The sequence below is a fragment of the Chryseobacterium antibioticum genome (assembly GCF_012927325.1).
GTDB classification, from domain to species: Bacteria; Bacteroidota; Bacteroidia; order Flavobacteriales; family Weeksellaceae; genus Chryseobacterium; species Chryseobacterium antibioticum.
In genome coordinates, this window is record NZ_JABBGI010000014.1 from 57,672 (window position 1) to 115,342 (window position 57,671).

The window sequence follows — 57,671 nt, forward strand, 5'->3', positions numbered from 1 at the left end:
AGATTTTTTTCATTCTTTATTTTTAAAACAATGCGCAAATATCTTAAATATTAATGAATTGTAAAAATTATATGTGGTTAAAGTTTGTTAAGGCGTGAACTGATGGGCTTTTTTGAAGATTTATTAATGAAACGCCATAAGTAAATAATGAATGATGAATTGGGTTACGGGGTTCAGGATGCGGGATTCGAGTTGTGAGCTAAGGCATATAAGTCGTCAGGAAGGTAATATAAAAGACCGAAAACTTTTTCAAGGCCAGAATCAAAGCTCATACTAAACTTGAAAGCCTAATACCCTTATTTTGTAATTTTAACCCATATCTAGTATCCCGAAACACTTACCCCGTATCAAAATTTATCATGGACACTTATTCCCAAAATTTAACTTCAGATTCTTCCCCAGTTTTTTTATCTTTGGAACATGAATTGGGAGAACATTGCCGGACAGGAAAACCTGAAAAAACTTCTTCGGGAAAGCATTGCTGAAAACAGAGTGAGCCATGCCCAGCTTTTTTTAGGAAAAGAAGGATATGGAACATTTCCTATGGTATTAGCTTATGCCAAAGAGGTATTTCGCCAGGAAAATGAACATGCTGCTTCGAAAGTAGAGCATTTGAATCATCTGGATCTGCATTTTAGCTTCCCTGTTTTTACGGATAATAAAAATTCTTTAAGCAAAAATAAATTTGAGGAGTTCAGGGAAATGATCATGAACTCTCCTTATGCTAACTATGATGACTGGACCGCTTTTCTGGAATCTGAAAACAAACAGCTTTTTATTTCTGCAGATGAAATTGATGACCAGAATCAAAAGTTTGCCTTAAAGAGCTTTGAAGGGGGAACCAAAATTCTGATCGTCTGGAGAGCAGATAAAATGAACGTTGCTGCAGCAAACAAATTTCTGAAATTTCTGGAGGAACCACCGGCAAAAACACTTATTTTGCTTACGGCTGAAACGGCCAATGATATTCTTCCTACCATTCTTTCAAGAACACAGATCGTAGAAGTTCCGAGAATCAATGATGAAGACCTGGAAAACTATCTTAAGAAGAACTTTTCAATGGCTGATGAAAAGGCGAGGGAGATTGTTCATGAAGCGCAGGGAGACCTCAATGACGCGTTAAAAATTTTAAATTCCGGACATAAAAGTGACGAATTTGAAAAGCTTTTTGTACAGTGGGTGCGTGATGCATTTATGGTCAAAAAGAAGCCTCAATTTCTTAAAAGTATCATCTTCTGGGCCAGAGAAATTGCAGGATGGAACAGGGAAAAACAAAAGAACTTCCTGAATTACTGCTCCGAGATCTTCAGGCTTGCGTTGCTTCAAAACTACCAGTCTGAAAATTTGGTGTATAAAAAAATTGATGCAGATGGGTTCAACTGGGCCGGATTTTCAAAATTTATCAGCGGTGCCAATATTGAAAGTATCTTAGACGAAATCAATACAGCTGATTTACACCTGACCCGAAACGGAAATCCTAAAATTGTCTGGACGGATCTGGGCATAAAATTATCCAGATATATCCATAAAAATTCTTAAGAGATAAAAGCGTAAGGTTTTATAGGACCTTCATGGTTTAAAATTCAATTTTATATTTAAAAGATAGATATAAAGCCCGGACCTGTTTCGGGCTTTCCTATTTCTGTTTTCTAGACTTATCTCTGTATGTTATCCTAAACTGGAGATCCGGTATGATAGCCGGATCTTTTTTTATACTGATGTGAAAAATTCGTCCTGTCTATCTGTTTTTCCGGTAAAATATAATAGCCAAATACACTCATTATTGCAGCTGTAGGAATTTATTTTTTAATGGTGTTCAAATTATATGGGCTTATAACCCTATTAATTATCAGTGATTTATTTTGGCGAATATTAAATCTGCATTAAAAAATCAATCAATCGTTTGATTTGTTTAAAATCTTATGTACATTTGCGCCCTGAAAAATAGAATTGCTATGGTTTCAAAAGAAGAAAATATATTATTTGCTGCAGAGAGGCTTTTTGCTGAAAAAGGCTTTGAAGGAACTTCCACCAGGGAAATTTCTAAGGCAGCGAATGTAAATATTTCTATGATTTCGTATTATTTCGGATCCAAAGAAAAGCTGTACGAAAAATTAGTAGAATACAGGATAAGTGAAGGTCAGTTCTTTGCTAGGGATATTCTTGAAAGAACAGATATCAACGAATGGCAGAAGATCGAAAAGATCGTTGATCAGTTTTCAGGAAGAGTAAGACATCATAAATGTTTTTACAGAATCATGCAGCGTGAACAGCTTTACACAGAGAATACACAGATTGTGGAATTTCTAAAGCAAACGAAGATGGGCTTCATCTCAATGTACTCGCAGGTTCTTGAAAGCGGACTTAAAAAAGGAATTTTCACAAAGAATCCTCCGATCTATTTACTTCATGCTACGGTAAGCGGAACTTTATTCTATGCATCCAATGCCAAAGAGATGTACAAAGAGTTTCTAAATGATACGGAAGACGATGAAGTTTTTGAAGAAAAATATTACACAGAACTTAATAAACATATAAAATACTTACTAAAAGACCTTTTAGGTTATGAAGAGAATAAATAACTCGGTGTTCGCATTATCCCTGTTTATGGGAATTGCAGCCATAAATGCTCAGGAGAAAAAACAGCTGACTCTGGACGAAGCCGTGCAGCTGGGAATCCAGAACAGTAAAAGCCTTAAGATCGATACCGCTAAGATCGAAGAAGCTACGGCAGATCTTTTGGAAGCTAAAAACAGACAGCTTCCTGAATTGAAAGTTTCCGGGAGCTATATGTATCTTCCTATTAAACCTACTGTTGATTTAAAGCTTTCCAGCGTTTCAGGAGCGGGAGCAGCAAGTCCGGAAGTCCATCAGGTTGCCTATGGATCAGTTAATCTTAGTGTTCCTGTTTACAACGGTGGAAGAATTAAGTATGGTATTCAGTCTGCCAAATATTTGGTGGAAGCCTCAAAATTAAGTACGGAAAATGATAAAATAGCGATTGCTTATAACGTTGCCCAAGCTTACAATAATTTATTTAAAGCGAATCAATCCATCAAAGTTTTAGAAGAAAACCTTACGGCTTCTCAAAAAAGAGACGAAACGTTTCTGAAGCTTGAAAACAATGGAGTTATTGCTAGAAATGACCGTTTAAAAGCCAACCTTCAGACCTCAAATATCGAATTGCAGTTGCTGGAGGCTAAAAACAACTACAATATTGCCAGCATCAATATGGATCTGTTATTGGGAATTCCTGAAACTACAGAAATTGAAGTTGACCAGAATTATATCGATGAAGGATCAGAGGTAAAAGCAGTTGATTATTATATCAATGAAGCTAAAGAAAACCGTAAAGATTTACAGGCTTTAGCGCAGCAAAGAAAAGCTGCAGAATTGGGATCAAAATCGGCAAAAGCTGAAAACCTTCCTTCCATAGCCTTTACCGGAGGATATGTTGCGGCAGATATTCCTAAGTTTCTTACGGTGTACAATGCGGTGAATGTTGGGGTAGGAATTTCTTACAATTTATCCAATATCTGGAAAGAAAATTCTTCATTGAAACAGTCTCAGGCAAGAGAAAAGCAACTGGCAGCAACCGATGAGTTACTGAATGATAACATTAAGCTTGACGTGAACAGAGAATATCAGAACACAGATTATTCTAAAAAGAGAATCGCAGTGTATGAGAAAGCCGCTGAACAAGCTAATGAGAATTACAGAATTACAAAAAACAAATATGATAACGGTTTGGCAACCATGACCGAACTTTTGGACGCAGATGCAGCCCAGATTTCTGCAAATGTAGGAGTTATTAATGCAAAAGCAGATGCAGCACTGGCTTACAGAAAACTATTACAAACTACAGGAACTTTAACATTTAAATAAGATTAAGACCAAAAATGGAAAATAATAATACACCAGCAATTGAACCTAAGAAGAAAAAAAGTTTAGTTTTTCCAATCATTTTAGCGGTTGTCGTTGTGGTAGGAGGAATTTACGGTTATAGAACCTATTCTTACGGACAGATTCACGAAGAAACAGACGATGCTCAGATTGCTTCCAACATGAGCCCTGTGATTTCTAAAGTTTCGGGTTACGTAACGCAGATTAAAGTAAAAGATAATCAATTTGTAAAGAAAGGAGATACTCTGGTTATCCTTGACAACGGAGATCAAAAAATGGCTTTGGTACAGGCTGAGGCGGCTTTAGAGACAGCAAAAAGCAATATTTCAAATGCGCAGGCAAGCACAACAGCAACGTCTAAAAATATAGGAAGTTCACAAGCGGCTGTTACAACAGCAAATGCTCAAATCGAAGCAGCAAAAGTAAATGTTTGGAAAACCAACCAGGATTTGAAAAGATATTCTGTTTTAGTAAAAGACCATTCAATTACAGAACAACAATACGAGCAGGCTTTGGCAGCAAAACAATCTGCAGACAGACAATTACAGGTTTTGGTTGATCAGAGAAATCAGATCGCTCAACAAACTAGTATAGCTTCTTCTCAGACTGCTGCAAGTTCTCAGCAGATCAGCGTTGCAGGTTCAGTGGCTAAACAGAGAGAAGTAGATGTGGAAAATGCAAGACTGAATCTTTCTTACACCATTATCCTTGCTCCGGAAGACGGATTTGTTGGAAAAGTTCCTATCCAGGCAGGACAGTACTTACAGGCGGGATCACAGTTATTCAGCTTAGTTAAAAATGACCAGAAATGGGTGATCGCCAACTTTAAAGAAACTCAGGTTGATAAAATGTTAGAAGGTCAGAAAGTGAAAATCGAAATCGATGCTTTCCCAGATACAGAATTTGACGGAGTGGTAAGTTCATTCTCTCCGGCTACAGGTTCTACATTCTCTATTCTTCCTCCGGATAACGCGAGTGGTAACTTCGTGAAAGTGGTACAAAGACTTCCTGTGAAAATAGACTTTGTAAAACTGGATCTGAACGTTGCTAAAAAACTGAGAACAGGAATGAATGTGAAAGCTGAAGTTTCGCTTAAATAATATTAAAACTGTGAAATAAGTGAATTGTCAATTTTGCTGATGCAAGTCAATGACTGGGGATTACATGAAGTTGAACATTGACAACGAAGTTGATTAACCATTGACAATTCACCTTTTTACATTGTAAAAAACTATGCAAGATTCATTAGTAGAATATGGAGTCCGAAGAGTGATCATTACGATCACGGCTATTCTTTGTGCTTTGCTGGAAATTGTGGATTCCACGATTGTGAACGTTGCCCTGAACGAGATGAAAGGTAACCTGGGTTCCACACTTTCTGAAGTGGGATGGGTAATTACGGCGTATGCCATTGGTAACGTTATTATTGTACCGATGACAAGCTGGCTTTCCCAACAGTTCGGACGAAGAAATTACTTTGCAGCTTCTATTATCATTTTTACCGTATTTTCTTTTTTATGCGGTAATGCAGATAATATTTGGGAGCTGGTATTTTTCAGACTGTGTCAGGGAATTGGAGGTGGAGCCTTACTGGTAACATCGCAAACCATCATCACAGAATCATATCCTGTTGAAAAAAGAAGTATGGCTCAGGCTATTTATGGTTTGGGAGTAATTATTGGTCCTACATTAGGTCCGCCATTGGGAGGTTATATTGTAGATAATTTTAGCTGGCCTTATATTTTCTATATCAATATTCCTATCGGGATTGCGGCCACTTTAATGACATTACAGTTTATCAAGAGTCCGAAATATGCTGAGAAACGTAAAGCTTCAGATGTAGACTGGTTGGGAATTGCTTTATTGGCGGTTACGGTAGGTTCATTACAGTATATCTTAGAAAGAGGACATGAAGAAGACTGGTTTGCGAGTGGATGGATTGTACTATTTACAGTATCAGCAGTTTTAGGATTTATATTATTCCTCTGGAGAGAACTTACTTTCAAGTATCCGATTGTAGAGCTAAGAGTTTTAAAAAACAGTAATTTAAGGATTGGAACGGCCATGTCCTTTGTATTAGGATTTGGTTTATATGGTTCTACGTTTATCGTTCCGTTATATACCCAGAGTATTTTAGGGTGGACGGCCTTAGAATCCGGAGCATTAATGATTCCCGCGGCGTTAACAACCGCTTTCATGATGCCTATTATTGGTAAGTTGCTTTCAAAAGGCGTAAAACAGCAGATCTTAGTATCTTTAGGATTATTTACCTTCTTCGTTTATAGCTTCTGGGGATATAAAATTCTAACTCCGGACACCGGTAAAGAAGCATTCTTCTGGATGTTGATGGTAAGAGGGGCCGGATTAGGACTACTGTTTATTCCGATCACATCCTTATCATTAAGCACCTTGAAAGGTCAGGAAATTGGCCAGGGAGCAGCATTTACAGGAATGATGAGACAGCTGGGAGGATCTTTCGGGATTGCAGCCATCACCACCTTTATTGCCAATGCCAGCCAGAAATACAGAGTCAATTTGATTTCTCATTTAGATTCCAATGACTTTGATGTCCAACAGAGATTGAATGGGTTAAAAGCAAGCTTTATGGCGAAAGGTATGACTCCCGATGCTGCAATGAATGCCGCCTATAAAATGATGGATCTCACCGTTACCAAGCAGGCAACAGTATTATCTTATATGGATGTTTTCCTGTATTTAGGAATTGCCTTCTTAATTTGTATTCCGTTTATCTTATTGGTAAAAGAACGAAAAAGCAAAGAAAAAATAGATTTAAGTGGTGTACACTAAATAATATTGAAATAAATAGAAAACCTCCGGAAAATTCCGGAGGTTTTTTTGTGGAAATTATTTCATTAAAAGAAAATTCTCCAGTTTAAATAAAAACATGTAGTATTAGCGATGTCATCCTGAGCATAAACTGAAAGTTTACGAACGCAGTTCGCAAGGATCTAAAGCTTAATATTCTTAATAACTTAAAGATTCTTAATGGTTTAAATTGTAATCGTTTATTTAATTTCCGCTGTCCATTCAATACCACTGATATCAATCAGCTTTACCGCATGAATATCTTCTTTTTTCACAGAAATATCATTGAGACTGAAAGTCAGATCGGCCTTTGCTCCAAGCGGAATAATCAAACTGTGTTTTCCCGGTTTTACTTTAGCCACATAATGATTGCTGATCTTTTCTTTTGGAAACTTTGATAGTTCTTTTGGTTCTAATGCTTTTAAAACATTCCCGTTGTTGTCCAGAATATGAATACCGATCAAAAAAGAACCGTAAACATCTGCACCTTGGGTTCTGTACACCTCAAATGTCAGATCTGAACTGCTGAGAACAATATTAGAGATTTCAACATTAGGTTTTACAGATTTATTATGCAACGTTCCCCAGACTCCGCCATGGAAATACTGATTGGTATACAGCGTAAGTCCGAAAATTAAAGCAGAACCTGCGAGTACCAGCGTTTTTGGTTTTGATAAAGGAAGAACGCCGGATCCCAGCCATAGAAACCATTTTTTATGGGTAAAGTTTTTATTGTGCTTGATGAAATAATGATCCAGAGAAAAAGAACCGCTTCCGGTAAGAAATAAAACAAATCCACCCGCAATTCCTAAAACACCGATTTGCCACTCATCAAGACACGTAGTTCCGATCCAGCCGGAACCGAGAAGAATTCCCATGGCCAAGCCAAAGATCCCGATGCTCATGAATCTGGTAAACAGCCCTAAAATAATGAATAGCCCTACAATACCCTCAACAATGGTAAAAGTAACCATGGAAGTATGTAAGGCATCCGGATGGGTAACCAGGTATTCTATAAGAGGTTTTATCCCTAAAGCGTTAGGCAGGAAATGGTTGAATTTCTCTCCGATATATCCCGCTTCATCGGGAATAAGTTTGTTTTCGAGGACGAGTCTGCGCCAGAAGGCTGAAAAGTAAGTCCATCCGATCACAAGACGGAGTGACAATGTGTAGAGTCCGGCCAGGTCATAAGACCGGCTGTCTGAAATATGTTTCATTGAAATTGTATTGTATTAAAAGACTTTTTGTAGAAAAACTGATTAAGATAAGATCTAAACCAGATGTAATTTCAATCTTTTAAATAAGATATATTTCGGGGGACTGTTTCCGGTAGAATGTCCGGAATACTTATTCTGAAAAATTATTGCCCCTTCATGAGGAGATGGAACAGCATTTAAAGCCGTAAAGTATTTGTTTTCCTTAGATTTTAAGCTGTTTTTGGAAACAGAGCTTCTGTTTGAAGAACTTTCCGTTACACTGTCACAGGCATAGGCTTGAGCAGAAGTGGTTGTCTTTACTTTATTTAAGGCAGTGATATATTGAATATCAAAAATACGAAGAAGGTCTCTTTTCAGAGAACATGGAGAAAGTGAGAACACCATCACAAGCATCATTACGATGGCTTTATAGATCTTTATATGGGCTCTTAGATTCTGCATTCTGACAAAACTACGCATTTCTGATTCAAGTCGGCCAAAGATTTTTGATTTGTTTTGGGGTTGTTATGTTTAAAAATTACGTTAACAATAAAATTAAGATAGGGCGAAACAGGTTATTTTAATAAGGGAGTTATAAATTTCACAAATTCAGCCTGTTGATCCACAAACAGGTAATGGGAACAGTTATCAATGATCTTGAAATGATTTTTTCCAGCCATATTTTCCATGTCCTTGAGCTGTTTCACCGAAAATATTCCATCGTCTTTTCCATAAACGGCAAAAATCGGAATTCCACTTTTCTTTATTTCTTTCAAAACAGGAGTATTATCAAGGTTGTTACGGGGTTCATTTTTATAAAACTTCAATGGTGATTCCGGGTTTCTGAAATTCGTGGCATAAAATGCTCCTGCTTCGTATTCCTTTCTCAATTGTTGACTCTCAGAAGTAGGAGTCGGCATCGTGAAGAAATTCATTTGGCTTGCTATTTCATAACATCTTTTTCTATAAGCAGCCGAGTTCTTGCTCAAGTTTTCAATCTCACCAATTTCTTTAAGTTTTAGAGAATCATTTTTGAACTTTTCTTTAGCTTGTTTTAAGATATGATCATAGGTTTCCTGTTGGGAAAATAAAGCGCCAGCCAACGTGAGTGAACTTACCTTGTCAGGAAATTGTCTGGTGAACAAGGTTCCGATAATTCCTCCAAAACTGTGGGCCAGGATATTGGCTTTCTTGATTCCATAGGCTGTATAGATCTGGTTGAGGTCCGCAAAACTTTCTTCAAAGGTCATGGTCGCATTTTCATCTTTAGATCTGCCTTCTCCGCGTCTGTCGTATACAATAACATAAAATCCTTTATCCGCCAGCTTTTGAGCTGTAGTTCCTTCAAATAGGGTCGCATTTCCACTTGGTCCGCCGTGGATGAAAATGATGGGATGATCCTTCGGGTTACCATACGCTTTAGTATATATTTTCTGGGCATTAAAAGAAACAAATATCAGGATAGAAAGGAAAGATAGAAAAAATTTCATAGTTTATTTTGAGACTTCTAATGTATAATGTTCTGCAAAAATATGAATCATAAATTTGAAAATTAAAACACTACTGACTAACAGTTGTCACAATCCTGTCTTATCTTTATCAGCTGAATGGCTTCGAATTATCAAAAGCATTAATTTCAAAAAACAAAAGTAATGGATCAAAATAATTTTGACGGAATTATTAAGCGCTCACTGGCGATCAGAGAAAAGTATCATGAGCTGGAACGCCAGCATCACGGCACGGAATGGACTTTAGAAGAGGATGCTCTGGCTTATCTTACGGATGCAGGACTGGTAGGCAGAGATATCATGTCACACCAAAAAAGATGGCTGAAAAAAGATTCTGCAGCAGAACTGGAACATAAATTAGGCGAGAATATCTGGTGGCTGATTGTATTGGCAGACCGCACTGGTATTGATATTAAAGAAGCTTTAGACCAATTTTTAACCAAAACAGAAAAATTATTTTAATGAGTTATTGTTTAGCAATAGACGGCATGCAACCCGAAAGCAGAAAAGAACTGCATAAAAACTACCACGACAATTATTACGGATTTCCTATCCATGATGATAATGAACTTTTCGGAAGGCTTATACTGGAAATCAATCAGGCAGGACTGAGCTGGGAAACCGTTTTAAAAAAGGAAGACAGTTTTAGAAAAGCTTACCACAATTTTGATATTCAGGCCATTGCCGCCTATACGGAAAAAGATCGCGAAAGGCTTATGAATGACGCCGGAATTATCAGAAACCGACTCAAAGTAAATGCTGCCATTGAAAATGCAAAAACCATCATAGAATTGCAGAAAGAATTTGGATCATTTGAAAAATGGCTGGAACACCATCATCCGAAAACCCTTCAGGAATGGATGAAACTATTCAAAAAAACATTCAAATTTACAGGTGGAGAAATTGTCAATGAATTTTTAATGAGTACAGGATATTTGAAAGGGGCGCATGCCGAGAGTTGCCCTGTTTACCAGCATGTGCTGGAACAAAAGCCGCTTTGGAAGGAGTAAGAGTTGAGTTTTTTGAGTTTTGGGCGGCGGAGAATCCGCCGCCCAAAACTCAAAAATAAATAAGACCATTAAATCTTAATGACAATATTAATTTCATCAATAGGGACGGGCTTTAGCCGAATAAATCAATTGGCTTTAGCCAAAATTTAAATTGAGCTCTTTTATACCTTCTGTGGTTCAGAAACAATCTCCTTATCACGCATAATCTCCTTATGCTCTTTTCCCCACTTTTCAAATTCCAGAATGATGGGCTTTAGCTTATAGCCAATCTCTGTCAGTTCATATTCCACACGCGGTGGAACTTCAGCATAGACAGTTCTGGTGATGATCCGGTCTTCTTCCAGCCTGCGGAGTTGGAGGGTGAGCATCCGTTCTGTGATGTTGTTCAGCTTTTTTCTGAGCTCTCCAAATCTCAGTTTTCCATTGATGAGGTAACAGCAGATGGCGAGTGCCCATTGTCCGCCAATTGTATTGGAAGCGTAGATCTCCGGACATTCGTCGGAAAGCGCTTTTTTATTGGCAAAATTGGTCGATGTTTCTTTTATTTTAGTCATTACTTACATTTTTTATAGTACCATACAATTGGATACTAATGTCTGAAATGTAAGTTACGTATATTATTTTTGCTGAAGAAATGTAAACGAAAAATGAAAACATTAATCATAGTTATTCACCCCGATATTGAAAAATCGGTGATCAATAAAAGATGGATCGAAGAATTAAAAAAAGCTCCCGAAAAATACACGGTTCATTCTTTATACCAAGCCTATCCGGATGAAAAGATAGACGTTGCAAAAGAGCAGGAGTTGATAGAGTCTTATGACAGGATAGTCTTCCAGTTTCCGTTCTACTGGTTCAGCAGTCCGCCGCTTTTGAAGAAATGGTTTGATGAGGTGCTTCTTTATGGTTGGGCCTACGGAAGTAAAAGCGGTTACAAAGCAGGAGGAAAGAAGATGACATTGGCTGTCACCGCTGGAATTGATAAAGAAGGCTACAGCGCAGCAGGAAAATACAAATATACCATGAACGAGCTTTTCCGTCCTTATGAACTGACTTTTGACTACATCAAAGCAGACTATAAAGACCCTTTTGTTTACTACGGGATAGAAAACGATTCCTCCAAAGAATGGGTTGAAAGAAGTGTGTCCATGTATCTGGAATTTTTGGATAATTTGTGATTTTGATTCATTTAGTTTTTATTCCTACCCAAAACAATATCAATTCTTCTTTCAGCCTCCTCAAGAGAAATTCCATTATAAAAATCTTGAACAAAAGGATGCTTAAAATCTTCATGCGGATAAATAAAAGGTCTTCCCATCTTATTGTTGACAATCACATTAACAGGAATACTTTCCTCAAAATCATAATCCGGAAGGTAATTGGATAGCCAACCGAAATATCCTGCTTCGAACTCTATATTATCATAGTTCTCTACATATTCATTAAAACTTTTTTCGCTTAATGAAACCCAGACTCCATATTCCAGATCCTGACAGCTGTCTGCCACTTCCTGAACCATTACAGTACGGATAAATCGGTGCGTCTGTTCTTGATCCTCAATGACGCACAGATCTGATGTCAGTTCTGCATTTTCAAGTTCTTCTTCAGTTAAATCGGAGTAAAAAATCGGAGCATTGTAGACTATGGCTGGCCAGTCTTCTTTTTCTTCTCCACAACATTTACAGATGTATTTCATAGTAACTCATATTTATTTATAATGCTGGTAAAATTTATTGTCAAAAATTTCCAATGGATCGTATGTTCTTTTCAGAACGAAAAAAGAATCAGTTTGAGGATATACTTTTTTCATCTTTACCCTATCGATATGCAGACGGTAAGGCAGATAAAATGTTCCTTCATTTTTAAGAGTAATATCAACGAGTTGGTTAGTCAGGATTTTCATTGCGTTTTCCTGTTTCACTGTTTTCTTTTGGTTAAATAATAAAACAAATCCAAATACATTTTCCCTCGCATAATTCATGTAACTATCTTCATCTTTATTAACGGCCCGGATGGTTATATTGAGAAGATCCAGTCCTGAACTTTTCAGAACGGGCTTCATATCTTTAATAAATTGATTAAAATTTCTTTCAGGGATAAAATATTCCTGTAGCAGGTCCGTAGAATTTGGGTCTTTATTTTCAATCAGAGAAACGTGGTCATTGAGCAGTTCATTTCTGGAATAAACAGCATTTTTAGTCACTTTGTTCATTCCTGTTTCCAGATCCCAGCGAAGCCTTTTTCCGTATTCACTGTTGACGGTACTTCGGAAAACGAGACGTTTTGTTTCTGCATTTTTTGCATTTTGAACAGATAGTGGAAGCGGTTTTTCATTTGCCTTTTCAAAATAATTAATGGTGGCCTCTTCCAGAAAATGTTTGTCCGAGATCTTTAGTCTCCCGAAAACCAGATTGACTTCAGGATGATCGGAAATAAATTTCTTATAATAATCAGTATAGTGATCCGAGCTTAAACGGACATATCGGTATTTCAACGCAGTATTGTCAACCACTTTTAACTTGACATCCAAAATAATTCCGAACAGACCGTAGCCTCCAATCACCAGCTTAAAAAGTTCAGGATTTTCTTCCCTGCTGCAATTCATAATTTCACCGTTGTGATTCATTAAAGTAAATGAAACAACAGTTGAAGCTACCGGAGGAAGGTTTTTCTGCCATCCGTGACCGTTCACACTTATGGAACCGCCTACGGAGAATGAACTGAATGCTTGCATCACTGCAATTGATTTTCCTTTTTTGTCAAGATATTTTATAGCGTCTTCCCAAAGAGCTCCCGAACCAATGGTCAGGATATTATTTTCAGAATCCAGCTCCATGTGTTTGTAAGGGAGCATATTGAGGAGAATTCCATTGGGGTAAATGGTGTGTCCACCCATGCTGTGCTGTGCTCCGGCAATGGAAATCTTTAACTTTTTTTCTCTGGCATATTTCAGGATCTGGCGCAGCTGATTTTCAATCTCCGTTTTCGATGACGGAACTTTTATTAAAGTATCTATTTTTGTTAAATTCAATTGACTGGCATCATCCGTATAACCTTTTGGAATTTCTGTTTTATGATCAGACTCACTCCATTTTGTTTTAAGGACATGAATGACCGGAATAGAAATGAATATAAGGAGCATTAGAATTCCGATGGCAAAAAAATATCTTTTCTTCATTAAAATATTAAAACTCTAAAATACTCAAAATTCCTTATCCCACAGTCGGTGTATCCGCTTCCTTCAGGATCTTTTTCTCTTTCATTGAAAGCATCATCCTTTCATATTTATATTTTTCCCAGTCGAACTGATTAAGAAAGTCAAGAGCAGCCTGAAAGCCTCTGTTGAAAAGATCCTCTTTTTCTTCTCTTTTCATAAAAAAATTTAGCCAACTGCTTGTGCCGCAATTAACGGATTGAATGCTGTAAAGACGGTAAAAGCTATGCTTTGTTAAAAATGACTTATCATTAAAACCTTTTAACGTGCTGATAATGTTTCCAGCATAAGAAAATGGCGTTTTAAGAATTTCTTCGCTGGTTTTTCCTTTTTCAGACAGAAGATCAGAATCGCTGGTAAGCTGTACCCCGAAAAGTGGCATTCTCGGATAAAATACATCGCTGGCATGAAAAATATCGATGGGGAAGTTGGAAATACTTCCGCCGTCAATGAAAAGTCCGGAAGGGTAGAGGTCCTCAGGCTTTGTGTTCATCCAGAATTTCCAAGCATATTTCACGGAACTGTCATCCCTGTCAATCATTTTCCGGAACGGTTCAAAAAAGAAAGGAACAGACATGGAAGCTCTCACAAATTCGGCTGGGCTGACGTGCTTCAACTCTTCTTCAGACCAATATAAATTAGCCATTGTAGGAAGCTCTACTTTGATTTTAGCATTGATATCCGTTGTAATGACGATATACTCTGAACGAAGCTGGTAAAACGGATTGTTTTTGTAATAATCATTATTCACCGCACTTTCGTAGAAAATTCTATAACGTGTCTGATCAATATGTTCAAGGTTTTTATCTTTGATGGCTTCAATACTTTTTAAAGCGATCGTATAATATTCCTGTGTATTTCCGTAACGGTAATTGAGATTGAGATCATATTCTTTCTGAATGAATTTTTCATTTAGCTGAGCCACCGTTTTGATCCCGAAACCATCCAGAACGCTTTGCATGGCATCTAAAAAAGCATTCCCCGGATTGAAGCCGCTGTTCTGTTTTCTGAAATCATTGTAAAACTTTTTGATACAGAAAAAAGTGATGATCACCGGAATTAAAGGAATCAGGAATAGGAGTTTTGCATTCAGTGTAGTTTCCGGTCTGGATGCAAAGGGAATGATTACCAGAATCACCATAATAACTGCCAAAATAATGGTATTGATCTTAAAGAAATCCTTATTGTTCAGAATCGCATGAATCGTGGTTTTTACATAGGTCTTTCCGTCCATGAAATCGGCAAAGTTCCAGCTGAAAAGGATATCCTTGATTACCTCGCTTTTGGCTTCCTCTTTAGTTTTGCAGGCAGCAATAAGCATTGTATTGATGGCTCCGGCACTCGTTCCTGCCACTTTCAGAAACCGAACCCCGAATACCTCCAGACCATAAAGATAGCCAACCAGAGCGCTTCCCCAGACACCGCCTCCTTCCTGAACAAATTCTACATACTGGTTTCCCTGCGTATCCAGCAGATCAGAAAATTCCCTGGAGGAAATATTCTCATGGAGAGCCGTAAGCTTGTCTTTAGATTCTCTGGAGAGTACGTGTTCCTCAAGAATTTTGTTTAGAATTTCGGTTTTCATGATGAGTTTGATGTTTGGTGATGTTGGCTAAACGCAAAGATTGTATTTATCATCCGTCATTGCGAACCGTAAGGTGAGGCAATCTCAAATGCGATTTAAAGTTAGTAACAAATCCTTACAGCAGCTTAAGTGTTTTCCCCTTTTTTGCTGTACAATTACCATTGTTTACGCCTTGCATAAATAAATGTGCAGATCACCACCAAAGCCATGAAACCTAACGTTATAAAATATCCATATTTATGATGCAGTTCGGGCATATTGTCGAAATTCATTCCGTAAAGACCCGCAATAAAAGTAATTGGTAAGAAATATACCGAGTAAATCGCAAGAACTTTCATGACCTGATTGGCTTTCTGATCTGAGAGTGCAAGAAACATTGAAATAAGGTTGGTAATCTGGATGTTTAAATGATCAAAATCTGCTACAACATCTTTGTGTTTGTCTTTTAAATCCACGATCTCGGAATCCTGAAGATCCAATAATTTAAATTTATCTACGGCATCCGTCGAAATAGTCAGTACCCGGGAATTCAGCCCTGATTTTCTTTTCAGCTTATACAGTCTTCTGATCTGGTTCGTATGGTTGGTATTTTTAAGAAAAATTTCGTTTTCAATATTATCCATTGTTTCCAGAAGGCTTAATGATTCATCATCGAAACTTTTCATGATCAGGAGGGCAATCACTAAAGCAATTTTTGAAGAGGAAACTTCGGTCTGCATGGCAGAAATCTGTTTTTTTGTCTCCAAAATACTTTTCGTTTTCATCCTGTGGATGGTGATGATGGTATTGTCCAGCAGAAAAATTCCGATTTTTGTGCTGATATCGCTTATGGTGTTGAGGTTTTTTCTTTCCAGCTCCGTACTTTCACGGAGAAGAAAGAATTTTACATTGCCATCCTCTTCGTATTTCGGAAGGTGGTTTGGATCCATGGTATCTTCCAGAAGAAGGTTGTTGATCTCATATCTTTCGTGAAGAAATTTCAGGTCCTCCGCAGTGGGAGCCTCTACATCTACCCATTCACATTGGGAGTCTCTGTATATCGTGTCGATTGGCATATAATAAAAATACTAATATTTTGAAAAACTATGGATTAAATAATTTTATCTTTGCCAAAATTAAAAAAACTATATGATTAAAAGTACAATAAAAGGGATCGGATTTTATGTTCCAGATAATGTTGTTACGAATGATGATTTAGCTAAACTGATGGCGACCAATGACGAGTGGATTACGGAAAGAACAGGCATCAAAGAAAGAAGACACAGACAAAATAGAAATGATTCTCAGGAAACCACGGCTTATCTGGCATTTAAAGCCTCTGAAAAAACTCTTGAAAAAGCCGGACTGACCGCTCAAGATATAGATTATATTGTTTTCGCAACACTTTCTCCGGATTATTATTTCCCGGGATGTGGTGTTTTGCTTCAGGATATGCTGGGTTGTGATACTATTGGAGCTTTGGATGTAAGAAATCAATGCTCAGGATTTGTATATGCGGTGAGTGTGGCCAATGCTTTTATCAAATCGGGAACCTATAAAAATATTCTTGTGGTAGGAGCGGAGGTTCATTCTTTCGGACTTGATTTTTCTGATGAAGGAAGAGGCGTTTCTGTGATCTTTGGAGATGGGGCAGGAGCCATCATACTTTCAGCAACGGAAGATGAAAATGCGGGAGATATTCTGGCGGTAAATATGCATTCTGAAGGTAAATATGCAGATGAATTATGCACACAATTCCCGGGTTCCAAATTCGGATGGAGTGACAGAATGAGAAAAGAACCTGAAAATGTAACCGATAAAGAAGTTTATCCAATCATGAACGGAAATTTTGTGTTCAAGCATGCAGTAACAAGGTTTCCGGAAACCATGCAGGAAGCTTTAGATAAAGCTGGAAAAACCATCGAAGATCTGGATATGTTCATTCCTCACCAGGCGAATCTTAGAATTGCCCAGTTTGTACAACAGAAATTCGGACTTCCGGATGAAAAGATCCATAATAATATTCAGAAATACGGAAATACAACTGCCGCTTCTATTCCTATCGCTTTAAGCGAAGCTATTGAAGAAGGAAAGATCAAAAGAGGAGATTTGGTACTTCTTTCAGCTTTTGGAAGCGGATTTACATGGGGAAGTGTATTGTTTGAATACTAAATACAATAACAACATAGAAGTTTTAATGACTTCTCCAATTGATTATAAAAGGAAGCTGCTGCTTCCTTTTTTTGTTGAATGCGGTGTTGAAATTAGGCAAATTTAGGTCACTGCATCAATTTTTTTTGCCTACATGAAAAAATTTAGGTAGAGGTAAATGTTTTAATAATGATGATATTTTTATGTTACTTTGTCGAGAACTCTAACATGATTAAAATATTGAATGGGGACATTTTTATCATCTTCTCTTTTTATCAAGATAAAAACTCTACTGAAAGTTTACGAATCTTTTAATAAAACATTAGCTTTTACTCTTTTGTTTTCTTTTTGTCCTGCTTTGTTTTTTGCTCAAGCTACGGCTACTGATATTAAACAAATAAGTGATGGGTTATGGATTCATTCAGATGATTTGAATGCTTCCGGAAAATATAAAGAGGCTTTAACCCTTAATCAAAAATTAATAAAACATTCTCAAAAAATAGAATATAGTGAGGGAATAGTGCGAGGATATTGTAATATAGCAATTATATTATCCAAGTTAGGAAAATACCAGGAGAGTTTTTCTTTTGTAAGATTAGCAGAAAAAGAAAATAAGGAAAATTCCGATAAAGGAATGGAATCTGTGATATACAGTACAAAAGGCTTTATATATTCATCCTTAGATTTCCAGAATAGATCATTACACTATCTTAAGAAGGCTCTTGTCATGTCTGAGACTATTGATGATAAGCATAAACGGGGAAAAGTAAGGGCATTTACCTATAGCCATATGATGTATATTTATGAAAATAGTGAGAAAATGGATTCTGCATTTTATTACAGTAAAAAGGCTTTTCATGAATTAAATAATGCTTATAATAGCAGTGTTTTAGCCTATTGTTATTTATATTATAAAAAAGATATAGATTCTTCTGAGTATTATTTACAGTATGCCGGGAATGAAATTAAAAGAAAAAAGTCTTCACCATTTGAGCGGTATACACTGTATCGGTTTTTTGGAGAGTTGCATGAGCAAAAAAAAGACTATGACTCCTCTGCCTATTATTATCATAAGGCTCTGCAAATAGGAAAGGAAACACATCTGCCAAAACTTACACGGGATTCATATTGGTTTCTTTGCAATATTGCTGAATTACAGAATGATGAAAAATCAGCAGCAGCCTACCTGCGAAAGTATACAATTTTGTCTGACAGCCTTTCCAGAAGTCAGAAAAAACAAATGGATTTCCCCATACAGCAATATATAAAAGATAGTGAAGAAGCTTATAGCCTTAAGGAGGATAGACTGAAATATCTTATTGGATTGGTAACTATTATATTTACTTTGTTGTTATTAGCTTTTATCAAAAGAAATAAAAACAAAGAAACTCTTTTTAAAAATACGATAGAAGAAAAGGATGAGGTAATTATGGAAAGAGAAATTGAAACCCGCCAACTTAAAGATAAAGTTAAGGACGGTTTTGAAGAAGTGGTCTATCTGGCAAAAAAAAATAATCCTGAATTTCTCACTCGCTTTATAGAAGTTTATCCAGACTTTTATCAGGCTTTATTAAAAATATACCCGGACATTAATTCTGAAACATTAAAGTTCTGTGCTTTATTAAAATTAAATTTTTCAACAAAAGATATTTCCGAATATACTTTTGTTACCCCTCGTGCTGTTCAGATTCGCAAAAACAGACTTCGAAAAAAATTAAACATTTCATCAGAAGAAAACATCTATGTTTGGATAAGTCAGCTATAATTGAAAACAATCTCATCACTGGCTTCTGGTAAATCTATCTCTTTCTTAGGATAAGTTTTCAATAAAACAGTGAGCTATGAATCATTAATTAAAAACGTAATGCATTGAATATTAGTGATGTGTTTTTATTGTGTTAGCTGTGTGATAGTTGTTTTTTTTGAATCTTCTACCTTACTTGTTTTATTTGTGCATCAAATTGATGTGATACTGATATCTCACAAAAAATCATATCAAAATAGTTATAGTAAAAATGAGAATAATTAAACAGCATTTTTTGCTGGGATTGCTATTTAATATAAAGCGTTTCTGAACACAAATGAAAAAATTAAAAACTTCAATTAAAAAAAAAATATTTTTTAGCTTGGTCATTTCTTTCCCTATGTATGCCTCAGCTCTGCAACATGAAAATTTTAACCCAAAATCACTGGATCAAAAACTTTGGGATTTATCCCCCAAACTAGCGGATGACGGGAATTTTGAAAAAGTGATCACCATAAACCAAAAATTAATTGAAGAATGCAAAAAAGCAGATTACATTAGAGGGGTCATAAAAGGATATTGTAATCTGGGGAATATTTTCTGTAGAATGGGAAAGTATAAAGAAAGTCTATCATTGCTTCAACTTGCTGAAAAAGAAAATAAAAAGCTTGATGACAGGGAAATGGAATCTAACATTTATTCGGAATATGGTTATAATTATTATTTATTGGGACTATACACACAGGCGTTAGAATATTTCAAAAAATCTTTAGCATTAACCAACTATATTTCGGGTAGAAATAGGAAAGGATTGCGGCTTTTCGCATACAGTAATATTATTTCTATTTATGAAATTCGAGAAAAACCGGATTCGGCTTTTTATTATAGTAAAATTAATTTTAATGAAGTAAAAGATATATTTAACAGCAATACGCTTGCCTATCACTATATGCACTATAAAAAAAACTTGGATTCTACAGAATACTATCTGAAATACGCTAGTAAAATATCAGAATCAACACCTGGGAAATCAGTTTTTGAGGACTATAGCTTAAGTAGGAATTGGGGCGAATTTTATGAACAAAAAAAGAATTTTAAAGAAGCGAAAGTTTTCTACGATAAGAGCTTGAAGTTTGCGAAAGTACTGAAATTACCTTTTGAAATACGAGATAGCTATTGGCTATTACATCGAATTTCGGATAGCTTAAAGGATGAAAGATCTTCAAATATTTATTTAAAAAAATACACTCAATTGTATGACAGTCTTTCAAAAACACAAGATGTGGAAGCAGAATTTCCAATCCAGCAATATATAAAAGATAAAGAGCAGGAATATAAAGACAAGGAATTCAGATTATATTATATCATCTTATTAATATTGGTTTTTGCAGCAGTATTTGTATATGTACTGATCAGGATAAATAAAAGAAAAGAAAAATCTTTAGAAAGTAGAATACAGGATGAAAGAGAAAAAATAATAGAAAAAGAGAAAGAAACAGATCATCTGAAATTTAAAATTAATGAAGGATTCGATGAAGTTATAAGACTTGCCAAAGAAAACAATCCTGAATTTGTAACGCTCTTCAGAGAATACTATCCTGAATTCTGCAGTGCACTTATCTATATATATCCTGACATTAATAATGACACCCTTAAATTTTGCGCGCTGCTGAAACTTAATTTTTCTACAAAAGATATTTCCGAATATACTTTTGTCACAACACGCGCTGTTCAGATACGAAAAAATCGTCTTCGGAAAAAAATCGGAATTTCTTCAGAGGAGGATATTTATTTATGGATGAACAATTTAGGTTAATTTCTAAATAATATTTTTACTTGATTTTCAGTGGTTTATGACGTGTGATATCTATGTGATATCTGGTTTCTGTGATCGGCCAGACTTTTTGTCTTCCTTTGTTACCGAGATCAAAACCATTACATAAATGATGAAAAAGAATGATTTTAAATCCCACGAATCTTCTTCTATACCAGGTAAAATTTTCAATGAAACTTTGTGATAGATTTTGAAACCTATCCGTATAATTTTAAAAAAAAAATGATGAAAAAAAATTTTAATCTATTAGCGGTAGTATTTTCTGTTTCCGCATTTTCCCAAGTAGGAATTAATACTGTTGCTCCTCAGGCTAAACTCCATATCAATAACACTGGAGCTCTCGCTCAGGCTTCTGCATTGAAGATAGAAGGTGAGATTCAGATACAGTCTGATGCGGTTACCCCTGCTTACAGAAAGCTCTTATTAAATGCGAATAAAGATGTGGTATCTGCTCCTGCAGATGCGGTAGCATTTAAGTTACTCTCTGTATTTACAGCTTCAACAGATGCCGGAACCGCTTATATGACAGCCGATTTAGGAAGCGAAATCCGCCGGGTACTCTTTAATAATGTTAGATATGAGGCTGTTACAGGCTCCTTTAATACGGCAACAGGTATTTTTACAGTGAATTCAACCGGTTTTTTTAAAATTGAAGTAGGACTATTGGTAAGAAATGCAAATAATATCGCTGCAGGTACTGCTGCTATGCGTCTGGGAGTCTCTGTGGCCAATGAAACAAATTTCCAGAATGGAAATGCAAGTTTTGCTTTTTTGACACAAAGACTCAACCAAAGTACAGCTGCCAGTATTCCTGAATGTATTCAGGTATCTGGGATCATTTATCTCAATGCAGGTGAACAGATTGCTGTAGGAACAAGATATATGAATCCAACTGCATGGCCGATAAACACTGAACTGATTAATTATAAAAGAGAAAATGTGAATTATTTAACAATCACTTATTTAACACAATAATATTTTAAATAATACATAGAGTATTGGCATAAAAACGACACCCTGAAAATTTATTTTCAGTGGTGTCGTTTTCAATTTCAGAAAGGATGAAAGAGAATAATATTCAGAAGTATGCAAATGAAGTTGCTGCTTCTATTCCTATCGCTTTGACGAAGGAAAGAGCAAAAGAAAGGTCGCTTTCAGCATTCAGAAGCGGATTTACGTGAAAAGTTACATTGTCTAAATGTTAGTTGTTTTTTTTTTTTTTTTCAATTATCAGTGAATAAAACTGCATTATTTTTTTTATTTTAATAACAAAATAACGCTTTTGTTAAAAAAAATTAAATAAAAGTTTGAATTGGTTTTCAAATTTACTAACTTTGCTATGGTTAATTTATAAAACCAAATACAATGAAAAAAAATATATTACTTGGGATTTTTCTATTTCCCTTATGTGCCTATGCTCAAGTAGGAATTAATACAGCGACGCCTCAGGCCAAACTTCATATCAATAACACAGGAGTTCTGGCTCAGGCTTCTGCATTGAAGATAGAAGGTGAAATTCAGGTGCAGTCTTCTGCAATTACTCCTGCTTACAGAAAGCTCCTGTTAAATGCTAATAAAGATGTGGTATCTGTTCCTGCTGATGCGGTAATATTCCGATTGCTCTGTGCATTTACACCTTCAACAGATGCCGGAACCGCTTATACGACAGCCGATTTAGGAAGCGAAATCCGTAGGGTACTCTTTAATAGTGTTAAGTATGAGGCTGATGCAGGTTCTTTTAATGTGGCAACAGGTATTTTTACAGTGAGTGAAACAGGTTTTTTTAAAATTGAAGTAGGATTATTGGTTAGGAATGCCAATAATATCGCAGCGGGTACTGCTCCTATGCGTCTGGGAGTCTCTGTGGCCAATGAAACAAATTTCCAGAATGGAAATGCAAGTTTTGCCTTTTTGACACAAAGACTCAACCAAAGTACAGGTTCTAGTATTCCTGATTGTATTCAGGTTGCAGGGATAATCTATCTTAATGCAGGTGAACAGATTGCTGTAGGAACACGATATATGGATCCAACCGCATGGCCGATAAACACTGAATTGATTAATTATAAAAGAGAAAATGTGAATTATTTAACAATCACTTATTTAACACAATAGTATTTTAAATAATGCATAGATGATTAGTATAAAAAACGGCACCCTGAATTTTTTTCACCGGTGTCGTTTTCAATTTCAGAAAGTATGAAAAAGCCTGTCTATCTTATATGCTTTTCGCCAATTAAACTTATTTTTCTGATAAAGTAGTAGGGGATATTGGACTGTAAATAAATTTTAATTCAGTTTTATTCATTGCTTTTTATTAAATTTATATTGAAAAAAGTGATGTAATTATTTGATTAAAAATATATTAACTTTAAAATTCAACAAAATGAAAATTAATTTATTATCTGGGATTTTGTTCTTTCCCTTTATTTGCGGTGCTCAAGTAGGTGTTGGTACACCAACTCCACAAAAAAACCTACATGTTAATGGTTCCCTACAGGTGGTTAATGAAATCAACGTTGGTGGCAATGCCTCTACTGCAGGAAATGCAGGCACGACAGGACAAATTCTTACCTCTAACGGAGCTGGAGTGGCACCAACCTGGAAGACTCTTAATACGTCAAGTGGGACTATCTCTTCTGCAAATTATGTACAGGGAACAACAGCACTAACGATTACTCAAGGTACGGTTGCAGATGTGCCGGGAGTTACCATTACATTGACGGTTCCAGCAGGAATGACCCAAACTTTTTTGTTTAATATTTTGGGATATGCACCTAGTCTAACTAGTTCTGATTCACAAGGAGCTTTCTATTTATTACAGAATGGTGTTAAAATATCTTCTGCCTATACGTCAATGGTAAGTGGAACTCAATTAGTAAGGCTTCCGATTCCGGTAACATTTCTGAAAGCAGTCACGCTTACTGCGGGAACCTATACCTTCAAGGTACAATATTCTTCATGGTTTGGTGATCAGACTGTTAATTACGTTCCTTCTGGCTATTCTGGCTATAATGGAGATACAGAAGCAATGCTTACCAAGATGCAGGTACTTGTTTACAATAACTAAAAAAATCCGCAGAGCTTTGCTCTGCGGATTTCATTTTTATACTTTATTATTTAAAGGTTTTTCAATAGTTTCTCAGTATCTGAGTAATCCTGGCCTTCTTTTTTTGCCAGTTCTATAGATTTTTCAACCCATATTTTAGCATTCTTTTTGTCTCCGATCTTGTTGTAAAGATTAGCTAAAGTATCTGTATTGGCATAGTTTTCATCTTTTTTTACAGATTCCTGAGCCCATGCTATCGCTTTTTCTAGGGAAGTTTTGGTGCTTACGTTTTCAAAGAAATTCCATGCTAAGGAGTTTAATTCCTCAGAACCGATAGCAGAATAGTCCTTATATAATTCTATCGTTAACTTCTCATAAGTAGGGATATCCTTGTTCTTTAAAGCTCTGTTTGCTTTTGCTCTTTTTAAGACCTTTTCAGATTCCTCTTTCGTCATAAACTTTTGAGACTCTGTCAAAAAATAGCTGTCATTCCAGGATTTTGTATCTGCATTGTAAGACTTTTTAAGAACCGTATTCAGTTTTATACTTGTATCGAATCTGGTGTATTTATCTTCTGGAAAAATTTTGATGATATCCGCTTTTTTGGTCTGAAATATCTTGTATAAAGGGCTTTCAGTACTCTGTGTTCCCGAAAGAAGCATTTGTACATCTTCCTGATCAAGAGTCGTTTTCTGCTGGAAATAACGGTCTAATACTTTTCCTGCAAATTCAGAATCGTTATAAATGGTAAGACCTGCAAGATTTTTTAAGAATTCAGGATCTTTTTCTCCCTTCTCAAATTTCTGCTTTAATGCAGTAAGTCTCTTATTGGGATCTTCAGCATCCTTAGCAAACTGGATAAAATCTTTTTCCTCTACATATCCCAGTGTTCTGTGTACCTCCTCACCATCACCATTGATAAAAAGGTACGTAGGAAATGCTTTTACGTTATATTTCTTGGCAAGCCCGATTCCTTCTCCTTTTTCCATATCTATTTTAGCATTCACGAAATGGGAATTGTAAAAATCTCCAACAGTCTGAAGAGGGAAAATATTTTTCACCATCAGTTTACAAGGTCCGCACCATGATGCATAAGCATCTACAAATACAAGTTTATTCTCTTTTTTTGCTTTCGCCAGGATTGTTGCGAAATTGCTGTCTTCAAATTTAATTCCCTGTGCAAATGCCAGAACTCCTATAAATAAAGAAGAAAATAGTGCTAATTTTTTCATAAAACTTTTTATTGATTACAAATGTAATAATTATGTTAACATGAGATTGGATATATGTTGAAAATATTTACTTAAACCTGTTTATTATATGTAATAATTCTATTTAAGGTGATAATTGTTAATAAGGTGTTATTAAAATAAATGATAATCTGGTTTTTAGTTAAAAAAATTAAATAATAGAAGAATATTTTAATAAAAAATAAAATATTAGTAGCTTTGTAAAAACAAAAAGACACCCCATGAAAATGATGAATTATTATAAAATCAAAATAATAATTTATTTTTTTATGTCTAGAAGTCTGCTCAAACTTTTGTTTTTGTTCTTTACTGCTGCCCCCATCTGGGCTCAGAAAAAATATGGCTATGACCAGATTTGTGAAAGAACATCCATTCAGATAGCTCAAAAAGATATCCCAAAGGCTCTGAAAACAGCGGATTCTTTATATATGGCTGCACAAAAGCCTTTAGATAAAGTCAAAAGCCTTTTACTTTCCGCTAATCTTTACCATTCCGCTGGAGAATTCAAGAAATCTATATGTTATGCTGAAAATGCCCATTCTTTATTAAGTCAGATTGATGATGCAGAGTGGTTCTCACATGTCAACGGATTTTTAGCTAAAGAATACAGGCTGGTAGGCCTTCATGAAAGATCAAAAAAGTACATTTTACAAGGGATAAAAACGGCAAAACTAATTCGTGATTCTCAGAAAAGAGGAGAAGCACTGGGACTTTTGAATCAGGAAATGGCATATTACGAAATGGAGCAGGGGAGTTATACTCATGCTGTGAAGTATATAGAATTATCACTGAACTCTTTTGGAAAAGATAATGTGCGGGATAATGATAGAGCGGTAGCTGCATCCTATCAGATCCTTGGAGAGGTATACTTTAAGCTCAGAGATTATCCTGCTTCTGAAAAATATTACCGGAAGGCAGAATCTTTGCTTAACGAGAAATGTTGTATTCTGGGGCTTGTTTATAATGGGCTGGGCGGAATCCGTCTGAAACAGAAAAATTGGGCAGACGCTGAAATCTATCTGAAAAAAGCTGAAAACATAGCAGACAGTTCCAAAAGTCTTAAACTCAAAAAAGCAGTATATTCCAATATCAATGATTATTATGAAGGGACGGGGGATAATGTTAATGCCTCCCTTTATGCCACAAAATATGTAAGAGCTTACGACAGCCTTACAGCCCGGAACCGTGAATTTGCAGTAATTGCCCCGGAAAATTTAGTGAAGCCTAATAAAAAAAGTACGCAGATCAGTATTGTAAAAAACGCAGCTATTATTGTATTGCTGATTTCCCTCATTGGGCTTGTTGTTTTCTTTAAAGTAAAACAGAAGAAACAGCGTTCAAAATTCAGGAATATTATAAGGACTCAGCTGCAAATGATTAGTTCCCGCAGTGAATCTTCCCCTTTAAAAACAGAAAACTCTGATTTTTCAAACATTTCTGTGGAAGAAGTGGACGATAGAATAGGAGGAGCCGATAAAAAGCGAAATGAATCCCTGATGACGTCCGAAACAGAGCTAAAACTGCTGGAACTTCTTGAGGAATTTGAAAAAGGAGACCTCTATAACAACAAAAATATGTCGTTATCGTTTCTGGCTGCAGAACTTAATACCAATACGAAATACCTTTCTTACGTGATCAATCAGCATAAATGTGCTGATGTTAAAACATATGTCAATCGTCTAAGAATCAATTATATCATTGATAAACTGATCAATAACGAAAAGTACAGACAGTACAAGATCAGCATCCTCGCAGACGAATGTGGCTTTTCTTCACACAGTAAATTTGCTTCGGTCTTTAAAGCCGTGACAGACTTTTCTCCTTCAGCGTATATCAAATATCTGGATGCTGAAAATCAGACAGATAAAAATGTTCATTTTCCTGAAAACAATTAAGACAATGGCTGTTTTTATGAATTCTGTCTTTTCATTTTCATGAAAACGGATAACCTATTGTTTTACGTAAGGCATTCACATCTATATCTTTGCGCCAGCTTTACCGGAATAGACATACTGCAGTTTGTCACTCATTTTTTAATCTTTTATTCCGGATAAGCAGAGCAGCGATCAAATCTAAAGACTAAATTACTAGACGGTTTAAAATACCTGCCAATTATTTTACACCAACCATGAAAATTTTAAACTAGTAAATTAAACAGATGAAGACAACTTAACGGTCGTGTTGGCATCCGTATTATCTAATGTTGCCTTTGCGTAGATTGGAATTAATACACTGATGCTTATTACGAGCCTGGACATCGTCGCGAAAAGAAACGACGAATCTACAGCTGAGGGGGGTATTGCCCCCAAGGCTTATATTTACTCAGTGTCCGGATTGCTGGTATGTTAGTAACAATGGATAACAGGTCTGCCTATCTGGTCGTAAATACTTTTATTTACCTGGGAGAATACTCCCATGAGATAAAGACTTTATAATACAATCGGGGTTGATTGCCCGGTTTTTTTCAGTCAAGTTTTTTTAAGTGCAAATCCGCAGCGTAACTGCGGATTTGTTATTTTATTTTATTTAGTCTTCAGACTGTCGGTTTTTACTTTTGATGTATCATGAGAAGCCGGAGCCGGTTCAGAATTGGCAACAGCAGAATCTCCCATCTTATTTCTCAGGGAATCTTTATTGTGCTCATCTTTGAATTCTTCTCTTTTTTCCTTATTCTGTGCACAGCTTCCTAAAAATAAAACTCCCAGAATAGCTCCTATCCATAATTTTTTCATAATAGTTGATTTTGATGTTTAATACTGTCAAATATATAAAAATAATACTATTTTTATGTCATTATATGATGTTGTCTGATATGAATTCATTTTTAATTTGATCATAAAAAAATCCGCAGAGCTTTCATCTACGGATTTTCCATGTTTAGATTAAAATCTGTTTGTATCTATTTAGCCGGACGTGTGGCAGCCACGGAATCAACTCGGACACTGTCCGGTACGGCCATCTTTGCTGAATCTGTTGCAGCCGGTGCTACAGTTTTGGTATTAACAGCTGCAGTAGAATCCGTATTACCCGATGACATCGAAGATTCTTTAGTCCCACAGCTCACAACGACTATTCCTAAACCAAAGGCTGCTAACAATAACTTTTTCATAATATTTTATTTTAGTGTTATCAGTTAAAGTTCAATAACCATTCCTAACCAGTAGTCACAAGTATTAAAACATAGGTAAAGTTTGTTAAAAGGTGTTAGAGGTAGCAGAATAGGTAATAAGTTGCAGGAATTAAGGATTAGGGAGTTGTATTCCAAAGTTTGAAATAATGGTCATCATTATTCATTGCTTTATCATTGATCACTTATCATTTATAAAAAAGGCCCCGGAATTAAAATTCCAGGGCCTTGTGATTATTCATTGCTCATTACTGATTAATTATCATTTTATAATGTACAATTCATAACGTATAATTCTTATCCCAGATATGGGTATTTGTAGTCTTTTGGAGAAACAAACGTTTCTTTTACACTTCTTACAGAGGTCCATCTTAGTAAGTTCATTTTAGAACCAGCTTTATCGTTTGTTCCTGAAGCTCTACCACCACCAAAAGGCTGCTGTCCAACAACGGCACCCGTTGGTTTGTCGTTGATGTAGAAGTTTCCTGAAGCATTTTCTAAAGCTTTGAAAGCTTCATTGATGGCATAACGGTCTTGTGCGAATACAGAACCAGTCAATGAATATGGAGATGTAGAATCAACTAATTTTAAAGTTTCTTTCCAGTCCTGATCTTCATATACATAAACAGATAAGATAGGCCCGAAGATCTCTTCTACCATACTTTCGTAATGAGGATTGGTCGTTTCAATAACAGTAGGGTGTACAAACCATCCTTTAGAATCGTCAACTTTTCCACCGATAGCGATTTCAGCTTCACCGGAAGCTGTTGCTCTGTCGATATATCCTTTACATTTGTCGAAAGAGTTTTTATCGATTACTGCATTCACGAAGTTAGATGGATCTTCAGGAGAACCTACTTTAATAGAATTGATCTGAGTTTCCATTACTTTCTTCACATCAGCCCAAAGAGATTTAGGAACGTAAGCTCTTGAAGCTGCAGAACATTTCTGTCCCTGGTATTCAAAAGAACCTCTTACCAAAGCAGTAGCTACTGCCTCTACATTAGAAGAAGGGTGAGCAATCACGAAATCTTTTCCTCCAGTTTCCCCAACAATTCTCGGGTAAGTTCTGTAGTTATGGATATTATCACCGATCATTTTCCACATTCCCTGGAATACTTTCGTAGAACCTGTGAAATGAAGACCTGCAAAATCAGGGTGTGCCAATACTTTCTCAGCCGTTTCTTTTCCGTCTGTGAACACCATGTTGATGACACCGGCAGGAAGACCAGCCTCGATTAATACATCCATGATCACTTTTGCAGAATAAACCTGCTTGTCAGAAGGCTTCCAAACCACTACGTTTCCTAGCATGGCCATGCAGGTAGGTAAGTTCCCGGAAATTGCTGTAAAGTTGAACGGAGTTACTGCAAAACAGAATCCTTCCAATGGTCTGTACTCTACACGGTTCCAGATTCCGCTGTCGGAAACCGGTTGCTCAGAATACATTTCAGTCATGAACTCTACGTTGAATCTTAAGAAATCGATAAATTCACACGCAGCATCTATCTCAGCCTGGTGAACATTTTTAGACTGTCCGATCATCGTTGCCGCATTGATCACGTCTCTGTAAGGTCCAGCCAAAAGATCAGCCGCCTTTAAGAAAATAGCTGCACGGTGTTCCCAGCCTAGCTCGTTCCATTCTTTTTTAGCTGCTAATGCCGCGTTGATGGCGTCATCTACATGCTGCATGGTACCTTTATAGTAAAATCCGAAATCATGAGCATGATCCTGAGGAGACTGAAGCTGAACCTTTTCGTCAGTTTTCACTTCCTTTCCGTTGATGAACATTGGAATTTCTATCTTCTCAGCCCACATCTTTTTGTAAGTGGCGATAAGGCTTTTAACTTCTGGAGATCCCGGTACATAAGAATTTACCGGTTCGTTTACTGCAAATGGTACTTGCGAAATTGCTTTTGACATATTATGTTGTATTATTTTAAATTATAAATATGTTGGTATACAAATTTACGTTTTCATTTTGAAAGGAACAATTCCTGCAAATACTCATCTTATTATTTAACATAAATTGTTATATATTAGATTTGTTCTTAAAACTTTAGAAATGAAGAAAACAGTATTCATACTTTTGTACTTTTCTCAGGCTGCACTTGCACAGCATAAAAAGAAAATCCCTCCAAAGGTTCCTTTAGAAAAACAAATTGAACATTCATTTACTGAAGAAGAACTTTTAAATGATGCATTGAAAGGATCTACATGGTATTTTGATCTTAAAAATTACGACCAGACAAAACTTTCATTCGATAAAGACAAAGTAAAACCTGATGTTTTATATTTCGTTGATGCCAAAAAATTTCAGATCAGTATCAATCAGAAAAACTGTAAAAGCCTCATAAAAGGAACCTACCAGATCATGAAAAAAATGGAAGAACCTATAAGTACTCCTGTCAGATATCATCCCTTTAAAATTACCTCACCCTATCAAAAATGTGTTGCAAAATTATCTGATTTTTTATGGAGAGATCTTGACATTTCACTGAATGAAACCAAACAGATTATAGAGATGAAAGCTATTGAAGACGTTCCGCCAATAACTCTTCCTGGCTTTTAATCTGTTCTGTTGGCCATCATTTCACAACCACCGCATCACACTTTACGCAGCTTTTCAAGAAAATTGCAGGAATTACGCCTAAAGATTATAGAACGCAGTTTTTGAAGAATAGGGTTTCGGTGTAAAGAAAGAAGCTGGAAGATGGATGCGGGAAGGACTGATTGTCAAAATTGTTCTGTATGCCGTTTTAAATGAATCTTGAAAGGCACTACAAATGTATCAAAGCTGAAAAATTTATAGGGAGAGTTCAATACCTTCTATCTTCATGATCCCATCTTCCGTCCATCTTACATTTTCTCGTTTTCCAGAATCTTCAACACAAGCTTTTCCTCCTGTGTAAGGCTGGCTTTTCCATCATTTTCTTCGATTTTTTCCAGCTCATCGAGGTATTTTTTAATGGTATTATTTTCGTACAGGTTGATGACCAGCGGATGAACATAATACTTTCTGCAGACTGTGCTGGTATTTCCAAGATGCCCGGCAACGATTTCCAGGGCTTCTTTCACTTTCTTTTTATATTGCGAATCATTTTCAGCGTATCCTATTTCCTTAAAAGCGATCAATGCACTCACAGTTCCGGACCAGGTTCTGAAATCTTTGGCTGTGAAATCTTCCCCGCTTATTTCTTTAATATACTCATTCACCATTCCGGAGTCTACCGAATGGCGGTTTCCTTCATCATCAAAATACTGGAAAAGCTCTTTGCCCGGAATATCCTTACATTTCTGCACGAGCCTGGAAAGACGTCTGCTTTTAAGATTGATATGGTGCATAATGCCTTTTTTTCCTTTAAATGAAAAAGAGATCTTTTGCCCGTTAATTTTTACATGTTTATCCTTTAAAGTCGTAAGACCAAAAGAACCATATAACTTTTCATACGCATTATTACCAATACGGATATTAGTACGCTGCATTAAACTGACAATTAAGGCCAATATTTTTCGCTTCTCAAAATTCCGTATTGCAAGATCTTGTTCCACATGAAGACGGATATCAGGCAGTGCATACCCGAACTGAAGCATTCTGTAAAATTTCGTATGATTTCTTAATGCGCTCCATAAAGGATGATAGCGGTATTGTTTTCTGCTTTTCACATCAAAACCTGTGGCCTGAAGATGGCCATTGTCCAAAGCGCATATCCACACATTTTCCCAGGCAGGAGGGATGACCAGTTTGTTGATCCTGTTGATCTCCTCTTTATCTTTAAGCTTTACGCCGTCTTTGTAATAAGAATACTTCTTTCCTGTTTTCTTGCGGGTAATCCCGGCCGTTTCCGCATCGGTGGTATATACAAGATGTACCGCCTTTGCGGAGGCTTCGGGATCCTTCATGATCTTGACAATTTTTGAAGGCTTGAGATGGGAAATGATTTCTAGATCTGTATTCTTCTCCATAGAAAATGGTTAAGAGTTTTTACCCCGCGAAAAGATCAGAAAAAGGATTACTACAATTGCAACGACTAGAATAATTCCCCACCACATTCCAGCCTTAAAAATAGTTTCTATTGCTTCACAACTTGTCAGTGTTAACAAGGTGAATATGGTTATGCTGCATAAAGTCAACTTTTTCATGATATGAATGTTTTGATGTTATTAGACTCTCTGGTTATCGGCTTTCCAGTTCTTAATAGTACGTTTGATCTCGTCTCCTGAGATGTTTTCTTTGATTGCTCTGTTCAGAAGTTCCCTGAACTCATCATCATAGGCAAATCTCAATGCTGCGATCTGGTCAAATCTGAGCTGCTCTGTAATTTCATCAGATCTCTGTCCGAAAATTTCAAAATACCGCTGCTTAAATTCCAGTCTTATCATTCGGTTTTGAAGTCCAAGCGCATAGTGTTGCCTCGTCATAAAAGCAAGGTAGAAAAGCAAAAATATCACGACCGAAAATAAAGTCCAGATCAGATGGTTTTCAGGGTCGCCCCAGATTTTACAGATTCCATAAATTTCCAGCACAATCAATAGCGGAAGATAAATGAAATGATGGGGAGGATAAAATTTCCTGTGATTTTTATAATTTTGCTTGCTCATACGATGAATAGTAGCAATAATCTTTCCAAAGCTTATGTTTAATAATAATTGTGTTTTTGTAGTATGTAAATGTGTATTATAGTGAATGTTGTAGATTATTTTTGATGAAGCGTAAAATGCATAAATGTTTATTGAACAGGATTATTCACTTTAATGACATACTACGAAACAATTTTAGATAGTGATCATTTGTGCTCTAAATTTTATTACTGGTGTTTGAAAATATTCAAATCTGCATAAGATAAATGTTAGTGATAAATGGTTGGATGCACGCAAAGGCGCAAGTTTTTCTTTATCTAAGAGGCAAGGGATTTTATCTCCGATAAAATTGACTGCGTTTTAGGTGGTTTTTAGCATTGCTTTTTGCTGAAAATCTTGATTTTCTTGCGCCTTTGCGAATACCAACATAAAAATAAGGCGACTCTCATTGACAAAGATTTGTTTATAGAGCCCAGTATCTCGCTGTACAATAAGACAAAAAACATGCTCAATCTTCAAAATCAGGGAGAACCTAAATTGAGATACTATACCATTTAGATAATTATTAAGACAAATCTGTCAAACAAAAGCTTAACATGTTGAGCGTATACACAAAGAAAAAATAACAAATCATTAACGAAAATACGGGAATGATTTCACCTTTAAACCTCAATTTTTTCGTAACTTTCGGTGTTTAAAAAAGAAAAAGAATGACTTCAAAGGAAAAAGTTGTTGCACTTCGTGAAGAAATGCAGAAAAATAATGTTGATGCATTTATAGTATATTCTGCAGACCCGCACATGAGCGAGTATCTGCCTGAAGAATGGCAGGAAAGAGCATGGCTGTCAGGGTTCGTAGGTTCTGCAGGTTTTGTGGTTATTACCAGAAACAAAGCCGGACTTTGGACAGACGGAAGATATTTTACGCAGGCAGCCATTGAACTGGAAAATTCCGGAATTGACCTTTTCAAAGACGGTATGGAAGGAACTCCCAATTATATAGACTGGATTATTTCTGAAACTCCTGCCAACGGAAAAGTAGCTGTTAATTCGGTTGCCACTTCAAATGCCAATTGGGAACTGCTTTCACAAAAATTGCAGTCAAAAAATATAAGCTTAACAGATCTTCCTCTATTGAAAGAGATCTGGAAAGACAGAGGAACGCCTTCAAAAAATCCAATCTTTGTTCATCCCGTAGAGAGAGCAGGAAAATCAGTTACAGATAAACTGGGAGCGATCCGTCAGAAAATGGAAGACCAGGGAGCTACCGTTCATATTATTTCAAGTCTGGATGATGTAGCCTGGACCTCCAACTTAAGAGGAAGTGATGTGCAAAGCAATCCTGTATTTTTAGGATATATCGTCATTACGAAAAATGATGCAGTATTATTCACTGACCTTGAAAAACTGGAAGTAGGGGCTAGAAAGCAGATGGATAATTCCTTTGTGAAAATGATGCCTTATGAAGAGTTTTACAACTATCTGAAAGCATTTAAAAATGAAAACGTATTGGTTTCTCCAAACAGCAACCAGATGATTTTTGAATCTTTAAAAGCAGACAACAAGTTTATAAAAGCTCCGGTTCCGGGTAATCTGATGAAAGCCCAGAAAAACGAAACCGAACTGGAAGGATTCCGAACAGTGATGGTAAGAGACGGTGTAGCGATGGTGAAATTCCTTTACTGGCTGACTCATAATGCAGGAAAAGAAACCATGAATGAATATTCTATCGGTGAAAAACTGAGAGGTTTCCGTGCAGAAGGAGAAAACTTCGTAGGAGAAAGTTTCGGCAGCATTGTTGGGTATAAAGATAATGGTGCGATCATGCATTATTCTGCAAAAAGCGAGGGAAGCAAAGACGTAACGAATGATGCAACCATCCTGGTAGATTCAGGAGGGCAGTATCTGGAAGGAACTACCGATATTACAAGAACACTTTCCTTAGGAACGGTTTCTGAAGAGTTCAAAAGAAACTCTACGTTAGTACTTCAGGGATTGATCCGTTTATCGATGGTGAAATTCCCGAAAGGAACGAAAGGAGTTCACATTGATGCCATTGCAAGACTTCCGCTTTGGATGGAAGGGAAAGATTTCAATCACGGAACCGGCCATGGAGTTGGAAGTTTCATGAATGTACATGAAGGGCCTCAGAATATCAGAAAGGATCTGAACCCTCAGGATCTTCTTCCGGGAATGGTTTGTTCCAATGAGCCCGGATATTACCTGGAAGGAGCATACGGAATCCGACACGAAAACCTGATTGCTGTAAAAGAAGCAGAAAAAACAATTCACGGCACGTTCTATGAATTTGAGACTCTTACATTCTGTCCGTTCTTTAAAGATACCATCGTGAAAGAAATTCTTTCAAAAGAAGAAATTACATGGCTGAATGATTATCACAGAACATGTGAAGAAAAAATAGGTCCTTATCTTGAAGGAGACGTTAAAGAATGGTTCCTGGAATTGGTGAGCCCGCTTTAATAATGATGAAATGTGAATAATAGGTAATGGTGAATAGTGAATGGTCAATTTTTTGGTATTCAAAGTATTGAATTTCAATATTATCCTTATCCTTAACCATTGAATTTTATATATTGAACATTAATAATTGTTAGATAAATTCTTGAAGCCCTGCAGAATTCTCTGCGGGGCTTTTTTATTGATGCAACCGTATTTTCACGGATATAATTGTAGGGATTCCCCTGATAAAAATAGATACCGGGTGATCTATCTTTGCATCAGTAACAAGACATCATTCATATCTTCATACATTTAGTAAATTCAAAGCAGTAAGACCATTTCGTCATGAAATGGTTTTATTTTTTTCCAAAACTTAGCATCAAGATCTTTTGAACGGGTCGGTATATTTAATTTTTGAAATGCTCTCTGATTTGTTTAATTTCGCCATGAACATATCGTAGAAGGTCTCATAACCTTCCTGAATTATAATTTGAAAATATGGTAGAAGATTTTTTCCGCAGCTTTAATGTATTCTCAGACAATGAGATCAAAGATTTCCTACAGCTTTTTGAAGTCAGAAAAGTACATAAAAATGATTTTTTTCTACATGAGGGCGATAGATGCAGGGAAATAGCATTTATAGTATCCGGAATTTTTCGTTCCTATTATATTTCAGATGAGGGAAAAGATATGACCTACTGCTTCAGGTTTCCCAATCAGCTGATGGCCAGCTATTCGTCATTTATTTCAGATTCTCCCAGCAGAGAAAACATGCAGGCTATTACCGATGCCCATCTTATGGTTTTAAAAAAAGAAGTGATAGATCATATTGCAAAAGATGATCTCAACTGGACCAGATTTTTAAAAATGATTGCTGAACAGGAATATCTTGAGCTTGAAAAGAGGTTCTTTCAGCTTCAGAGAGACAGTGCAGGCCAGCGTTATGAATATCTCCTCGGCAATCAGCCGGATTATATTCAGAAGATTCCGCTGCAATATCTCGCTTCTTACCTGGGAATTACGCAAAGGCATCTTAGCAGAATCAGAAAGGAAATGAAGATATAAAGAAAAAATCTGATCAAAAAGGATAATCAGGTAGTCGTAGTTTTTTGGACATTTGTCCTATAGCCGGGATACGCAGCTTTATAATTTTGTAAAAAAAATATATGAAGCATAATATTCTAGTCATTGGAGGAAACGGTCTGGTAGGAAAAACGATTATCAGAATTTTAAAATCAAGAAACCCCCACATCAATGTTTTCGTTGGCGGGAGAAAAGGAGGAAATATAGGAAATGATCTGAAAATTGATGTAACAAATCCGGGTACTTTTCGCGTCATTCAGGAAAACAAAATAGATATGATCATTCTTTCAGTCAATGATAAAGAAGATCACGTTCTTCGGTTTGCGATCGAAAATAAAATAGATTATCTGGATATCACCAAGCCAACTCCCGACCTTGTCAAAGCGTATGCTATTGCTAAAAACCGAAATGTTCAGAGCCGGATTGTATTCAGTTCCGGATGGATGGGAGGGATCGTCAACGGGCTTGTGAAAACACTTTCAAATAACACTGCAGATATTCAGGAAGTGAAACTTTTTGTCTATTATTCTGTGAAAGACCTTGCTGGCGAAAGTTCTGCCCATTTTATGGCTGAAAATGTAGCAAAGCCGTTTATCAGGTATGAAAATAACAGACAGATCCCAATAAAGCATTTTTTAGATTCCGAAAATTTTAATTTTTCTTTTGGAATCGGTACCAGAGAAGCCTATAACTTTGATGTACCGGACTTATACATTCTGAATCAGATTGAAAAGGTACCCAATGTCAGTGTTAAAATGACTTACAATTCAAAGTTTATCACCTGGCTTTTAGGGGCATTTCAAAAAGTAAGAATTTTTAATATTTTATCATTAAAAGAAAGAAGAATGATTTTCGGATCGAGTGGAAAGGGGGATCAAAGTGTATTTGAAATCGTTGTCAAGAGTAATGGTGAAGTGAATAAGCTAAGTCTGCGGAGTACAAAGGGACAGGCGGAATTAACGGCACTTTCTGCGGTGCTGCATACAGAAGAACTGCTTAAGGATTTTCATGAAAATAATATCTATTTCAGTCATCAGCTGCATCAGCCATCCTCACTGCTGGAAAAGCTTAAAGCCTATGAAACCATCAATATACAATCTGTATCATGAAAAAAATAGCCATTATCAACGGGCACCCGAATAAAGATTCATTCAATTTTGGAATTGCAGAAGCTTATAAAGAAGGAGCAGGAAATTCTGGGGCAGAAGTGAAAGTGATTACAATTGCTGAACTGAACTTTGATCCTATTCTTCATTTCGGATATCAGAAAAGAATGGAACTGGAACCGGATCTGCTGAAAGTCTGGGAAATCATACAATGGGCAGATCATCTGGTATGGATTCATCCGGTGTGGTGGGGTGGTATACCTGCTTTGATGAAAGGTTTTATCGACAGGTTATTTCTTCCTGGATTTGCCTACCAATACAGAGAAAATTCTGTTTGGTGGGATAAGTTGCTGAAAGGAAAAACAGGACATATCATCACAACACTAGATCAGCCGGGATGGTACTACCGACTTTTCTATGGAAGACCGAGTGTGAATCAATTGAAAAAATCAACGCTGGAATTTTGCGGGGTAACACCAGTAAAAGTAACTTATATCGGGGTTATAAGAAATTCTACGGATATACAGCGGGTGAAATGGCTTCAAAAAGTGAGAGAACTCGCAAGAAGACAACTGTAAACTCATTGCGAGGAACGAAGTGACGAAGCAATCTTATTTCGAAGTGTGTTTTTGCCTCGCATAGATTTTACTGATCATACAGATTGTTAAACACGAATGCATTAATCTTTAGCACAAATAGTCACAGATCTGAATCCTAAACGTCAATGGATAAAAATCCCAAAAGCTCCAATTAAAGCCATAGACAATCTGTATAAAAGACGCTGTCAGAAATTAGCATGAAAAACCGTAAATTTGCAGCATGAATAAGGATACGATTTGCGCACTGGCTACGGCCAATGGAGTAGGAGCTTTAGGGATCATCAGAGTTTCAGGAGACGATGCTTTAAAGGTTGTCCAGAAAAGCTTTCCGGGTAAAAATCTGGAAAAGCAGAAGTCTCATACCATTCATTACGGTTATTTTATGGATGGGGAAGAAGCCATTGATGAGGTTATGCTTTCTATTTTCCTGGCTCCGAAAAGTTTTACTACAGAAAACTCTGTAGAAATCGCTTTTCACGGTTCGCCGCATATCGGAAAACGTATTCTGGAAACCCTGACTCAAAACGGGGCAAGAATGGCAAAAGCGGGCGAATTTACCCTTCGTGCATTCATCAACGGGAGGATAGACCTTTCACAAGCGGAAGCTATCGCAGACGTCATTGCCTCTGAAAATGAAGCTTCCCGAAAAGTAGCCATCAACCAACTGAAAGGGGGAATCACCAATGAAATATCGATCTTAAGAACGGATCTTCTAAATTTTGTCTCTCTGATCGAACTTGAACTGGATTTTGCTGAGGAAGATGTAGAGTTTGCAGACCGATCAGCGCTTAACGGGTTGTTGGATAAAATTGAATTAAAATTAGACTCTCTTATCGATAGTTTCCAATATGGAAATGCCATTAAAAACGGAACCGCGGTTGCCATCATCGGAAAGCCTAATGCAGGAAAATCAACGCTATTAAATGCTTTGTTGAAAGAGGAAAGAGCAATCGTTAGTAATATTGCCGGAACCACAAGGGATACGATTGAAGAGATCTTACATATTAAAGGTCATGCATTCCGTTTGATCGATACAGCAGGACTGCGTGATACCGTGGATGAAATTGAAGCAATCGGTGTGAAAAAAGCCAAAGAGAAGGTAGAAAATGCCAATATCCTGGTATATCTTGCAGATGCGGCTACAGAAGATTATTCCGAAGATATTGAAATGATAAAATCTCTGCAGAGAGACGATCTGAAACTGATTATCTGTGCTACAAAAATTGATGAAGTCCTGCCTCCGAAATATGAGGCCATAGAAGATATTTTCAGAAACGAAATAGCCCAGGATTTTGATTTCATCAGAATTTCAGCGGTAGAAAACCAAAATATACAGGATCTGAAAAATGAATTGTCTTCTTTCGTTGAGCAGTTAAAGTCTCAGGAAAATAACGTAGTCATTACGAACCAAAGACACTTTGAAGCCCTTCGCAAATCCTTGGATGCTACTCATAAAGTTAAAGAAGCTATTTCTTTCCAGATCTCTACAGAACTGCTGGCCTATGAACTGAGAAATGCTTTAGAGCATCTTGGTGAAATTTCAGGTGAAGTGACGAATGATGAGGTACTGGGGAATATTTTTTCTAAGTTTTGTATCGGAAAGTAAAGTTGTTAAAAAAACATATAAGAAATATATAATAAATAACTAATAATCAATTTGTTAAAATATTTATTCCTTTCCTTTGTTTTTATTTTTTTTGCTGAAAAATAAAATATTTTGCTACATATTTGCGTTTATTTATATATTTGTAGCAAATTATAGCAAAATGAAAGTCCATATCAGAAAGCGCTCAAATTCAGCGGGAGACAAATATAATTTGGCACTGGAAGTCTATTTGGGATATTCCGTAAACGAAAACGGAAACTCAAAGCCAAAAAGAGTTACTACAAAACTAGAATACTTCCTTTATATAAATCCTAAAACACCTCAACAAAAAACCCATAATAAAGAGGTTGAAAAAAAAGTAGAAATTATCCGTGCTGAAAAGGAGAAAGAATATCTGAATAATAAATATGGATTCAAGTCCGAAACTAAGATAAAAGCCAATTTTATTGATTATTTTGCTAAGCTCACAGAAGAACGTATGGAGAGCGTGGGAAACTATGGAAATTGGGATAGTGTTTTGAAGCATTTAAAAAAATATGCTGGGGAAAATATTTCATTTGATCATGTAGATGTTGCTTACTGTGAGGGTTTCAAAAATTACTTACAGAAAACGGCTAAAACGAAATCAGACCAGCCTCTATCAGGTAATTCTGTAAGCTCATACTTTCTTAAGATGAGGGCAGCTCTTAATCAAGCTGTCGATGATGGAATTATTTTAATGAATCCTTCTCACAAAGTTTCTATACCTAAACCTGTTGAAAATGAACGTGAATTTTTAACCTTAGAAGAGGTTCAAGCTTTGTTTAAAACCGAATGCAGATACAATGTGTTAAAAAGAGCATTTTTATTCTCTTGTCTTACAGGTCTGCGTTGGTCGGATATTCATAACTTAGAATGGAAACAGATGCAGAAAGAAGGAGATAATTGGAAAATAAATTTTCGTCAACAAAAAACAAAAGGTTTACAATATCATTATATCAATGAGCAAGCAAGGGAATTGATGGGGGAAATGCAGAATATAGAAGATAGAGTTTTTGCAGGTCTGCGTTATTCGGCTTATATGAATACAGCACTACTACAATGGTGTCTTAAGGCTGGAATTTCAAAACATATTACATTCCATTGTGGAAGACATACTTATGCTACTCTACAATTAACTTTAGGAACTGATTTATTTACCGTTTCAAAATTGTTGGGACATAGCGAAATTCGCACAACCCAAATATATGCTAAAGTAATTGATAAAAAGAAAATCGAAGCAGTAAATACTATTCCAAAATTTAAATTTTAGCATAATGAGAGAGAATAAAAAATTAAGATTAGGATCTTATTCAAATAACTTATTAGAACAAGGAATGCTAAATTTAGAATGGTCAAATGAGGATTTAATAAATGCAGAAACTTATATTCTCAGAATGGAAGAAAGAATAGAGAAATTATTTGATAAGGAAATATTTAGAGTTGAAAATATTTTAAAAGATAAATTAAGAATCATTCCTAAAAATAAAGATTTTGCTATTTGGTATTTTGATAATTTACCTATCAGGAGACAAAAAAAAACTATTGAAATTACAGACGAGGACATTATTAAATATGCAAGGATTTATCTTCAAAAATTTCAAAAATTATTAGATGACAATTCAAAAAAACAAACAAATCATCTAAAATCTTTTAATTGGATTAGTGATAGATTTAATTTAGAAAAGCTTTATTCTCAACTTCTAAAAAAAGAATTTATAAGTAGCAATACATCATTAGATATTTTTATAAATATTTTTGCTAATAGAGATTTAAATAGTATTGAAAATAAAATTATTTGGATGAAAATTGGCAGAAATAAAATGACTAATAAAAAGTCGATTTCTGATTTTATTAATATTTTAGAAGAATATAAATTAATTGAAGGAATCAAAGAAAATATTCCAAAAATTTTAACCAATTGTTTTAAATCAGAAAATTCTAATCTGAATTTTACACATTCCAATTTATCAAATTCTAATGTGTATTCTGAGTATAGAATAGAATTAGAAAAAATAATAAAAGATTTATAATCAACATTATAAATCTTATTTGTAAGATATAATAAGGTATTAGTTATTCTTTTAATTGCACTATGTTTTGATATTTGTATTCATAATTTCAAAATCAAGCAATATGGAGACAATGACAATAGACAAACGTCTTGAAAAAATTGAGCAACTTCTAATTACTCAAACCTTACAAAATAAAATTGTTTTAAATATAGATGAGGTAGCCCAATTTACTGGGCTTTCTAAACTTTATCTTTATAAGCTGACTTCTAAAAACGAAATTCCACACTCGAAGCCTAATGGTAAAAATGTATTTTTCAATAAATCCGAAATTGAAAAGTGGTTATTAAGAAATAGACAAGCTACCAACGAAGAATTGGAAAGTGAAGCAATTAATTATTTAGTAAATAAATAATTCTTCAGCATGAAACCTGTCTATACTACCATACCTGTAGAATTGTGCCGTTATGCTTTGATAAATAGAAAAAGCAATCATCTATTAGTTTTTATATATCTCAAACATATTGCAAACGGTCACATATCTCATGATACCTCATTATATCAGGAATGGGCTATAGATTTAAGGTTAAATAAGAAAACAATTAGAAATTGTATCAATTGGTTAATTAAAAATAAATGGATAACTGTAAATGGCAAGAAACAATCGCTGAAAATAATCGGTTATGCTAAACTTTTTAAAAAATTAAAATTTCAATCTCTATCAGCTGTACGTTATGAACCAGACGATTTTTTAGGCTTCACTGACTTTTGTTGTGCAGCTGTAATTATATACTATATACAAAAGAAACGCTTTATAGATAAAAAAAGACGATCGGGGTCGAAAATGGGAGACTCCAATATGAATCGTAATTCTTATCCAAAAGGATATTCTGAATTGCCTGTAAGTTATTTGGCAAAATGTTTAGGAGTTAGTAATTCAACAGCCAATAATTATAAAAAGCGAACCGAAAAAGCTGGTTTTATTACTGTTAAAAGACAATTCTATACTCTGATTAATAATGATGGCGAGAAGATTACAAGAAACAATTACTACGTTCATCAGTATCAAAATAAAGAGATCGCTGGTAGATATAGACAAGGAAGAAAATATCTTAAAATAGTAGCACCAGATTTAATACAAATTGGATTTTCAACCATGAGAAAACACTTTAAGCTTAGGGAAAAAATCTAAAGGTAATTAATGGGATTATTAATTATTATGAGATATGTAAGCTCTTCGTCAAATATAAGCAATCCAGACAAAACCGAACTAAAATGCAAAAATCATCAAAACACACTGTTAGACAGAGGATTAATGAAGTGTCCGAGATGTTAATCAAGGCAAAAAGTAGGAATGAGATAATTCATTATAGTTCTGAGAATTGGAATGTAGGAGAAAGACAAATTGATAAATATATTGCTCAAGCTCGAAAATTGATACAATCAGAAATCCAGAAAAATATTGAATACGATTATGCCAAAGCCGTAAGGCGCTATGAGACGCTTTATCAGTCAGCCATAGACAACAGAGACTATAGACTTGCAAGTTCAATTAATAAAGAAATAGCAAATCTTCAGGGATTGTATAAAATTCAAATAGAACATTCGGGAAATATAGAATTCATCTCTAATATACCAGACTAATGAAAATCAGAATAAATTTTGCTAAGTATTACGAACCAAAACCGAAACAAATTTTAGCACATAAATGCCGTGCTAAATATCTATTGTTTGGTGGAGCAATGGGAGGAGGAAAAAGTTGGTGGCTTTGTGCAGAAGCTGTAAAAAATGCAATGAAATATGAGGGGAATAGATTGGTTATAGTTAGAAAAGAACTATCCGTATTAAAACGTACAACACTAGTTACTTTTTTATCTATTTGTCCGAAAGAAATTATTAAAAATTTCAATCAAACTAGTTTGGAAGTAACATTTGTGAATGGTTCTGTTTTAACTTTTATTGATGCTAATATAGCTAAAGATCCACTTTTGCAGAAAATAAAAGGATTAGAGATAGGCTGGTTCGGGATTGACGAAGCGAATGAGGTAAGCTCTGAGGTTTATAATGTACTCAAAACACGACTACGTTGGATTTTACCCAATTGTGAAAAACCAAGATATGAAGGCAGATTGACATCCAATCCTGAAGCATGTTGGTTAATACCTACTTTTATTCAGTCATCCAATGCCGATGAGGTTTACATACAAAGTTTGACAACGGATAACTATGATGAGGACAGTGAATATGTTCAGAATTTAAAAGATGCCTTTAAAGACAACCCTAATTTACTCAGAAAATATCTTTATGCTGATTGGAGCTTAACCGATACAATTAATCAACTTATTCCAAGTGAAACCATTATAAAAAGTACAGATTGTATTAATGGAACTGAGTTTATATCAATGGGGGTCGATGTTGCCCGTTATGGAGATGACAGAACCGTTTTTACAGTTTTAAAAAATGGAAATATTGAATTGATAGAAAGTTACCCACAAACCTCCATTACCGAAGTAACAACAAGAACAATCCAATTGATTAATGATTATGGAATTGATTCCAATCATGTGGGAGTTGATGGTGTTGGATTAGGTGCTGGAGTGATTGACGGATTAAGACAACAAAGTTATTATATCATTGAAATTTTAGGGGGAAATAAGCCTGAAGAAATTTTTGGTGAGGAAACTTTTAAGCCTCATAACTTACGCTCTCAGATTTATTGGCAACTTCGAGAAGACTTTATAAACGGAAATATCGGAAACCTCAGCAATGAAGTTCTAAAATTAGAATTACAGGCTGTAAAGTATGAGATATACTCTGATAAATCATTAAAGGTTATCAGTAAGGAGGCTATTAAAAAATTGCTCGGCAAAAGTCCAGATTTAGCTGATAGCTTGGCATACGCTAATTGGGTAAGATATTATAGGGGAATCCCTAATATCCCTATATTACCTTCTGCGGGATATTAGCTTTAAAGTAACTTTAGAGTTATTCCTGAAATTTCTATATTTGCAATAATAACATTAAAAACAAAACTATACGAATACATACAAGGTGTAAATAACATATAGATATTGCGATTTGCAATTCGTTTTTTCTACTCGAATACTGGTAATATTAAAATAGAACAAAAGCGAATGATTTGCAAAAGCTCCCGGTTGGGTGCTTCTGCTTCATTGCTTTTGTGGGTTATACCAGTGACCTGAGTAGAGAATGAAGTTAGTAAGCACCTTTCTTAATTTACTATAACTCAAATATTATCTATATGAATCAAAACTTAAATTCACCTCTCAGCACTAAGCGTATTGTCTTGAATATTTTTAAATGGATTTTTGGACTATTCTTTTCCTTCATTGGATTAGTAGTTTTTTTTAACGCCTCATATGTTGGCGGTTTTCTTATAATTATCGCAGGCTTTTTACTAATTCCTCCGATCTCAAACAAATTAAAAGAGAAAGTTAATATATGGAGAGAATTTGTAATTAGATTAATTTTTACAATGGTTATCCTATTCTTAGGAGTCTTAATTTCCAGTATTAAGGGAATGAAATCTGAATCTCTAGAAAATAAAAAAGCAATACAGAAGTATGTTAAAGCCAATAAGAATAAGCCTATGTTTAAAAATTTACAACTACTGCAAGAGTGGGAAAATACCTTTGATTTAGGAAATACGGATCAAAAGATCTTAAATTATTCAGAAAAAAATTCAGTGCAATATCAGCCTTTAGATACTTTAAATGATGGCTCTATAACTTATAGACTATTTCTAAATAATAATAAATATGAATCATTTTCTACGAAACAATATTTAAAACCGATAAAAAATTTCGGACAGTTAAAAAATTATTTTATTGTCTTTACCGTAACCAAAAAAAATGAGGTGGTAAAAACAGTAGCCATGTTTGAGAATGATAAAAATAATGTTCAGGAGATATCCGACATGAATTTTGATCTTTCACAATATGCTGAGCTGAACCTCATCAAAGTCCGAAGGGAAAAGAAGGAAAAAGGGCTTGCTGAGATACAGAAAAAAGAAGAGGAGGAAAAGTATTTACAAGAACTGCAAGAGAAAAAAATGAATTGGAAAAAAAATTGTATCAGTGGTTGGGATGGTTCGTGTACTAAACTGGTACGTACTATTAAACCTAATTTATTAGATCCTAAAAGCTTTGAACATATTGATACAAGTTTTAAGATGATGAATGACTATGTAACAGTGATTATGCAATATAGAGCTAAAAATGCTTTTGGAGCATATAATATTGGAATTGTCACGGCTAAAGTTAGTTATGATTGTGAAGTATTAGAGATTTCTGAATAGTAAGCATTTTAGTTGAATGATTTTAATGAGTTGTGATCTGGTGTCAAAGTTTTTATTATATTTAGCTAAACTTGTAAACCATGTCAAATATTCCTCTTATAGATCAAACCTTTTTATGTATTGTAAATACAAAATCAACAGCTTTAGTGAGTGTATCCCTAAGTTATATATTCAACGGTAAATACCCATTGGTTTTTGAATTCGATAATTTAACAACAGCAGATAATGATAAAGATGTTGATGATTTGGACATACATCACATTTCAAGAAATAGAGGTAGAAAATTTAATATAATACTAAGAAATACTATAAAACTTCTTGAAGGAATTGAAAATGTTTTACTTATAGGCTTAACAAAAGAACAGATATCTTATTTGAATTTTCTAGATGATTTTAATGTTATTGAAATAAATGAGATGGATGATGTAGATTTTCTACTTTCACCTTTTACTACCAATACAGGAAAAGTCAAATTCAACGATAATAATTTATTAAATAGTTATAATCATGCGTTGCAAAATAAAGCAATCTTAGAATACGATAGATTTTCAGATAATAACTTTGAAATAAATATAGATTATTCAAAAAAAGATTTACTATTTGTAGAGGAAACAGGATTTGTAAACTCTTTAATTGGTATTAATTATGGTATTTCAGCAGGATTTCAAGTTATCATATTACCCAAATTAGATTTTAATAAAAAAGGACTTCAAAATTTAATTTTTGATTGGAAAAACGGAAATATTAATGCTTATAATCAGTTACATGCAATTGCTTATAAAAATATAGATTACATTAATTTTTATGAATTCGATTTAGCTGTTTTTTTTACTGAAGGATATCCCTATTCTTTAATTCTAAATAATATAATACCTATATCACAAGTACATTTAAACTTAAGCCCTGACTTTTTAGTTTTTAATAACTTGTATTATGAGAATCATCATAAATTTTGTACATCAGTAATATTCTCACCTCAACATTTTAATGATGACGAAGAAGAGGTTAACGTGCTAGTGAAAAAATTTGAAGAAGAAAATTACTTTCAATTTAATCTAATTGGTGAAAATGCTACAGCATCTAATATTGATTACACTGTACAAACATTTCCATTCAATATTTTACATTTTTGCAGTCATGGAGGAGAAGTTAAAGGATATTATTGTAAAGGTAAGTTTCTTGATCGCTTTGGCGATGAGCATGAAGTAGAATATTATGAAGTTCCCAGTATAATGCCAGGAAAAGAAGAAGAATTGGTAAAAGTTATTATTAAAAATATTTTTTTAAAATTTGATGGTTTACTGTGGAAAAGTAAAGAATTAAAGGCACTAAATTATGCTCATGAAGTTTTTGTTGATATGATGAACTATGTAAATGATCTGGAAAAAAAGGCTCAAAGAGATCCCATAGACTCTGTTCCTAATTCTTCCGCAATTTCATGTAAATATTTTAATTATCAAGCAATATTTGATATAATGGCTAATTTTCATTCACCAATGCTAGTTTTTAATAATACTTGTTGGTCTAATACTAACATTAAAGATAGCTTTATTGATTGTGGAACGAGAAATTACATTGGAACACTATGGGAAATAAATACTGATTATGCTAAAAATTTTTCTGAAAACTTTTACTCCAATATAATTGATGATGAAATGAATCTTTTAGAATCTTTTCATAGTAACATTAATGTTGGCTGTGAAGATAAAGACTTAAATATTTACATATTTTGGGGATTAAATATTAGTAAATTTCCAAAAAATATAAAAAAAAATGATGGCAAAAACCGAATTCAAGCTAGATTATGGCATTTTATCAATATTTATTCTAATGCAATGAAGAATACGACAAATGAAGATACTAAAGCATCTATAAAAAATATGATTAAATATATGCTTAGAGAATATAGAGAGTTTTTAAAATAATAATAAATTATAATATAATTTATTAACAATAAATTCAATAGTAGCTTTTTTTTATTTTTGAATTACCTTAGCATGTTAATTTATATATAAATCTTTTTAGAAAAAGATTTATTTGTATAGCTTAAAATCAATGGCAATAAAAAAATCAGAGTTATACAACTCTCTATGGAAAAGTTGTGATGAATTAAGAGGAGGTATGGATGCCTCTCAATATAAAGACTATGTACTTACACTTTTATTTGTGAAGTATATATCCGATAAATATAAAGGAAAAAAATTTTCAGCCATAAAAGTTCCGGAAGGAGCTTCTTTTGATGATATGGTAGATTTGGTTGGAAAATCAAATATTGGGGATGATATTAATAAAAAGATTCTTTATCCAATTAAAGAAGCCAACGGGTTAAACGACTTTCCAGATTTTAATGATGAAGGAAAATTGGGAAAAGGAAAAGATTTAATTGATACTGTTGGCAATCTTATTCTCATTTTTAATTCTCCTGATTTAGATTTCTCTGGTAATAAAGCAAATGATGATGATTTGTTAGGAGATGCTTATGAATATTTAATGCGGCATTTTGCAACTGAATCAGGTAAATCTAAAGGACAATTTTATACTCCGGCAGAAGTAAGTCGTATTTTAGCAAAAATTATAGGAATAAATAGTAGTAACTCTACTGCACAGACATCAGCCTATGATCCCACATGCGGATCGGGTTCTTTATTGCTGAAAGTAGCGGAAGAAGCGGAAAAAAATATTACACTTTACGGACAGGAAAAAGAAATTGCAACAGCCAATCTCGCTCGTATGAATATGATTCTACACGGTAATCCTTCAGCGGAAATTGCAGCAGACAATACACTTTCAAGACCTAAGTGGAAAAATGAAGAAGAAACGGGTCTGAGAACTTATGATTATATTGTGGCAAACCCTCCATTTTCATTGAAAAACTGGAGTAATGGTATTAGTATAAGTAATGATGAATATGGTCGTTTTGAATTGGGAATTCCTCCTGACAAGAATGGTGACTATGCTTTTTTATTGCATATTATAAAGTCAATGCGTTCAAATGGAAAAGCTGCGGTAGTATTGCCTCATGGAGTCTTATTTAGAGGGAATTCTGAAGGTGAAATTCGAAAAAATATTATAAAAAAAGGATATATAAAAGGAATTATTGGATTGCCTCCTAATTTGTTTTATGGAACTGGTATACCTGCTTGTATCATTGTTTTAGACAAAGAAGATGCTGATAAACGTAAAGGTATCTTTATGTTGGATGCTAGTAAAGATTTTGTGAAAGACGGTAATAAAAACCGATTGCAAGAAAAAGATATTCGTAAAATAACAAAGATATTTAATAATTTCATTGAGATTCCAAAATATAGTAGAATAATATCACTAGACGAAATTGCCAATGATAAAAATGACTATAATCTTAATATTCCACGATATATAGATTCACAAGAGGAAGGCGATATTCAAGATATTGAGGCTCATTTATTTGGAGGTATTCCTGAAAGGGATGTGAAATCGTTAGAGAAATATTGGAATATTTTTCCAGATTTAAAAAACAGTTTGTTTGAGGTACAAAGAGCTGGCTACTATAATTTAAAAGTATCTAATGATGAGGTAAAAAACACAATATTTAATCATCCTCAATTTTTATCTTATAGAAATCAATTACAAAAAACGTTTGATAATTGGATAAAAGACAAAAAAAGTTATTTTGAACAATTAGACAAAGGTATACATCCGAAAAAAGAGATAGTTGACTTAGGAGATTCTATTCTAAAAACCTTTAAGAAAGATGCATTAATTGACCCCTACAATATGTATCAGTATTTAATGCTTTATTGGGAAGAAGTTATGCAGGATGACTTTTATACTATTGCTATTGATGGCTGGGAAGCTGGTATAGAATGGGAAAGGGAAATTATTAAAGGAAAAAAAGGGAAAGATGGAAAAATTGCAAAGGATAAGGCTATAGATGGGTTGGAAGGTATCATAGGACGAATGATAACACCAGAATTATTGATTCAAGAATTTTTTGCTAAAGAATGGGAAGCTGTTATTGATTTTGAGGAACAAATTGAAAATGCTAAAGCAGAATTAGAGGAAATAAAGGAGGAAACAGAAGTAGAAAACGGTATTTTCAGTGATTTGGAAAAAGTAAATCTTACCTCTGTAAAAGGACTTTTGAAACAGCGAAAAAGTGAGAAAGCTCCGAAAGAAGAAATAGATGTTATTGAAAATTATATTAATCTTAATGAAGCTATATCAAGTTTTACAAAGCTGATTAAAATACAGAAGGAAACTATTGAAAAATTAGTTATAGAAATGTATCCAAAATTGTCAGAAAATCAAATCAAAGACTTGGTTATAAATAAAAAATGGATAAAACATTTGGAAAGTTGTCTTCACGAAGAAAAAGAAAGAATGAGCCAAACACTTACTGGGAGAATTATGGAGTTGGTAGAACGTTATAAAGTTACTTTACCTGAAGCAGAAACAACTTTAAAGGAATATGAAACCAGAGTAAAGTTACATTTACAAAAAATGGGGTGGCAATGGTAAAGACAAAATTTATACAGACAGATATTGGTCTTATTCCTCAAGATTGGGAGGTGAAGGAGATGCTGGAGATCATTTCGGAAATTTCTATGGGACCTTTTGGATCAGATATTAAGGTTTCAAATTTTGTTAATAAAGGAGTTCCAGTATTAAATGGATATAATATAAGTGGAATAAAGCTAAAAGAAAGATATTCAAATTTTGTCACAGTAGAAAAAGCTAAAAGTTTAAAGAAAGCCGTAGCAAAAAGAGGAGATATTATTGTTACTCATCGAGGAACGATAGGACAAATGGCTTATATACCTGAAGATTCAAGTTTTGAAGAATATGTCATTTCTCAAAGTCAATTTAGATTTTCTACAAATAAAATGGTCTTATATGAATTTGTTGTTTTATTTTTTCATTCAGATAAAGGACAGAATATTATTTTAGAGAGTAAAGGTCATACAGGAGTGCCCGCAATTGCTCAAGCTACAACTACATTTAAAAAGTTTCAAATTCCAATTCCACCGCTTTCTGAACAACTAGCCATATCAAAAGTATTAAGTGATACTAATATTTGGATAGAAAGTTTAGAAAAGCTTATCTTCAAGAAACAGCTTATCAAACAAAGCGTAATGCAAAAATTGCTTATTCCTAAAGAAAATTGGGAAGTGAGGAAATTAGGTGAGATGGTAACTTTAATAAAAAGCGGAGGAACCCCCTTATCCTCAATTCGCGAGTATTATAATGGAGAAATACCTTTTCTTTCAATTTCAGATATGACTGAACAAGGTAAATATTTGAATTCTACAAGTAATTACATATCACAAAAAGGCTTAGATAATTCCGCCTCTTGGTTAGTCCCTGTTGATTCCATAATTTACTCAATGTATGCTTCTGTAGGTTTAGTATCAATTAATAAAATTGAATTAGCAACATCACAAGCTGTATTGAATATAATTTTTAAAAAAGAGTATGACTTAGAATACCTTTACTATTATTTAACAAGTATAAGAGAAGATATTTTAAAATATGTAGGAGAAGGAACTCAAAAAAATCTAAATGCTCAAGCAATTAAAGATTTTGATATTTTGTTTCCCAAAAAAGACGAGCAAACATACATTGCGAAAATTCTTTCTGACATGGATACTGAAATAGAAGCCCTAAAAGGAAAGCTTGTCAAAGCTAACCAAATAAAGCAAGGCTTAATGCAGGAATTACTTACAGGAAGAATTAGACTGATCTAAAAAAGAATCAAATGGAATACTTAATTAATAATCCTCAGGTAGTAGTAACACTGATAATTGGTTTTTTTACATTGATTATAACATGGTGGTTTAATCAAAATAATTTGAAAATTGCCAAACAAAAGATGGAAAAGGATTTATTTAAGGAATTTAATGAGAGATATGATAGCTTAAATGATGACTTAAATAAGCTTGATACTATAAAGAATTTGGAGGAATTAAAAGAAATTAAATCAATAAATAATGCCAATAAAACTATCCACAATGTTTTAATTGACTATTTTAACTTATGTTCAGAACAATATTATTGGTATAAAAAGAAAAGAATTCCTCAACAAATTTGGGATAGTTGGTATTCCGGAATGATGTTCTACTATAATTCATTTCCAATTGTTAGAATAGTTTGGCAAGATGAAATTAAGAACAATGGGTATAAATCTTATTATTTGAAAGAGAAAGATGAACTATTTAAATAGCTCACTCACAGTATTCTAATAACTTTAAAAACTAAACATGAATGAAAATCTTAAAAAGATTGAAGAATTATTAGATTTCAATTTTAAAATGGATGCTTACCAAAGGGGTTATAGATGGGATACAGCTCAAGTCTATAGCCTTTTAACTGATATTTATGAATTTACACCACAATTTCAATCTTTTTACTGTTTACAGCCTTTGGTTGTTAGAAAAATTAATGATAATACTTATGAATTAATTGATGGTCAGCAAAGAGCAACTACAATTTCTTTAATTCTTATGTTCTTTAAATCTAAAAGCTATCAACTTTTATATACGACCAGAAATACTGACGACGATGGAGTAAATGCTTTTATTTCAGGTATTCCTCAATTGTCTTTTCCTGATTTTATATTCCAAAAAGAAATTGATAATTTTGATATAATAGATAGCTTAATATCCCAACATTGGAAAGAAGAAATAATTATAAATAAGCCAGAAATTAATAATGTTGACAATTTCTATTTTTATAAAAACTATGCCGTTGTTCAGAACTGGTTCAATAAGCTCGATGAGGAAGATATTGAGATGTTCAAACGTAAATTGCTTACAAATACAAAAGTAATTTGGTATGTAGAAAAAGAAGATTCCAATGATAAAAAAATAATAGAAAAATTCATCAATTTTAATGAAGGAAAAATAGAACTAGAGCAAGCAGAGTTAATTAAGGCTCTGTTTGTTTTGGATATTGCTAAAACACCTAATGCTGTTCAAAGACAATATGAGGAAAATCAATTTGCTGATGATTGGAATCTAATTGAGCATCAAATGGGAGACCATAAATTTTGGCAATTTATTACCAGTAATAAAAATGATGAGAATATAGCCAACAAAATTAATTTGCTCTTTCAACTGCATAACGGCTTTGGGAAAAGTGAAGATAAGTTTTACAATTATAGAAAATTTGAAAATTCTTTTAAGAACTCGGAAGAAGAAAATAAGCCGAACTGGAGTAAAATTACCCAACTGTACAATGGTTTAGAAGAATGGTTTTTTGACCGTACTTCCTATCATTTGATAGGTGCCATTATCCATCTTACGAGCTTTAATATTTCCACAGTTCTGGAAAAAGCTCAAGAATCAAGTACCAAAGTAAAATTCAGAAATGAATTGCGAAAATTATTGGGTAATGAATTTCTCACCGAAAAATTTAATCTTGAATTAATTAAGTATAATGATATCACTGTTTTCAAGATGCTTTTTTTATTCAATATTGCACTTACTGAGATTGATGATACTGAAACTTTTTTCCCATTTTACAGATTCTACGAAACTAAAAACTGGAATATAGAACATATTCTTGCAAAAAATGATGATGGTTTGGATACTATTGAAGAATTCAAAAGTTTTCATCGAGAAATCGATTCATTGATTAAAGCATCTACAGATGAAGATATAACTCTCGAAAATAAAAATATTATTAAGGTATTACTTGATGAATTACTACAATTGATTTCTGAAAGCAAAAAGGTTGGTATTAAGAAAAAAACAAAGGAAATAAATGATAAAGTTGCGGAGTTTTTTAGTGTTGATGACTTTAATAATTTATGCCTTTTAGACCAATCTACTAATATAAAAGTGGGTAAAAAGCCTTTTAGAAGAAAAAGGAATATTATTCTAAGATTAGATGATGAAATTGAAATAAAACCAGATACATATATACCAATAGGAACGGAATATGTATTTTCAAAGAAATCTACAAAATCCGAATCTTATCAAATTGATTATTGGAGCTTAACAGATAGAGAATCCTATCTCAAGTTTGTACAAAATACAATTTCTAAATTTCTTACACCTGAGCAAGATGAGAGAAACTAAATCTTTTCATGAAATTATTGACGAGCATATTATTGAAGTTCCAATAATACAAAGAGAATATGCGCAAGGAAGAACTACAAAAAAAGTAAATTCTATTAGAAAACGATTTGTAACTGACCTTGTGGAAGCAATTACTGAAGATAAAGAAGTTCATTTAGGTTTTGTCTATGGTAAAATAGAAGGAAAGGAAAGTGCCAGACGTAAAGTATTAAATCGAGAAGCGGTCAATTCTATTTTGGAAGCTGTTAAATTTTATGCAAATAATTTAGAGTTAAAAATCAAAGCTGAGGTCGAAGAAACTGAATCCGAAAAAACTGATCAAGGAATTCTAAAATTTATTCCTTTAGATGGACAACAAAGGCTTACAACATTGTATGTTCTTTGTTGGTATTTGTATTATAAAGGTGCAGAATCAAATAATTTAAGATGGTTAAACCACTTTAAATATAGCAATAGAAAATCTGCATTAGCTTTTTGTAATGAGCTAAAAGATACTGAGAATATTAAAGAACTTAGAAAAAAACAAAAGAAAAATACAGAAACAAGTATTAAAGAATTAATTTCTAACTCAAGTTTCTTTCTTAAAAAATGGAATAAGGATGCAACTGTAAGCGGAATTTTGGAGATGCTCTTTTCTATTGAAAAAGAATTTAAATCTGATTTTGATTTTAACAATATTTCTATTGAAAACCTTCCTTTCAAATTTGATTTTATGGATTTAGATTCTTTAAATCAAACTGATGAATTGTATGTGAAGATGAATTCTCGTGGAAAACAATTATCAGATTATGAGCATTTCAAATCTTGGTTACAGGAAAAATATAAAGATAATACAGACCAAGAACAACAAGAATGGCTTCAGTCTTTTTGGAAAAAACTAGATACAGATTGGTTAAATTATTTTTGGAGAAATATAGATGTTGATTTCAATGCTTTAGACAATTTCTATTATAACTATATCAAAAATTTGGCATTGATGTATTGTTTAGCAAGCAACAATGAGATTCCTTTCGAAAAGGTTAAAGATTTATATGGACAAATTAGAAATACGGAAATATATGATAGCAAAAAAATAACATACATTCCTTTAGAAAATTATCTTATCAAGTGGGGAAAAGACGAAGATGAAAAGTCATTTTTTATTTTCAACATCGATGTACTTAAATTTATAGAGAGGACTTTCGAATCGCTCATATATTTAGAAGAGAAAGAAAATTTTGATAAATTAAATCTTGAAAAAATAATTTGTAAACCTTTTGTAGAAAATAAAATAACAGACTTTTTCTTAAAATCAAATTTGTTTACTCCATCTTTATGGAATACAGTTTTTTATTATTCATTTTTAGTTTTCATCAACGATAGAGAAAATATACAATATTCAATCGAAAGCTTGAAAGTATGGTTACGTTATACAAGGAATACTATATACAATACTTATATTCAAAGTCCAGAAAATTTTAATAGTGCTCTAAAGCAAATTAACAATCTTGAAGTGTATAAATTTAATATTGGCGAAGCTATACTAGACAATAATGTTGGAAATGTTTTCTTTGAAAACACACAATTTGACGAAGAAAAAATAAAATTAAATTTATTACAAGAAGATAAATGGGAAGAACCAATTTTCGGAATAGAAAACCACCCTTATATTTTTGGACAAATAAACTTTATCTTAGATTTTTCAAAAGATGGATCAGGTAACTATGTTTTAGAAGATTTCAAAAAATATTGTAATGCGGTTTCAAAATTATATGGAGAAGAAATTAGGGTAAATTCCGAAAAAATATTAGAACGCTTTCTTTTTTGTCAAGATGATTATTTGCCAGAATATAAGTCAAACCATATTTTTTGTACTGGTTCTTTAGGCGGTTTAAGAACAAAAAATGAAAATTGGAGATTGTTTTTTAAAGGCAATAAAATCAATATTTTAAAAGATTCAATCGATAAATTAGAGGATAAAAAAATAACACCGGAATTATTATTTGATTATATTAAAAATTATCTAAAAACAAAAAATTTAAAACAATCGGATTGGAAATACTTGTTTCTTAAATATCCGCAAGCAATTAATTATTGCAAAGAAAGTGCTATAAGATGGAACTCAGCCAATGATATCCGTTTATTAAAGGGATTTGCTATTACCGCTTATCATAGTGAACTGAGAACCTATTGCTTTTTCTTGAAGAATAGAAATAAAAATTCCACAGATGAAAACAGGATAGCTCCAGAGAAGTTTTTCCCATTCTCGAAATTTTGGTATTTTGAAGACAAGAATACAGCAGGTCATGCAGGATGTTATTTAGAAGGATTTAACATCCAGGAAAAAGAGTATAAATTGGAAATAAAGTATTCTAAAAAAGAGGATGAATATCAAATATGTTTTTATCACAAAGTAGATGAAATAGAAAGTCGAAAAACGGATATTAATTTGGAAAAACTTGGATATGTATTAGATGAAAAAGGTGGACAATATTTAAAAACTGTTCCGTATAAAAAATTAGAAAATGAATTAAAAAAGTTATGTACAGAGCTTAAAACTTTAAACCATGATTAATCCAATAGAACGAATTACCCAAAATCGAATTGTACAGCTTTTTAAAGAGTTAGGATATACCTATTATGGTAACTGGGAAGAGAGAGAGCAAAATAAAAATATCGAAGAAACCTATCTGAAATCTTTTTTGCTAAAACAAGGATATTCTGAATCTTTGGTTAAAAAAGCAGTTCAAGAAACACTTCAATTGGCTCAAACCAATGCTGGAAACATTTATGAGCGTAATAAGAACTTTTACTCATTGCTTCGTTATGGTGTAAAAGCTAAAGAAAATATAGGAGAGCATAATCAAACCATTAATTTAATAGATTGGGAGAAATGGGATAATAATGATTTTGGAATTGCAGAAGAAGTCACACTTATAGGCAATAAAGTTCGTAGACCTGATATAGTATTATATGTAAATGGAATAGCATTAGGTATTTTAGAATTAAAACGTGGAATAGTTGATATTTCGGAAAGTATCCGGCAGAATATTTCTAATCAAAAGGAGAAATTTAATGAAAACTTTTTTACTACTGTCCAATTTATTCTTGCAGGCAACAATACACAAGGATTAAAGTATGGTACTATCGAAACTTCTGAAAAATATTATTTGTCTTGGAAAGAAGATGAAGAAGAAAATGAAGGATATAAGTTAGATAAGTATCTTAAAAAATTGTGTAACAAAGAACGTTTTTTAGATATTATATATAACACGGTGATATTTGATGCAGGAGTAAAAAAATTACCTCGTCCACATCAGTATTTTGCGTTGAAGGAATCTCAACAATTTCTATTGCAAAATGAAGGAGGAATTATTTGGCATACACAGGGTTCTGGTAAAAGTATCTTAATGATAATTTTGGCAAAATGGATCTTGGAGAATATTACTAATTCCCGTGTAGTATTATTGACAGATC

51 protein-coding genes (2 of these 51 cut by a window edge) are annotated in these 57,671 nt (G+C 34.1%); 35 read left to right on the plus strand and 16 right to left on the minus strand.

What is annotated here, in order from left to right; translation table 11 throughout:
* A protein-coding gene (locus HHL23_RS12225; RefSeq protein ID WP_169235088.1) for a hypothetical protein crosses the window boundary here: on the minus strand, positions 1 to 13 show its 5' portion. The gene continues 1,313 nt to the left of window position 1, outside the view; 13 of the gene's 1,326 nt are visible here — the first part of the coding sequence; its start codon is at positions 11 to 13; its stop codon lies beyond the left edge, outside the window.
* A 407-nt stretch (positions 14 to 420) separates the two neighbouring features.
* Between HHL23_RS12225 and HHL23_RS12230 the strand changes: the two genes are divergently transcribed.
* The 5 genes from HHL23_RS12230 to HHL23_RS12250 all read left to right on the plus strand — a co-directional run bounded on the left by HHL23_RS12230 (position 421) and on the right by HHL23_RS12250 (position 6,711).
* Positions 421 to 1,539: a DNA polymerase III subunit gene (locus tag HHL23_RS12230; RefSeq protein ID WP_169235089.1), complete on the plus strand. Its 1,119-nt coding sequence runs from the start codon at positions 421 to 423 to the stop codon at positions 1,537 to 1,539.
* Between the two features lie 383 nt (positions 1,540 to 1,922).
* A complete protein-coding gene (locus HHL23_RS12235; protein WP_228464736.1) occupies positions 1,923 to 2,582 on the plus strand; it encodes a TetR/AcrR family transcriptional regulator in 660 nt (219 codons plus the stop codon).
* Positions 2,566 to 3,885 (plus strand): TolC family protein, encoded by a 1,320-nt coding sequence (locus tag HHL23_RS12240; RefSeq protein ID WP_169235090.1) that lies wholly within the window; start codon positions 2,566 to 2,568, stop codon positions 3,883 to 3,885. The genes HHL23_RS12235 and HHL23_RS12240 overlap by 17 nt, the downstream gene beginning before the upstream one ends.
* A gap of 14 nt (positions 3,886 to 3,899) precedes the next feature.
* On the plus strand, positions 3,900 to 5,003 hold the full coding sequence (locus HHL23_RS12245) for an HlyD family secretion protein (protein ID WP_169235091.1): 1,104 nt from the start codon (positions 3,900 to 3,902) through the stop codon (positions 5,001 to 5,003).
* A 133-nt stretch (positions 5,004 to 5,136) separates the two neighbouring features.
* Positions 5,137 to 6,711 (plus strand): DHA2 family efflux MFS transporter permease subunit, encoded by a 1,575-nt coding sequence (locus HHL23_RS12250; RefSeq protein ID WP_169235092.1) that lies wholly within the window; start codon positions 5,137 to 5,139, stop codon positions 6,709 to 6,711.
* A gap of 218 nt (positions 6,712 to 6,929) precedes the next feature.
* Here the strand turns inward: HHL23_RS12250 and HHL23_RS12255 are convergent, their stop codons facing one another.
* From HHL23_RS12255 to HHL23_RS12265, 3 genes are all read right to left on the minus strand, one after another.
* Complete coding sequence (locus tag HHL23_RS12255) at positions 6,930 to 7,946, minus strand: TQO small subunit DoxD (protein WP_169235093.1); 1,017 nt, start codon at positions 7,944 to 7,946, stop codon at positions 6,930 to 6,932.
* Positions 7,947 to 8,000: 54 nt separating this feature from the next.
* Positions 8,001 to 8,387, minus strand: coding sequence for a hypothetical protein (locus HHL23_RS12260; protein ID WP_169235094.1), 387 nt, complete (start codon positions 8,385 to 8,387; stop codon positions 8,001 to 8,003).
* 113 nt (positions 8,388 to 8,500) lie between these two features.
* On the minus strand, positions 8,501 to 9,415 hold the full coding sequence (locus tag HHL23_RS12265) for an alpha/beta fold hydrolase (RefSeq protein ID WP_169235095.1): 915 nt from the start codon (positions 9,413 to 9,415) through the stop codon (positions 8,501 to 8,503).
* A 162-nt stretch (positions 9,416 to 9,577) separates the two neighbouring features.
* On the opposite strand from HHL23_RS12265, the gene HHL23_RS12270 reads away from it, so the two are divergent.
* Positions 9,578 to 9,895 carry a nucleoside triphosphate pyrophosphohydrolase family protein gene (locus HHL23_RS12270; protein WP_169235096.1) on the plus strand — a complete coding sequence of 106 codons (318 nt, stop codon included), beginning with the start codon at positions 9,578 to 9,580 and terminating at the stop codon, positions 9,893 to 9,895.
* Positions 9,895 to 10,443 (plus strand): DNA-3-methyladenine glycosylase I, encoded by a 549-nt coding sequence (locus HHL23_RS12275; RefSeq protein ID WP_169235097.1) that lies wholly within the window; start codon positions 9,895 to 9,897, stop codon positions 10,441 to 10,443. Before HHL23_RS12270 ends, HHL23_RS12275 begins: the two co-directional genes overlap by 1 nt.
* Before the next feature lie 161 nt (positions 10,444 to 10,604).
* On the opposite strand, the gene HHL23_RS12280 is transcribed toward HHL23_RS12275, so the two are convergent.
* Positions 10,605 to 10,997, minus strand: coding sequence for a winged helix-turn-helix transcriptional regulator (locus HHL23_RS12280; RefSeq protein ID WP_169235098.1), 393 nt, complete (start codon positions 10,995 to 10,997; stop codon positions 10,605 to 10,607).
* 93 nt (positions 10,998 to 11,090) lie between these two features.
* Here HHL23_RS12280 and HHL23_RS12285 point away from each other — a divergent pair, with 93 nt between their 5' ends.
* Complete coding sequence (locus HHL23_RS12285) at positions 11,091 to 11,621, plus strand: NAD(P)H-dependent oxidoreductase (protein ID WP_169235099.1); 531 nt, start codon at positions 11,091 to 11,093, stop codon at positions 11,619 to 11,621.
* An 11-nt stretch (positions 11,622 to 11,632) separates the two neighbouring features.
* Here the strand turns inward: HHL23_RS12285 and HHL23_RS12290 are convergent, their stop codons facing one another.
* From HHL23_RS12290 to HHL23_RS12305, 4 genes are all read right to left on the minus strand, one after another.
* Positions 11,633 to 12,139, minus strand: coding sequence for a DUF2199 domain-containing protein (locus tag HHL23_RS12290; protein ID WP_169235100.1), 507 nt, complete (start codon positions 12,137 to 12,139; stop codon positions 11,633 to 11,635).
* Between the two features lie 12 nt (positions 12,140 to 12,151).
* The gene (locus HHL23_RS12295) at positions 12,152 to 13,621 is read right to left on the minus strand and encodes an FAD-binding oxidoreductase (protein ID WP_169235101.1); all 1,470 of its coding nucleotides are present in this window, start codon (positions 13,619 to 13,621) and stop codon (positions 12,152 to 12,154) included.
* A 34-nt stretch (positions 13,622 to 13,655) separates the two neighbouring features.
* Positions 13,656 to 15,242 carry a patatin-like phospholipase family protein gene (locus tag HHL23_RS12300; RefSeq protein WP_169235102.1) on the minus strand — a complete coding sequence of 529 codons (1,587 nt, stop codon included), beginning with the start codon at positions 15,240 to 15,242 and terminating at the stop codon, positions 13,656 to 13,658.
* 155 nt (positions 15,243 to 15,397) lie between these two features.
* The gene (locus HHL23_RS12305) at positions 15,398 to 16,297 is read right to left on the minus strand and encodes a magnesium transporter CorA family protein (RefSeq protein WP_169235103.1); all 900 of its coding nucleotides are present in this window, start codon (positions 16,295 to 16,297) and stop codon (positions 15,398 to 15,400) included.
* A gap of 73 nt (positions 16,298 to 16,370) precedes the next feature.
* On the opposite strand from HHL23_RS12305, the gene HHL23_RS12310 reads away from it, so the two are divergent.
* The 6 genes from HHL23_RS12310 to HHL23_RS12340 all read left to right on the plus strand — a co-directional run bounded on the left by HHL23_RS12310 (position 16,371) and on the right by HHL23_RS12340 (position 24,020).
* The gene (locus tag HHL23_RS12310; protein WP_169235104.1) at positions 16,371 to 17,393 is read left to right on the plus strand and encodes a 3-oxoacyl-ACP synthase III family protein; all 1,023 of its coding nucleotides are present in this window, start codon (positions 16,371 to 16,373) and stop codon (positions 17,391 to 17,393) included.
* A gap of 223 nt (positions 17,394 to 17,616) precedes the next feature.
* A complete protein-coding gene (locus tag HHL23_RS12315) occupies positions 17,617 to 19,137 on the plus strand; it encodes a tetratricopeptide repeat protein (protein WP_169235105.1) in 1,521 nt (506 codons plus the stop codon).
* A gap of 316 nt (positions 19,138 to 19,453) precedes the next feature.
* Positions 19,454 to 20,932: a tetratricopeptide repeat protein gene (locus tag HHL23_RS12320; protein WP_169235106.1), complete on the plus strand. Its 1,479-nt coding sequence runs from the start codon at positions 19,454 to 19,456 to the stop codon at positions 20,930 to 20,932.
* A gap of 243 nt (positions 20,933 to 21,175) precedes the next feature.
* Positions 21,176 to 21,925 (plus strand): hypothetical protein, encoded by a 750-nt coding sequence (locus HHL23_RS12325; RefSeq protein ID WP_169235107.1) that lies wholly within the window; start codon positions 21,176 to 21,178, stop codon positions 21,923 to 21,925.
* A gap of 390 nt (positions 21,926 to 22,315) precedes the next feature.
* On the plus strand, positions 22,316 to 23,065 hold the full coding sequence (locus tag HHL23_RS12335; RefSeq protein WP_169235108.1) for a hypothetical protein: 750 nt from the start codon (positions 22,316 to 22,318) through the stop codon (positions 23,063 to 23,065).
* A 271-nt stretch (positions 23,066 to 23,336) separates the two neighbouring features.
* Positions 23,337 to 24,020 carry a hypothetical protein gene (locus tag HHL23_RS12340; RefSeq protein ID WP_169235109.1) on the plus strand — a complete coding sequence of 228 codons (684 nt, stop codon included), beginning with the start codon at positions 23,337 to 23,339 and terminating at the stop codon, positions 24,018 to 24,020.
* Between the two features lie 50 nt (positions 24,021 to 24,070).
* Here the strand turns inward: HHL23_RS12340 and HHL23_RS12345 are convergent, their stop codons facing one another.
* On the minus strand, positions 24,071 to 25,231 hold the full coding sequence (locus HHL23_RS12345; RefSeq protein WP_169235110.1) for a thioredoxin family protein: 1,161 nt from the start codon (positions 25,229 to 25,231) through the stop codon (positions 24,071 to 24,073).
* A 287-nt stretch (positions 25,232 to 25,518) separates the two neighbouring features.
* Between HHL23_RS12345 and HHL23_RS12350 the strand changes: the two genes are divergently transcribed.
* The gene (locus HHL23_RS12350) at positions 25,519 to 27,144 is read left to right on the plus strand and encodes a helix-turn-helix domain-containing protein (protein ID WP_169235111.1); all 1,626 of its coding nucleotides are present in this window, start codon (positions 25,519 to 25,521) and stop codon (positions 27,142 to 27,144) included.
* A gap of 627 nt (positions 27,145 to 27,771) precedes the next feature.
* On the opposite strand, the gene HHL23_RS12355 is transcribed toward HHL23_RS12350, so the two are convergent.
* The 3 genes from HHL23_RS12355 to pruA form a co-directional block, all read right to left on the minus strand.
* Entirely contained in the window at positions 27,772 to 27,981 is a 210-nt protein-coding gene (locus HHL23_RS12355) for a hypothetical protein (RefSeq protein WP_169235112.1), read from the minus strand.
* A 167-nt stretch (positions 27,982 to 28,148) separates the two neighbouring features.
* On the minus strand, positions 28,149 to 28,358 hold the full coding sequence (locus tag HHL23_RS12360; RefSeq protein ID WP_169235113.1) for a cytochrome C551: 210 nt from the start codon (positions 28,356 to 28,358) through the stop codon (positions 28,149 to 28,151).
* 315 nt (positions 28,359 to 28,673) lie between these two features.
* Positions 28,674 to 30,299 (minus strand): L-glutamate gamma-semialdehyde dehydrogenase, encoded by a 1,626-nt coding sequence (gene pruA, locus HHL23_RS12365; protein ID WP_169235114.1) that lies wholly within the window; start codon positions 30,297 to 30,299, stop codon positions 28,674 to 28,676.
* Between the two features lie 142 nt (positions 30,300 to 30,441).
* Between pruA and HHL23_RS12370 the strand changes: the two genes are divergently transcribed.
* The gene (locus HHL23_RS12370; RefSeq protein ID WP_169235115.1) at positions 30,442 to 30,948 is read left to right on the plus strand and encodes a hypothetical protein; all 507 of its coding nucleotides are present in this window, start codon (positions 30,442 to 30,444) and stop codon (positions 30,946 to 30,948) included.
* Between the two features lie 287 nt (positions 30,949 to 31,235).
* On the opposite strand, the gene HHL23_RS12380 is transcribed toward HHL23_RS12370, so the two are convergent.
* From HHL23_RS12380 to HHL23_RS12390, 3 genes are read right to left on the minus strand one after another with little or no spacing between them, the layout of a single operon-like run.
* Complete coding sequence (locus HHL23_RS12380; RefSeq protein ID WP_169235116.1) at positions 31,236 to 32,342, minus strand: DNA topoisomerase IB; 1,107 nt, start codon at positions 32,340 to 32,342, stop codon at positions 31,236 to 31,238.
* Positions 32,343 to 32,351: 9 nt separating this feature from the next.
* Entirely contained in the window at positions 32,352 to 32,519 is a 168-nt protein-coding gene (locus tag HHL23_RS12385) for a phosphatidate cytidylyltransferase (RefSeq protein WP_169235117.1), read from the minus strand.
* A gap of 21 nt (positions 32,520 to 32,540) precedes the next feature.
* A complete protein-coding gene (locus HHL23_RS12390; RefSeq protein WP_169235118.1) occupies positions 32,541 to 32,978 on the minus strand; it encodes a DUF6526 family protein in 438 nt (145 codons plus the stop codon).
* 689 nt (positions 32,979 to 33,667) lie between these two features.
* On the opposite strand from HHL23_RS12390, the gene HHL23_RS12395 reads away from it, so the two are divergent.
* The 19 genes from HHL23_RS12395 to HHL23_RS12485 form a co-directional block, all read left to right on the plus strand.
* Positions 33,668 to 35,437 (plus strand): aminopeptidase P family protein, encoded by a 1,770-nt coding sequence (locus HHL23_RS12395; RefSeq protein ID WP_169235119.1) that lies wholly within the window; start codon positions 33,668 to 33,670, stop codon positions 35,435 to 35,437.
* 477 nt (positions 35,438 to 35,914) lie between these two features.
* On the plus strand, positions 35,915 to 36,481 hold the full coding sequence (locus HHL23_RS12400; RefSeq protein WP_169235120.1) for a Crp/Fnr family transcriptional regulator: 567 nt from the start codon (positions 35,915 to 35,917) through the stop codon (positions 36,479 to 36,481).
* Positions 36,482 to 36,582: 101 nt separating this feature from the next.
* The gene (locus HHL23_RS12405; protein ID WP_169235121.1) at positions 36,583 to 37,608 is read left to right on the plus strand and encodes a saccharopine dehydrogenase family protein; all 1,026 of its coding nucleotides are present in this window, start codon (positions 36,583 to 36,585) and stop codon (positions 37,606 to 37,608) included.
* Positions 37,605 to 38,183, plus strand: a complete 579-nt coding sequence (locus HHL23_RS12410; protein WP_169235122.1) for an NAD(P)H-dependent oxidoreductase — start codon at positions 37,605 to 37,607, stop codon at positions 38,181 to 38,183. Before HHL23_RS12405 ends, HHL23_RS12410 begins: the two co-directional genes overlap by 4 nt.
* A 241-nt stretch (positions 38,184 to 38,424) precedes the next feature.
* A complete protein-coding gene (gene mnmE, locus HHL23_RS12415) occupies positions 38,425 to 39,810 on the plus strand; it encodes a tRNA uridine-5-carboxymethylaminomethyl(34) synthesis GTPase MnmE (protein WP_169235123.1) in 1,386 nt (461 codons plus the stop codon).
* Between the two features lie 160 nt (positions 39,811 to 39,970).
* Complete coding sequence (locus HHL23_RS12420) at positions 39,971 to 41,101, plus strand: site-specific integrase (RefSeq protein ID WP_169235124.1); 1,131 nt, start codon at positions 39,971 to 39,973, stop codon at positions 41,099 to 41,101.
* A gap of 4 nt (positions 41,102 to 41,105) precedes the next feature.
* Complete coding sequence (locus tag HHL23_RS12425) at positions 41,106 to 41,861, plus strand: hypothetical protein (RefSeq protein WP_169235125.1); 756 nt, start codon at positions 41,106 to 41,108, stop codon at positions 41,859 to 41,861.
* 103 nt (positions 41,862 to 41,964) lie between these two features.
* Complete coding sequence (locus tag HHL23_RS12430; RefSeq protein ID WP_169235126.1) at positions 41,965 to 42,255, plus strand: helix-turn-helix transcriptional regulator; 291 nt, start codon at positions 41,965 to 41,967, stop codon at positions 42,253 to 42,255.
* 9 nt (positions 42,256 to 42,264) lie between these two features.
* On the plus strand, positions 42,265 to 43,032 hold the full coding sequence (locus tag HHL23_RS12435) for a hypothetical protein (RefSeq protein ID WP_169235127.1): 768 nt from the start codon (positions 42,265 to 42,267) through the stop codon (positions 43,030 to 43,032).
* An 83-nt stretch (positions 43,033 to 43,115) separates the two neighbouring features.
* Positions 43,116 to 43,484 carry a hypothetical protein gene (locus tag HHL23_RS12440; RefSeq protein WP_228464739.1) on the plus strand — a complete coding sequence of 123 codons (369 nt, stop codon included), beginning with the start codon at positions 43,116 to 43,118 and terminating at the stop codon, positions 43,482 to 43,484.
* Positions 43,484 to 44,806: a phage terminase large subunit gene (locus HHL23_RS12445; protein WP_194306303.1), complete on the plus strand. Its 1,323-nt coding sequence runs from the start codon at positions 43,484 to 43,486 to the stop codon at positions 44,804 to 44,806. The genes HHL23_RS12440 and HHL23_RS12445 overlap by 1 nt, the downstream gene beginning before the upstream one ends.
* A 296-nt stretch (positions 44,807 to 45,102) precedes the next feature.
* Positions 45,103 to 46,158, plus strand: a complete 1,056-nt coding sequence (locus HHL23_RS12450; RefSeq protein WP_169235128.1) for a hypothetical protein — start codon at positions 45,103 to 45,105, stop codon at positions 46,156 to 46,158.
* Between the two features lie 80 nt (positions 46,159 to 46,238).
* Positions 46,239 to 48,083, plus strand: a complete 1,845-nt coding sequence (locus HHL23_RS12455; RefSeq protein ID WP_169235129.1) for a hypothetical protein — start codon at positions 46,239 to 46,241, stop codon at positions 48,081 to 48,083.
* 130 nt (positions 48,084 to 48,213) lie between these two features.
* A complete protein-coding gene (locus tag HHL23_RS12460; protein ID WP_169235130.1) occupies positions 48,214 to 50,655 on the plus strand; it encodes a type I restriction-modification system subunit M in 2,442 nt (813 codons plus the stop codon).
* On the plus strand, positions 50,649 to 51,881 hold the full coding sequence (locus tag HHL23_RS12465) for a restriction endonuclease subunit S (protein WP_169235131.1): 1,233 nt from the start codon (positions 50,649 to 50,651) through the stop codon (positions 51,879 to 51,881). Before HHL23_RS12460 ends, HHL23_RS12465 begins: the two co-directional genes overlap by 7 nt.
* 11 nt (positions 51,882 to 51,892) lie before the next feature.
* Positions 51,893 to 52,357, plus strand: a complete 465-nt coding sequence (locus tag HHL23_RS12470) for a hypothetical protein (RefSeq protein ID WP_169235132.1) — start codon at positions 51,893 to 51,895, stop codon at positions 52,355 to 52,357.
* A gap of 37 nt (positions 52,358 to 52,394) precedes the next feature.
* The gene (locus HHL23_RS12475; RefSeq protein ID WP_169235133.1) at positions 52,395 to 54,215 is read left to right on the plus strand and encodes a DUF262 domain-containing protein; all 1,821 of its coding nucleotides are present in this window, start codon (positions 52,395 to 52,397) and stop codon (positions 54,213 to 54,215) included.
* On the plus strand, positions 54,202 to 56,769 hold the full coding sequence (locus HHL23_RS12480; protein ID WP_169235134.1) for a GmrSD restriction endonuclease domain-containing protein: 2,568 nt from the start codon (positions 54,202 to 54,204) through the stop codon (positions 56,767 to 56,769). The genes HHL23_RS12475 and HHL23_RS12480 overlap by 14 nt, the downstream gene beginning before the upstream one ends.
* Positions 56,762 to 57,671, plus strand: the start of a protein-coding gene (locus tag HHL23_RS12485) for a type I restriction endonuclease subunit R (RefSeq protein ID WP_169235135.1). Its footprint extends 2,135 nt past the window's final position; 910 of the gene's 3,045 nt are visible here — the first part of the coding sequence; the start codon lies at positions 56,762 to 56,764; the stop codon falls past the right edge of the window. Before HHL23_RS12480 ends, HHL23_RS12485 begins: the two co-directional genes overlap by 8 nt.

Coding starts and splice junctions, on each gene's coding strand:
- HHL23_RS12235 (WP_228464736.1), top strand. CDS start 1,923: ATGTACATTTGCGCCCTGAAAAATAGAATTGCTATGGTTTCAAAAGAA.
- HHL23_RS12250 (WP_169235092.1), top strand. CDS start 5,137: ATGCAAGATTCATTAGTAGAATATGGAGTCCGAAGAGTGATCATTACG.
- HHL23_RS12420 (WP_169235124.1), top strand. CDS start 39,971: ATGAAAGTCCATATCAGAAAGCGCTCAAATTCAGCGGGAGACAAATAT.
- HHL23_RS12285 (WP_169235099.1), top strand. CDS start 11,091: ATGAAAACATTAATCATAGTTATTCACCCCGATATTGAAAAATCGGTG.
- HHL23_RS12265 (WP_169235095.1), bottom strand. CDS start 9,415: ATGAAATTTTTTCTATCTTTCCTTTCTATCCTGATATTTGTTTCTTTT.
- HHL23_RS12295 (WP_169235101.1), bottom strand. CDS start 13,621: ATGAAGAAAAGATATTTTTTTGCCATCGGAATTCTAATGCTCCTTATA.
- HHL23_RS12445 (WP_194306303.1), top strand. CDS start 43,484: ATGAAAATCAGAATAAATTTTGCTAAGTATTACGAACCAAAACCGAAA.
- HHL23_RS12400 (WP_169235120.1), top strand. CDS start 35,915: ATGGTAGAAGATTTTTTCCGCAGCTTTAATGTATTCTCAGACAATGAG.
- HHL23_RS12360 (WP_169235113.1), bottom strand. CDS start 28,358: ATGAAAAAGTTATTGTTAGCAGCCTTTGGTTTAGGAATAGTCGTTGTG.
- HHL23_RS12260 (WP_169235094.1), bottom strand. CDS start 8,387: ATGCAGAATCTAAGAGCCCATATAAAGATCTATAAAGCCATCGTAATG.
- HHL23_RS12450 (WP_169235128.1), top strand. CDS start 45,103: ATGAATCAAAACTTAAATTCACCTCTCAGCACTAAGCGTATTGTCTTG.
- HHL23_RS12270 (WP_169235096.1), top strand. CDS start 9,578: ATGGATCAAAATAATTTTGACGGAATTATTAAGCGCTCACTGGCGATC.
- HHL23_RS12245 (WP_169235091.1), top strand. CDS start 3,900: ATGGAAAATAATAATACACCAGCAATTGAACCTAAGAAGAAAAAAAGT.
- HHL23_RS12455 (WP_169235129.1), top strand. CDS start 46,239: ATGTCAAATATTCCTCTTATAGATCAAACCTTTTTATGTATTGTAAAT.
- HHL23_RS12280 (WP_169235098.1), bottom strand. CDS start 10,997: ATGACTAAAATAAAAGAAACATCGACCAATTTTGCCAATAAAAAAGCG.
- HHL23_RS12240 (WP_169235090.1), top strand. CDS start 2,566: ATGAAGAGAATAAATAACTCGGTGTTCGCATTATCCCTGTTTATGGGA.
- HHL23_RS12310 (WP_169235104.1), top strand. CDS start 16,371: ATGATTAAAAGTACAATAAAAGGGATCGGATTTTATGTTCCAGATAAT.
- HHL23_RS12475 (WP_169235133.1), top strand. CDS start 52,395: ATGAATGAAAATCTTAAAAAGATTGAAGAATTATTAGATTTCAATTTT.
- HHL23_RS12315 (WP_169235105.1), top strand. CDS start 17,617: ATGGGGACATTTTTATCATCTTCTCTTTTTATCAAGATAAAAACTCTA.
- HHL23_RS12480 (WP_169235134.1), top strand. CDS start 54,202: ATGAGAGAAACTAAATCTTTTCATGAAATTATTGACGAGCATATTATT.
- HHL23_RS12340 (WP_169235109.1), top strand. CDS start 23,337: ATGAAAATTAATTTATTATCTGGGATTTTGTTCTTTCCCTTTATTTGC.
- HHL23_RS12305 (WP_169235103.1), bottom strand. CDS start 16,297: ATGCCAATCGACACGATATACAGAGACTCCCAATGTGAATGGGTAGAT.
- HHL23_RS12230 (WP_169235089.1), top strand. CDS start 421: ATGAATTGGGAGAACATTGCCGGACAGGAAAACCTGAAAAAACTTCTT.
- HHL23_RS12410 (WP_169235122.1), top strand. CDS start 37,605: ATGAAAAAAATAGCCATTATCAACGGGCACCCGAATAAAGATTCATTC.
- mnmE (WP_169235123.1), top strand. CDS start 38,425: ATGAATAAGGATACGATTTGCGCACTGGCTACGGCCAATGGAGTAGGA.
- HHL23_RS12325 (WP_169235107.1), top strand. CDS start 21,176: ATGAAAAAAAATTTTAATCTATTAGCGGTAGTATTTTCTGTTTCCGCA.
- HHL23_RS12350 (WP_169235111.1), top strand. CDS start 25,519: ATGTCTAGAAGTCTGCTCAAACTTTTGTTTTTGTTCTTTACTGCTGCC.
- HHL23_RS12440 (WP_228464739.1), top strand. CDS start 43,116: ATGCAAAAATCATCAAAACACACTGTTAGACAGAGGATTAATGAAGTG.
- HHL23_RS12390 (WP_169235118.1), bottom strand. CDS start 32,978: ATGAGCAAGCAAAATTATAAAAATCACAGGAAATTTTATCCTCCCCAT.
- HHL23_RS12430 (WP_169235126.1), top strand. CDS start 41,965: ATGGAGACAATGACAATAGACAAACGTCTTGAAAAAATTGAGCAACTT.
- pruA (WP_169235114.1), bottom strand. CDS start 30,299: ATGTCAAAAGCAATTTCGCAAGTACCATTTGCAGTAAACGAACCGGTA.
- HHL23_RS12370 (WP_169235115.1), top strand. CDS start 30,442: ATGAAGAAAACAGTATTCATACTTTTGTACTTTTCTCAGGCTGCACTT.
- HHL23_RS12460 (WP_169235130.1), top strand. CDS start 48,214: ATGGCAATAAAAAAATCAGAGTTATACAACTCTCTATGGAAAAGTTGT.
- HHL23_RS12290 (WP_169235100.1), bottom strand. CDS start 12,139: ATGAAATACATCTGTAAATGTTGTGGAGAAGAAAAAGAAGACTGGCCA.
- HHL23_RS12255 (WP_169235093.1), bottom strand. CDS start 7,946: ATGAAACATATTTCAGACAGCCGGTCTTATGACCTGGCCGGACTCTAC.
- HHL23_RS12405 (WP_169235121.1), top strand. CDS start 36,583: ATGAAGCATAATATTCTAGTCATTGGAGGAAACGGTCTGGTAGGAAAA.
- HHL23_RS12320 (WP_169235106.1), top strand. CDS start 19,454: ATGAAAAAATTAAAAACTTCAATTAAAAAAAAAATATTTTTTAGCTTG.
- HHL23_RS12385 (WP_169235117.1), bottom strand. CDS start 32,519: ATGAAAAAGTTGACTTTATGCAGCATAACCATATTCACCTTGTTAACA.
- HHL23_RS12355 (WP_169235112.1), bottom strand. CDS start 27,981: ATGAAAAAATTATGGATAGGAGCTATTCTGGGAGTTTTATTTTTAGGA.
- HHL23_RS12300 (WP_169235102.1), bottom strand. CDS start 15,242: ATGAAAACCGAAATTCTAAACAAAATTCTTGAGGAACACGTACTCTCC.
- HHL23_RS12425 (WP_169235125.1), top strand. CDS start 41,106: ATGAGAGAGAATAAAAAATTAAGATTAGGATCTTATTCAAATAACTTA.
- HHL23_RS12380 (WP_169235116.1), bottom strand. CDS start 32,342: ATGGAGAAGAATACAGATCTAGAAATCATTTCCCATCTCAAGCCTTCA.
- HHL23_RS12435 (WP_169235127.1), top strand. CDS start 42,265: ATGAAACCTGTCTATACTACCATACCTGTAGAATTGTGCCGTTATGCT.
- HHL23_RS12470 (WP_169235132.1), top strand. CDS start 51,893: ATGGAATACTTAATTAATAATCCTCAGGTAGTAGTAACACTGATAATT.
- HHL23_RS12345 (WP_169235110.1), bottom strand. CDS start 25,231: ATGAAAAAATTAGCACTATTTTCTTCTTTATTTATAGGAGTTCTGGCA.
- HHL23_RS12465 (WP_169235131.1), top strand. CDS start 50,649: ATGGTAAAGACAAAATTTATACAGACAGATATTGGTCTTATTCCTCAA.
- HHL23_RS12275 (WP_169235097.1), top strand. CDS start 9,895: ATGAGTTATTGTTTAGCAATAGACGGCATGCAACCCGAAAGCAGAAAA.
- HHL23_RS12395 (WP_169235119.1), top strand. CDS start 33,668: ATGACTTCAAAGGAAAAAGTTGTTGCACTTCGTGAAGAAATGCAGAAA.
- HHL23_RS12335 (WP_169235108.1), top strand. CDS start 22,316: ATGAAAAAAAATATATTACTTGGGATTTTTCTATTTCCCTTATGTGCC.